This is a genomic window from Desulfosporosinus sp. OT (assembly GCF_000224515.1).
Classification (GTDB): Bacteria; Bacillota; Desulfitobacteriia; order Desulfitobacteriales; family Desulfitobacteriaceae; genus Desulfosporosinus.
Map to the genome: position 1 here is coordinate 1 of NZ_AGAF01000104.1, position 57,671 is coordinate 57,671.

44 protein-coding genes (1 of these 44 running past the window's edge) are annotated in these 57,671 nt (G+C 44.1%); 3 read left to right on the forward strand and 41 right to left on the reverse strand.

Features of this window, described 5'->3' with window-relative positions; genetic code table 11:
* Positions 1-679: 679 nt before the first annotated feature.
* The 4 genes from DOT_RS08890 to DOT_RS08905 form a co-directional block, all read right to left on the reverse strand.
* The gene (locus tag DOT_RS08890) at positions 680-1,105 is read right to left on the reverse strand and encodes an SLAP domain-containing protein (RefSeq protein ID WP_009617301.1); all 426 of its coding nucleotides are present in this window, start codon (positions 1,103-1,105) and stop codon (positions 680-682) included.
* A 341-nt stretch (positions 1,106-1,446) separates the two neighbouring features.
* On the reverse strand, positions 1,447-5,439 hold the full coding sequence (locus tag DOT_RS08895; protein ID WP_009617303.1) for a cell wall-binding repeat-containing protein: 3,993 nt from the start codon (positions 5,437-5,439) through the stop codon (positions 1,447-1,449).
* A gap of 591 nt (positions 5,440-6,030) precedes the next feature.
* Positions 6,031-7,617: a cell wall-binding repeat-containing protein gene (locus tag DOT_RS08900; protein ID WP_009617305.1), complete on the reverse strand. Its 1,587-nt coding sequence runs from the start codon at positions 7,615-7,617 to the stop codon at positions 6,031-6,033.
* 91 nt (positions 7,618-7,708) lie between these two features.
* A complete protein-coding gene (locus DOT_RS08905; protein ID WP_009617307.1) occupies positions 7,709-10,264 on the reverse strand; it encodes a S8 family serine peptidase in 2,556 nt (851 codons plus the stop codon).
* Between the two features lie 474 nt (positions 10,265-10,738).
* On the opposite strand from DOT_RS08905, the gene DOT_RS08910 reads away from it, so the two are divergent.
* Positions 10,739-12,754 (forward strand): cell wall-binding repeat-containing protein, encoded by a 2,016-nt coding sequence (locus DOT_RS08910; protein ID WP_050809852.1) that lies wholly within the window; start codon positions 10,739-10,741, stop codon positions 12,752-12,754.
* Positions 12,755-12,899: 145 nt separating this feature from the next.
* On the opposite strand, the gene DOT_RS08915 is transcribed toward DOT_RS08910, so the two are convergent.
* From DOT_RS08915 to galU, 29 genes are all read right to left on the reverse strand, one after another.
* Complete coding sequence (locus tag DOT_RS08915) at positions 12,900-13,478, reverse strand: Uma2 family endonuclease (RefSeq protein WP_040411709.1); 579 nt, start codon at positions 13,476-13,478, stop codon at positions 12,900-12,902.
* A 189-nt stretch (positions 13,479-13,667) separates the two neighbouring features.
* Complete coding sequence (locus DOT_RS08920) at positions 13,668-14,375, reverse strand: glycosyltransferase family 2 protein (RefSeq protein ID WP_009617315.1); 708 nt, start codon at positions 14,373-14,375, stop codon at positions 13,668-13,670.
* Between the two features lie 94 nt (positions 14,376-14,469).
* Entirely contained in the window at positions 14,470-14,859 is a 390-nt protein-coding gene (locus tag DOT_RS08925; RefSeq protein ID WP_009617317.1) for a DUF2304 domain-containing protein, read from the reverse strand.
* Complete coding sequence (locus tag DOT_RS08930) at positions 14,860-16,191, reverse strand: glycosyltransferase family 39 protein (protein WP_139024173.1); 1,332 nt, start codon at positions 16,189-16,191, stop codon at positions 14,860-14,862. It lies immediately after the preceding gene.
* A 30-nt stretch (positions 16,192-16,221) separates the two neighbouring features.
* The gene (locus DOT_RS08935; RefSeq protein ID WP_009617321.1) at positions 16,222-18,588 is read right to left on the reverse strand and encodes a cell wall-binding repeat-containing protein; all 2,367 of its coding nucleotides are present in this window, start codon (positions 18,586-18,588) and stop codon (positions 16,222-16,224) included.
* Positions 18,589-18,841: 253 nt separating this feature from the next.
* Positions 18,842-19,495, reverse strand: coding sequence for a GNAT family N-acetyltransferase (locus DOT_RS08940; protein ID WP_009617323.1), 654 nt, complete (start codon positions 19,493-19,495; stop codon positions 18,842-18,844).
* Positions 19,496-19,565: 70 nt separating this feature from the next.
* The gene (locus DOT_RS08945) at positions 19,566-20,204 is read right to left on the reverse strand and encodes a sugar transferase (RefSeq protein ID WP_009617324.1); all 639 of its coding nucleotides are present in this window, start codon (positions 20,202-20,204) and stop codon (positions 19,566-19,568) included.
* A gap of 27 nt (positions 20,205-20,231) precedes the next feature.
* On the reverse strand, positions 20,232-21,398 hold the full coding sequence (locus DOT_RS08950; protein WP_009617327.1) for a DegT/DnrJ/EryC1/StrS aminotransferase family protein: 1,167 nt from the start codon (positions 21,396-21,398) through the stop codon (positions 20,232-20,234).
* A gap of 53 nt (positions 21,399-21,451) precedes the next feature.
* Positions 21,452-21,601: a type II toxin-antitoxin system HicA family toxin gene (locus tag DOT_RS28540; protein ID WP_083824040.1), complete on the reverse strand. Its 150-nt coding sequence runs from the start codon at positions 21,599-21,601 to the stop codon at positions 21,452-21,454.
* 33 nt (positions 21,602-21,634) lie between these two features.
* Positions 21,635-21,856 (reverse strand): type II toxin-antitoxin system HicB family antitoxin, encoded by a 222-nt coding sequence (locus tag DOT_RS08955; RefSeq protein WP_009617333.1) that lies wholly within the window; start codon positions 21,854-21,856, stop codon positions 21,635-21,637.
* 70 nt (positions 21,857-21,926) lie between these two features.
* A complete protein-coding gene (locus DOT_RS08960) occupies positions 21,927-23,138 on the reverse strand; it encodes a glycosyltransferase family 4 protein (protein WP_040411710.1) in 1,212 nt (403 codons plus the stop codon).
* Between the two features lie 298 nt (positions 23,139-23,436).
* On the reverse strand, positions 23,437-24,441 hold the full coding sequence (locus DOT_RS08965) for a GNAT family N-acetyltransferase (protein ID WP_009617341.1): 1,005 nt from the start codon (positions 24,439-24,441) through the stop codon (positions 23,437-23,439).
* A complete protein-coding gene (locus DOT_RS08970; protein WP_009617343.1) occupies positions 24,416-25,825 on the reverse strand; it encodes an O-antigen ligase family protein in 1,410 nt (469 codons plus the stop codon). The genes DOT_RS08965 and DOT_RS08970 overlap by 26 nt, the downstream gene beginning before the upstream one ends.
* Position 25,826: 1 nt before the next feature.
* Positions 25,827-27,659, reverse strand: a complete 1,833-nt coding sequence (locus DOT_RS08975) for a hypothetical protein (protein WP_009617345.1) — start codon at positions 27,657-27,659, stop codon at positions 25,827-25,829.
* Complete coding sequence (gene wecB, locus DOT_RS08980) at positions 27,656-28,729, reverse strand: UDP-N-acetylglucosamine 2-epimerase (non-hydrolyzing) (protein ID WP_009617347.1); 1,074 nt, start codon at positions 28,727-28,729, stop codon at positions 27,656-27,658. The genes DOT_RS08975 and wecB overlap by 4 nt, the downstream gene beginning before the upstream one ends.
* A 183-nt stretch (positions 28,730-28,912) precedes the next feature.
* Complete coding sequence (locus tag DOT_RS08985; protein WP_009617349.1) at positions 28,913-30,343, reverse strand: flippase; 1,431 nt, start codon at positions 30,341-30,343, stop codon at positions 28,913-28,915.
* 14 nt (positions 30,344-30,357) lie between these two features.
* Entirely contained in the window at positions 30,358-31,566 is a 1,209-nt protein-coding gene (locus DOT_RS08990; protein WP_009617351.1) for a glycosyltransferase, read from the reverse strand.
* A 1-nt stretch (position 31,567) separates the two neighbouring features.
* Complete coding sequence (locus DOT_RS08995) at positions 31,568-32,698, reverse strand: glycosyltransferase family 4 protein (RefSeq protein ID WP_009617353.1); 1,131 nt, start codon at positions 32,696-32,698, stop codon at positions 31,568-31,570.
* Positions 32,695-34,029, reverse strand: coding sequence for an O-antigen ligase family protein (locus DOT_RS09000; RefSeq protein ID WP_009617354.1), 1,335 nt, complete (start codon positions 34,027-34,029; stop codon positions 32,695-32,697). Before DOT_RS09000 ends, DOT_RS08995 begins: the two co-directional genes overlap by 4 nt.
* 19 nt (positions 34,030-34,048) lie before the next feature.
* Positions 34,049-35,140, reverse strand: coding sequence for a DegT/DnrJ/EryC1/StrS family aminotransferase (locus tag DOT_RS09005; RefSeq protein ID WP_009617355.1), 1,092 nt, complete (start codon positions 35,138-35,140; stop codon positions 34,049-34,051).
* 106 nt (positions 35,141-35,246) lie between these two features.
* Entirely contained in the window at positions 35,247-35,492 is a 246-nt protein-coding gene (locus DOT_RS31395) for a hypothetical protein (protein ID WP_207637038.1), read from the reverse strand.
* A 207-nt stretch (positions 35,493-35,699) separates the two neighbouring features.
* Entirely contained in the window at positions 35,700-36,545 is an 846-nt protein-coding gene (locus DOT_RS09010) for an acyltransferase (protein ID WP_009617356.1), read from the reverse strand.
* A 188-nt stretch (positions 36,546-36,733) separates the two neighbouring features.
* Positions 36,734-37,780, reverse strand: coding sequence for a Gfo/Idh/MocA family oxidoreductase (locus DOT_RS09015; protein WP_009617357.1), 1,047 nt, complete (start codon positions 37,778-37,780; stop codon positions 36,734-36,736).
* A gap of 171 nt (positions 37,781-37,951) precedes the next feature.
* Positions 37,952-39,307, reverse strand: coding sequence for a nucleotide sugar dehydrogenase (locus DOT_RS09020; RefSeq protein WP_009617358.1), 1,356 nt, complete (start codon positions 39,305-39,307; stop codon positions 37,952-37,954).
* 19 nt (positions 39,308-39,326) lie between these two features.
* The gene (locus tag DOT_RS09025) at positions 39,327-41,192 is read right to left on the reverse strand and encodes a nucleoside-diphosphate sugar epimerase/dehydratase (RefSeq protein ID WP_083824042.1); all 1,866 of its coding nucleotides are present in this window, start codon (positions 41,190-41,192) and stop codon (positions 39,327-39,329) included.
* 121 nt (positions 41,193-41,313) lie between these two features.
* Positions 41,314-42,453 carry an acyltransferase gene (locus DOT_RS09030; protein WP_009617360.1) on the reverse strand — a complete coding sequence of 380 codons (1,140 nt, stop codon included), beginning with the start codon at positions 42,451-42,453 and terminating at the stop codon, positions 41,314-41,316.
* A gap of 191 nt (positions 42,454-42,644) precedes the next feature.
* The gene (locus tag DOT_RS09035) at positions 42,645-43,373 is read right to left on the reverse strand and encodes a hypothetical protein (RefSeq protein ID WP_009617361.1); all 729 of its coding nucleotides are present in this window, start codon (positions 43,371-43,373) and stop codon (positions 42,645-42,647) included.
* Positions 43,374-43,869: 496 nt separating this feature from the next.
* The gene (locus tag DOT_RS09045; protein ID WP_040411723.1) at positions 43,870-44,604 is read right to left on the reverse strand and encodes a hypothetical protein; all 735 of its coding nucleotides are present in this window, start codon (positions 44,602-44,604) and stop codon (positions 43,870-43,872) included.
* 214 nt (positions 44,605-44,818) lie between these two features.
* Entirely contained in the window at positions 44,819-45,703 is an 885-nt protein-coding gene (gene galU, locus DOT_RS09050) for a UTP--glucose-1-phosphate uridylyltransferase GalU (protein ID WP_009617367.1), read from the reverse strand.
* Between the two features lie 208 nt (positions 45,704-45,911).
* Between galU and DOT_RS09055 the strand changes: the two genes are divergently transcribed.
* Positions 45,912-46,355 (forward strand): membrane protein, encoded by a 444-nt coding sequence (locus tag DOT_RS09055; protein WP_009617369.1) that lies wholly within the window; start codon positions 45,912-45,914, stop codon positions 46,353-46,355.
* Positions 46,356-46,360: 5 nt separating this feature from the next.
* Here the strand turns inward: DOT_RS09055 and DOT_RS09060 are convergent, their stop codons facing one another.
* From DOT_RS09060 to DOT_RS09070, 3 genes are all read right to left on the reverse strand, one after another.
* Positions 46,361-48,082, reverse strand: coding sequence for a methyl-accepting chemotaxis protein (locus DOT_RS09060; protein WP_009617371.1), 1,722 nt, complete (start codon positions 48,080-48,082; stop codon positions 46,361-46,363).
* 443 nt (positions 48,083-48,525) lie between these two features.
* Positions 48,526-49,143: an ATP-dependent Clp endopeptidase proteolytic subunit ClpP gene (gene clpP / locus DOT_RS09065; RefSeq protein ID WP_009617372.1), complete on the reverse strand. Its 618-nt coding sequence runs from the start codon at positions 49,141-49,143 to the stop codon at positions 48,526-48,528.
* A 224-nt stretch (positions 49,144-49,367) separates the two neighbouring features.
* On the reverse strand, positions 49,368-51,116 hold the full coding sequence (locus DOT_RS09070) for a PAS domain S-box protein (RefSeq protein WP_009617374.1): 1,749 nt from the start codon (positions 51,114-51,116) through the stop codon (positions 49,368-49,370).
* A 198-nt stretch (positions 51,117-51,314) separates the two neighbouring features.
* On the opposite strand from DOT_RS09070, the gene DOT_RS09075 reads away from it, so the two are divergent.
* Positions 51,315-51,983 (forward strand): hypothetical protein, encoded by a 669-nt coding sequence (locus DOT_RS09075; protein WP_009617375.1) that lies wholly within the window; start codon positions 51,315-51,317, stop codon positions 51,981-51,983.
* 254 nt (positions 51,984-52,237) lie between these two features.
* On the opposite strand, the gene DOT_RS09080 is transcribed toward DOT_RS09075, so the two are convergent.
* The 5 genes from DOT_RS09080 to DOT_RS09105 form a co-directional block, all read right to left on the reverse strand.
* On the reverse strand, positions 52,238-52,492 hold the full coding sequence (locus tag DOT_RS09080; protein WP_009617389.1) for a hypothetical protein: 255 nt from the start codon (positions 52,490-52,492) through the stop codon (positions 52,238-52,240).
* 811 nt (positions 52,493-53,303) lie between these two features.
* Positions 53,304-53,642, reverse strand: a complete 339-nt coding sequence (locus DOT_RS09090; RefSeq protein ID WP_009617395.1) for a P-II family nitrogen regulator — start codon at positions 53,640-53,642, stop codon at positions 53,304-53,306.
* 53 nt (positions 53,643-53,695) lie between these two features.
* A complete protein-coding gene (locus DOT_RS09095) occupies positions 53,696-54,925 on the reverse strand; it encodes an ammonium transporter (protein ID WP_009617397.1) in 1,230 nt (409 codons plus the stop codon).
* 272 nt (positions 54,926-55,197) lie between these two features.
* Positions 55,198-56,520: a DUF445 domain-containing protein gene (locus tag DOT_RS09100; protein WP_009617399.1), complete on the reverse strand. Its 1,323-nt coding sequence runs from the start codon at positions 56,518-56,520 to the stop codon at positions 55,198-55,200.
* Positions 56,517-57,671: the 3' portion of a DUF445 domain-containing protein gene (locus DOT_RS09105; protein WP_009617401.1), read on the reverse strand. It continues 93 nt past the right edge of the window; the window shows 1,155 of its 1,248 coding nt (coding positions 94-1,248); the start codon falls outside the window, past its right edge; its stop codon occupies positions 56,517-56,519. Before DOT_RS09105 ends, DOT_RS09100 begins: the two co-directional genes overlap by 4 nt.

Sequence of the window (57,671 nt, forward strand, 5' to 3'; positions counted from 1 at the left end):
CCCTTTTAGACATTGTAAAGAATCGAAACAATTTATTAATGTCGAACATTGTTGAATATTATTCGTCCGACATACAAATACTAACATGTTTCACGGATAAATACATTTATAAGTTCTTGGGTTTTCTTCCATCTTTTACTTAGGATACTTTGATTCGTTTGATCAATAATACCTAGCATAATAAACTCTTCCTCACATATTTAAATGCTAAGCTTATCATTGACAATAAGCTTCTTTAATAGATTACAGAAGTACTTATTAGTGAATTATGTATTAAGCTCTTATAAATAAAGTTCCCAGTGTGAAAGCATGTTTCAAACCTTGATGCTGAAGGAAAACTACTTTGCCAACATCTGATCTTTTGGAGTCTTTGATCCCTTTTCTAAAAGGATCAAAGACTCTAACGGTATCTATTCAGCTTGCGGATAATTAATACTCATAAAAAAACCCTCCTAGAAGGAGAGTTGACTTTTGAATAATTTCATTAGACCAAGCTACCGCTAGGTGTAGAAAGGCTCCCATCCGGGAGCAACTATTTATATATCACTCAATGGCATATTTTTCTATCTAACCCTTTTCTCATGGAAAGAAAATGTATGGACAAAATACAGAGAGTCTCTCATCAAAACTAAGACGAGAAACTCTCCGTTTATCTGCCATAATTTTTTTGATGGATATTTTAAGATAAGTCAAAACACAATTGACTATCCGAAGGTAATTTGCTAACGAAAACATTCTTGGGCAGGAATCGTGCAACACAAGCCTTCTCTGATCTACTATTAACTTCTCCTATCGTATCTCCATCAAATGTTTGACGAGCCAAAACACGTTTATTAGAATCCATCAATATTAATGAAACATTTGTACAAGTAATTTTTCTGCTAAATCCATTACTTATAAAAAAGCCAACTAATAACCCTTCACTCGCAGGTGATGCACCCGTAAATTGAATGATAATTTTATCTTCTTTAATGTTTAACATCTCATCCAGCTGCTTCTCGGAATCCTGTTCAACCACAGCAGCTTTTGCTTCAACTGTATTCTTATACGAAAGTTCAGAATCCTGTTTTCTACTTCCTAATTTTTTAGTTAGATTCCATAACATGGTAAATATCCTCCATTTATTTTTTATTATTTTACAATTATCTCATATCCTTAAATATTTTGCTACTGGAAATGTCTTTGAATACCTATCGAAGATTAAATTAATGATAGCAATGGAAAATAAAAGATCGTATTATAATATCCGGCATAAGTGGCGCTTTCTGCTTCTTCACAAAGTATCATCAGTTCATCCTAGAAACACCAAAAGGGTCCTTCGCCTTTAAAAGAACGAAGAACCCTTTTGCCCAGTTGTCAGGATATTCTTACTCTGGCTCTACGTGAGAATCTTTCCACTAGAGACAGCCAAGTAGCTTCCTTTCACCTAGTATTGATACAGTACTATTATGAGTTTATTGCTGCAGTAATTGCGTTTTGGATGGCAACTCCGCTAGCAAAGTCACCATTAGCAGTAATTGCATCAATTAAAGCTGTTGCCACATAATTTTTATCAGCAATACTTAAGGCGTTGTAGTCAGTTAGATCAAGTTCCAATACGGTCGCATTAGCTGTTAATGCTGCTTTCATTTCAGTTGTGGTACCTGCAGCATTTACATCAGCTAAAGCTGTAACAACTGCTGCTGCATCAACTAAATCTTGAGTTGCAGCTTCAAGAAGTGTAGTTTTTGCTTTAATAGTAGCCGTTACTCCACCATCTACAGCAGTGTCTACTGCTGTATAAACAGCATCTGTAGCTAGACCACCTGCATCTGTATAAGCAGTTTGAGCGGCAGTGGCTGCATCTTTTGCTGCTTGAAGAGCTGTATCTGCATCAAGTAAATCTTGTGTTGCAGCTTCAAGAGCTGTAGTTTTTGTTTTAATAGTAGCCGTTACTCCACCATCTACAGCAGTATCTACCGCTGTATAAACAGCATCTGTAGCTAGACCACCTGCTGCTAGATAAGCAGTTTGTGCATCACCAGCCGCATCTTTTGCTTCTGCAAGAAGTTCAGCTGAAGTTGCACCTGTCTCCATAACAAAGAACTTAGCATAGGTTCCTGTCATTGCATCCAGAACAACGGTTACATTATTTTCGCCATCAAGATCTGACAACGATTTCTTCTTAATGTCACTGTTGTCTTTTCCGTTAAGCACTAAGCCTTCATCCGCAAGTTTGTAGGTTTTTCCGTTACTAAATGTGACTTTTTTAGCGCCAGCATCAATGTCCTCAACAGTTAATCCTTTTGTTACACGATTATGATATTGATCATATGGATCTTCAGGGTTCGAAGTATCAATATCTTGATCAGTATCAATATCCTGAACTAAAGTATCATTATCAGAATCAAATTCAAGAACTACAACGTCTCCTTTTACAACGGCTTCTCCGTCGTCAACTTGATCAACCTTAAACGTTTGCTCTTTGCCGGCTACCCAACCGGAGATACTGACGACTTCATCATCCGTATTACGAAGAATTTTTGTAACCACAGCCTCTTCGTAATCGGTATCATCGCTATTAGTACCAGAGTACCAAATAGCAATTACTTCTTGGTCATCATTATAGATGAAATGACCTTCAGTAATATCCGCGCCATTGTAATCTCCGAATTTCGTTACAGTGTAATCTGATCCGTCAGTATTTTCTTTATCGGCCTTATCAGCTCTAAACAGAAGTGTATTGTCAGTCAGCTTACAACCCTGTACATACGAATCATCAGCTTGAATAGTGCTGGTAAGAGGTTTATAACCTACGTCACCGTCATCATCACTATCGCTTGAAGCATCATGGTAGAATTCCAGTTTTTGGAGATCGCCATCATCATCCAAGTGCAACTTAACAAGTCTGCCTGCAGCACCATCAGCACTGAAGGAGATCTCAACATCGTCTTCGTCTCCGGTATTATCTGTTAATTTAATACCAGAAAAATCGTTACCATCTGCAATTAATGAAGCAGTCCAATCTTTAGAAGCATCGTTATCAATCTTGTAATCTGTACCGTCAACGATAATCTTATCCAGACTGTCTAGATTAATATCATAAGACACTTCGTCCTCATCTTCAGTTACTGCTTCAACATCAATTTTCGCTTTTGATGATTTGTAACCTACGATATCATCAGTCAAAGTTGCAACCTTTGTATTACTGTCAACTGTGGCTGTGTCTCCGCTTACATAGAGAAGATTTCCGGCAGGGTCGGTGTAAATTGCCACGTCACCGGCAGCTTGAAGTTCTTCCGCAGCATCCTGGTCGATTGTGTCAACATCACCTTCGTCGTTGATATAAACTGCGTCTTGGCTGTAGTCATAGTCGCTTGCTACATCACTATCATAAACATAGTCGTAGGTTTCACCGTCTACTTCGATTGCGTTATCATATACTTCGTCAATCGCGCCGGTGGCTACTGGTTTGGTGACAACTTGAGCGTAGCCGTCGCCATCATTTGCGTCTTCATCGTACAATACTAAGTCACCTTTTTTGAGCTCAGAAGGATCAATTACTTTATTGTCCTTAACAATGGTAGCGTCGGAAGAATCGAAAGAACCGGTTGAGCCATTAATGCCAACTACTTCATCGTCGTCCATAGAATCAAATATTAAGGAATTTTTTAAAGTATAGGCGCTAACGAAAGTAATGTCTCCTGAAGAATCAAATCCGATCTTAGCATAGTTGAATTTTTTATCCTTAAGATCTTCTAAACTACTAGCATCGTATGATTCGACATTTCCATCCTCATCATTATTATAGAAGACGAATTTATCCTTATTACTGTCATTGTACTGATCTTCAGTAATATCATAGTCTTTATCTTCGCCAAGAAGGGTAATGGTATTATCGTCCTTGACTTTAATAGAATCAACTTTTGTGGTATTCGTTAAAATTTTGTAGCTAGTTAATTCTAAATCGGAATTGTACCAAACCTGCACTTGTTCGCCCAATGCTGCATAGTAATCAAAGTCAACATTGCTAGGTATCGAGATGGTTTTAGTATCACCTTCTGCGACATCACCTGAACCTTTTTTCTCACTAACAATATAAATCTTATCATTGGAAGGATCAATTGACATTACACGAGATTTAAGGGAATAGGAACGGTTGAAAACAGTGGTCAGCATTGTGCCATTAACATTGACGGAAACATTATAGTCTTGAAGATATTCAAGTACAGGACTATCTACACTGCTGTTATCATTACCATACAATTGGAGGGTTGCAGTCAGACCATCAGTGGACATTGTAACCGCTTGAACACCATACCGTTCTTGTGTGTCAGCATTGGCAATTGTAAAACTTGATGTTTGAAGTCCTGAGACAGGTTTGCTAAACTTAACTTCTAAATATTGATTGGCATCGTCAAGTGCGTTTACTGATACAATTGACAGCTCTCCCGGTACAGATGTAACTTGACCAGCAGCAACTCCTGCACGAATGCTTTCAGGAACAACCGCTGCACCACCGAGAGCAGTAACAATAGTGCTAGCAGAGGATTTACTGTAGGTGAAAGCTGCAACAGCAGGAACACTAACTCCGTCTGTGAGAACAATAGCGGACTTAGATTGAGCTGCAAGTGGAGCACCAGCAAGAGCATCAATACCAGTTTTGCCATTAGCTACATAGACATTATCAAATTCGAGGGAAGAAGCGAAGTCTTGGATAACTTGGTTATTCGTGTCATAAGCAGTGTTTCCATAGTGACGGGTTGGGTTTGGCAATTGAGCCAATACAGTGGCATCAATAACGCCTGTTCCACCAATAACATCAGCTGCAGTAATACCTAAGTTGGCAGCTAAGTATGCTTTTGCGCTAGCAGAAAGTCCAGCTTTTTCAGTTAAGATGATTGGCTCGTTAGCAGCAGAAGCAACGGAGGCGATGGAAAGAGCATCTTGGTTTAACCAGCCGTACGCAACTGCGACTTTAGTTACAGGAGCGCCGAGTTCAACTAATTTTTTAGCTATGTTTACAGATGTTTCAAAGCGGTCAGCACCACCAAGGGAAACAACTTCAATACTCATGCCTTTTAATTGGTCAATGACTGCTTGGCTGATAACTGCGGTTCCACTGGTTACATAAACTTTCTTAACATTAAGTTTTGTAAGTTCAGCTTTGGTATCGGCATTCAGAACTGCTCCAGGACCTTGTAAAAGAATAGGAGCCTTTAAGTAAGCAGCGAGTGGGCCAGCGGTAAGTGCATCAGCAGCACCATAAGAAGCTGAAGATGCGAGAATTGCTGTACCGGTATAACCTGTTTGATCAGCAATTTGTACTGCAGTTTGTTCAGCAGTTGTACCACCTAAGCGAGTTGGAACTGCACTATTAGCAAATGCATTAAACGGTACGATTGTCAATGCCATACCAGCGATAGCTAAAGATGCTAAGGCTTTTTTAGTTTTTCTCATGTAGTGAATATCTCCTCTCAATTTGGATCTTTTCTTTCTTGGGAATGAACTAACTCTTTTCCTTACCCAGGACGTCTTTTAAGTCGTCCCTCACCCCCTTAATATGAGTAGCACAATCTTTAGACATTGCGCAATATCTAAAAGCATCCACAGGATAATACGGAAGCGTCCCTCCTAAGGATGATGATCATCCCTCCCGTGGCATACCCTTTAGAACCGCATAAGGAATGGTAGCAAACACAAAAAAGTCTACATTAGCTATACATATTCTGCATAATAGCTAATATTCCTGCTTTCTGTCCGAATTTTTTTGTCAGCTTTTCACGGCGTTAAAACCCCGGACAGTTCCCATTGTTACCCGCTTAGTTTACACCATAACTCAATAGTTTTCCACCTTTTAGTCAAAAATATACTGACTTCAAAAGGAATATTAGAATTATAGCATGGTGTATGACTCTAAATGTGAGTATTTTGTGGGATTTTTCTAAATGACTTGTTAACTTACTTGGAAAAATAAAGCAGTGTAGAGTTTGTGATGTTATTAATTTAGCACGAAATGCGAAGCGAATCAATGCCTAGTCTCTCGGAATACTAATATCCATTAAATTTTAGAATCCCTTGGTAAATGCCCATAACCGCTTTGCTTTGGAAGTCTGGAGATTCTAAGAGTTTCTCTTCAACTGGATTAGATATGAAACCGACTTCTACAAGAACTGCAGGCATTTTCGTATTCTTAATTACATAGAAATTCGCATCCTTTACCCCACGGCTTGGTAAGGCGATCGACTTTACCAGCTCACTCTGTACGCAATTCGCAAATGCCTTAGACTGAACAGCCACCGAGCTATCTGAACTGTAATAGGTCGTCGTACCTGTGGTAGCAGGATTACTATACGAATCATTGTGTAGACTGATGAACAAGTCTGCCTTCAGGTCATTAGCTATCTTGGTACGCGCCTTAAGATCTGAAAGCTCTGAATACGTTCCGACTGCGGGCGTGACATCCTTACTTCGCGTCAAGATTACGCTTGCTCCTGCTGAGCGCAACATTCCAGCGAGATTAAGCCCAATGGCTAACGTGTTGTTCTTCTCATAGGTTCCTGTCGCTCCAAGGGCCCCTGTGTCAGGACCTCCATGCCCCGGGTCGACGACAATAGTAACTCCTGCTAAGAGATTCGTAGGCTGCATGGTCCCTTCAAGCATAGCCTTGACCTGATCAGTGACGACGGCTAGTCCACCGATGATCACGACATTCACCGGACTTTCTGTAGGCGTGGACAGCACAGAGTAGGTTGGGCCCGGTAAGTTTGCCTTTTGGGCCATGGCGATTTCAGCATGCTGCTTTGCTGCTAAGGCCCCTGCAGCGAGAGCATCCGGAAAGTTCTCGCCGGTAACTAGGTAGGTCGTTGGCGATGTAAGGTCATCTCGAGCGAATTCATACACTTGGGCAGCGGTGTCATATCGGTCGTATCCTGCAATTCGTTGAACGCTTGTTAAACTGCCCAGAGTTGCATCCGATACGACAGCCTCTCCCCCGACAACAATCGTTTCTAGGTCACCTTTTTGTTGGAGACTCGTCAGCTCTTGATGAGTTGCTGCCGGCATGTTCTTCGCTCTGGTCAGGAGTATTGGCGTTTCCGTTACCCCAGCGTAGGCTGAAATCGCAAGCGCATCCGGAAACTGCTCACCATTCGCGAGAATTATTTGCCCTTTGCTTTCTACGCGTTCGGCCACTTTTTGGGCTGTTTCATATTGGTCATATCCTGCAATACGTTCCGGCTTATTTAAGCCTGCATTTTCAATATCTGACTCAACTTGCGAGCTTAAGACTGCCTGCCCCCCTATTAGAATGACTTGTTTAGCGCCTAGTCGCTTAATTTCTTCCATAACCTTAGCATCGATTCCTTCGGCAGAAGTCAAGAGGATGGGTGCATCCAATTGATGAGAAAGTGGCGCTGCAACTAAAGCATCCGGAAAATGATCACAATTTGCCAGTATGACGGTATCCGCTAGCTGCCACCCTGTTTTAGAAACTTCAATGGCAGTGTCGATTTGACGGACTCCGGAAATCCTCGACGTCGCTAGTGCTAAAGGAGATGCCTGTGCTGGATTCTGAAACCCCAGCCAAAATCCTAAGAACAACATCATTCCTAAGAAACTCCATTTTAATTTTGCCACATCATAATTCCCTCCTTTTGAAGTACTTGTTAAAATTCGACATGCAATGCCATGTTCCTGCCATAAAAAGAGGGACTTTCGTCCCAATATATTACAGGACCCAACTTTGTACGGTTTCTAGAACTTTTTCCGGCAAGGCCACTAACCCACCAAATGCCTCTACCTGCCTTCCCTGCCAAGACTTTAAAAGTGTTGTTAAACTAGCCGGAGTTGCTGAATTCGTCGGGACTATGATAACCATTGATCCGTAAAGTGCTGCTCGCACGGCACCAGTTAAAGCATCGGGGTAATTCTCTCCGGTTGCAATTTCAAGCTTAGCCGTTGTCGGTGGATATTCTTCCAATACAGCGGCGGTTGTGTCGTAGGCCGTATACCCACTGATCCGTTTAGGCAAGGGAAGACTGTCCATTACGTTAGCCCCGACCACAGCTGTCCCTCCGATGACCAGAGTTTGGGTTGCATTGAGCTCCCTTAGAACAGTTTGTGTATCTCCAGACAAGGTTGATGACTCGGTGAGTAAAATCGGTACCCCCTGCCGAGCAGCCCAAGCTGAAATGACTAATGAATCCTGAAAGGAATGTACGCTAGCCACGACGGCCTTTCCTTCAGTACCCAGTTCTCGGGCAATCGCCGCAGCCGTCCCTTCTGCCGTATAACCGGACAAACGTTTTACCTCATATTTCTGCCGTAGTTCTGTTTCGATTGTCGACGACAGGGCTGCCGTCCCCCCCAAGAGATAGATTGTCTTCGGAGCTAGTCTTTGCAGCTCTGCACGAACGTCCTCCGTGAGCCCAGAGCTTGGGGAGAGTAAGATCGGAGCTTGCAATTTATAGGCAAGAGGTGCACCTGCCAGAGCGTCTGGAAATTGATTAGCCTGGGCGAGTATTACGGTATCCGCTCCGGTTGTAAATGTAGCCTTGGAAATTTCTACAGCTGTTTCCTCTGCCGTGGCTCCTGCCAAACGGTTGCTCTCTGTCGTTGCCTGAGATGTCCCCACCGTATAAATTCCACCTCCATAGAGCCCTAGGCTAGCCTCACCACTAACTATCTCTCCACCTAAGGCAATCCAGCGTGAACCATCCCAATGGTAGATCGTCGCTTCGGAGTCCGCCTTAAGTGAGGAATCATTTAACTTTAAGGAAAGAATCTTCTGCGGGGTTTCACTTCCCCAGTCAATCTGAACAACTGAGGTTATAAAGGACGCACCGTTTGGTAGACTGGCGGGAGCTGTGATGGTATTCAACGATACATTGGCTGAGCTGGCAAACGCTTGCGCAGGGATTGTTAAGGCCAGTTGTGTCGAGCCTGCTGTCGCTTGCACGATCCCCCCCAGTTCGTTGACTGAAGCTGGTGAAGTTAGCTTGTCCAGTGTTTGATTGGACAGACCCAAAGCTAATTTCACGTCCACCAGCCCATAACCGTAGTTGTTATCTATTCCCGGAGAGCCTAAATCTTTCACTCCCGCTTCAAGAACCTGAATCACTTGGTCTCGAGACCAATCAGGGTGTTGGCTCCAAATCAAAGCGGCTTCTCCGGCTACAAATGGAGCGGCCATGGAGGTTCCGCTCGCCTCGGCATATCCAGCCCCCTGGGTCTTGCTCCACCAATCGCTCGGTATGGAATCACCAGGAGCAGCTAGATCTACCTCTGGACCTGCGACTGAGTAATCAGCCACGTTGTTGGTTTTATCGGTCGCTGCCACAGCCAGAACATCCGGGTCAGAGGCTGGGTAACTCACACCGGGATTCCCCTCCTCTTGAGAATCATAATTCCCCGCTGCTGCCACCATTAAGCACCCTTTATTATAAGCATAGGCAACTGCGTTCCTTAGAATATCTGAGGAGTCCGAACCGTCTTCAGAACCAAAGCTCAAATTCAGTATCTTGGCACCATGATCAGCCGCCCAGACAATTCCGTCGGCTATCACATCGTCATTCCCCTCTCCCGTGGAATTCATTACCTTGATCGGCATAATCTTGGCCTGATAGGCCACTCCAACAATACCTACGTCGTTTTTTTCGGCAGCCGCAATTCCGGCTACATGGGTTCCATGTCCGTTGTTATCTTGAATTGCTACCGGTGCTTCGCTCTGGGTGATGGCATTGTATCCAGGGACCAGATTGTCCTTCAGATCCGGGTGATTTATTGCGACACCCGTATCGATTACGGCAATGATCATGCCTTGACCGGTCGCCCCCATGTCCCAAGCTCCTTGGACATCACCGCTTACCATTGACCATTGGTCCTTGAAAAGAGGATCCGTCGGTACAGTTGAACTCGCTAAGCTTTGAGTCGTACGGCGATAATTTTCCTCCGCGCCCAAAATCCCGGGCGTCTTCTTCATCTCTGCTATGACTTGCTGCATATTAGTAGTTTCTTTAAGTTTTAAGGTTGCATAATTAAGAGGACCTCGGCGTACAACCTCCGCTCCGAAGTTTTGTGCCAACTTATCAATGTCTACTCCTGAGGCTAAAGAGACAACAACTTGTAAAGGGACAACCGATTGACTGGTTTTTTCTTGGGTTAGGTTCGGTTGCTCTGTTGAAGGTAGAGGAGCAAGACCTAAATTTAAAAAGATCATCCCTATTATCACAAGAAACACAAATCCATTTTTAGTCCTACCAAATTTACCTCTTCCTGTTAACATCTCTTTCACGTCTCTTTCATGTCTCAATTCATTTCTCTTTCATGCGTCAGTTTTTATTAACTTTTAACGTCTCTTTCTATATACAAGGTACTTAGCTTATATTCGTTAATTGATATCACTTTCCTTTCTTTTTCCACATCATTAGTCCTGTATGATTTTGGAAATCGGCATTCCTCTGTTTCTGGAAGGATTTTGTCTCTTTACAAAGAATATTTAAGCGAGTAGCATGATGCATAAAACCCATAGATTCAAATCTAAAATTTTTGGCAACTTACAAACCGATCATCAACTACTCGCTTAACTTTTTGAGTCATGGCTCGCTCTCGACATTTGACACGTCCTGCGCTGACGGCTGAGTTATTTTTGCAAATCAGCAAGATATTTATCTCTCGCATGGAATGCGATACAAAAATTTATATCGCTAGCGCAATCACAATTACATTTAATCCGCAAAAAAATTCCTTGGAGGGTTTAATGAACTTTTTAACAAAGAAAACAATTTGCTTTTTCTGTAGTTTTACGATCCTTTTAAGCCTTGCTCCCTTCCACCCACAAGTTGTACTAGCCGAAACTACCGAATCAGTCTCGGATCGCATTTACGGGAATACACTGTATGATACCGCCATTGAGATTTCTAAGACTGGCTGGGATTATGCTCCTGTTGCCGTACTAGCCACCGGAGGAAACTTTCCGGATGCATTGACCGGAACCGTTCTCGCACACAAAGTTAATGGGCCTCTGCTTCTTACCGAATCAGATCATTTAAATCCGGCCGTTTCAGCGGAACTCAAACGCCTCGGTACACAAGAAGTATATCTCCTGGGTGGAGAGGTTGCTTTAAACGGGGCTGTTGAACAGGCCCTCAAGAACCAAGGGATCTTACCGAAACGTCTCGCTGGATGGGATCAGTATGGGACGGCCGCAGCCATTGCTAGCGCAGCAACCTCAAGTTCTACTCAAGCATTTTTGGTGAACGGCGATCATTTTGCAGATGCCTTAAGCATCTCTTCTTATGCCGCCGCTCAGGGAATTCCCGTCTTACTCACCCGTGCCGATTCCTTACCGCCAGAAACAGCTACGGCTCTCGCCCAATTAGGTGTTCAACAAGTAACCTTGATTGGCGGCAAGGCTGTGATTAAGGACACCATCGAAGAACAGCTCAGTAAACTCCCTCAACCTGTAAAAGTCACCGCGCGCTATGCCGGGTACGACCAATATGAAACAAACACTACTGTTTTAAATCAATTACCCTTTGAAACTTCAAAAGTCTATATTGCTACCGGAGAGAACTTCCCGGATGCCTTAGCGGGCGCAGCTCTAGCTGCAAAAGACAATGCACCGATCCTTTTGCTTCCCAGCAAACAATTAGGCACCTCTACAACGGCTTACCTTAATCAAAAACGGACCTCCGGCTCAGATTTTACAATTTTCGGGGGGTGGAGCGTTATTAATTACAAAATCGAAAGTATTGTACGTACTGGCGTTTCGCAACCACGGATTTCCCTTCAATATACCCAAGGGGGCTTATCTGGTACGAAAGGGATGCTAAGTCAGGTTGAGTCAATCCCTTCACCAGCTACGGATTATGCCGACATCATTGCGCCAAGCTGGTATTACCTCGATGATACCGCTAGCGGTGCGGTAACTGGGGGCTGGGATGCCAGTTCAGGCGATTATACCCAGTTTACGACCGCCGTTCATGACCGTAATCTAAAAGTCCTTCCCGTCATTCAATCGACCTGGTCCACTCCTAAGACTGTTGATACTGTATTGGCTTCCGACACAGCGCGTGCTAAACTGGAAAGCCAGATTGTCCAGCGAATCCAAAGTACAAACGCTGATGGAATCGTTATCGACTTTGAATTGATGAGCAATGCCACCGGACCCTATCTCACTCAATTTATGAAAGAACTTTATGCCCAACTTCATCCCTTAAATAAGTTAGTTATTGAAGCTGTTATGGCCCGTACCGGCTCTGAATCTTGGCTCGCTGAGTTTAACTACCATGACCTTTCTCAATACGTCGATTATCTCCACGTCATGACGTATGACTACAGCCACTCAACCCCCGGGCCCATCGCTCCACTGGATTGGAGCAGCAAGGTTTTGCAATATACACGCGCTCAAGGTGTAGATATGCATAAAGTTCTCCTCGGACTTCCTTACTACGGAGCAGACTGGTGGACAGCCGACACTGGGGCTAATCCCACCTACAGTCGACGGTCGGGCGGAATGACTGAGCTATTAGCTTTAGCTAAGGGACCAGTGCAGCGCGATTCTTCTCAGATTCCATATTTCAAGTACTCCGATGCTTCTGGTTCACACACTGTCTATTACGATGATGTCCAAAGCTGGAATGCCAAAATGGGACTGCTCAATCAATATGGGCTCGGCGGGGTCGGAGCGTGGTCTCTCAGCTGGACCATAAATCCTACAACTTCCACAAGCACTAGTGCTTTCTATCCGCTGCTGAAACAATATCTGCGGTAATGTAAACAAAGCAAGCCGTTCACTGACTTTTAGTAGTGAACGGCTTGCTTTACTCTTGTTAAAATAACTTAGCCATTTGAATTAGGTTCGCAATTAGTGGCGTTGATTTCGGGAGTGGAAGGCTCTTAAAAGCTCCGCTCGATTATTATTCTCCGAAGACTTGCCTCAAATTGATTGTAAAGTCTGCGAGGACTCTCGACTTCAATTGGCTATCCTCCGTAAAAATACCTGGTTTCCCATATTGATAGTCTTCGCCTAAAATGAAAACCATGACCGTTTTATCAATGGGGTGAACAATCCAATACTCTTTGACCTTATACTTCTCATAAAGAGCTAACTTTTTTACATAATCAGTACTTATTGATGTTGGCGAGATAACTTCGATTATTAGGTCTGGACTACCTAAACAGCCTTTTTCGTCTAATTTAGACTCATCACATACAACTGAAATATCCGGCTGAACCACATTGCTTATTTGCTCATCTTCTTCCCCCGGTTCGCTAAAACGGACGTCGAACGGTGCTGTATAAATTCTGCAAGGCTTGTCGGCAAGATAACTACGAATCCGGAAAAATAATTCACCAGAAACTTCCTGATGCCGCCGAGACGGCGCTGCTATATTATAAGCAACTCCATCAAGCAGTTCCCACCGTTCCTCTTCAGACCACATAAGATACTCCGCATAGGTATATCGATTATTATCCTTTGGCGCAGGTAATACCATATTGTTTGCCTCCAAAATTAACAAGCTAAAGTAAGCTGACCACTTGCCAACCGCAAAACATATAACCATATTATACCATTAAATTGGGTGGAGATAAAGGTATCATGCTTTAAGACCTTCGAGAGTGTAGAAGTGATCAGTCTAAAGCCTATTACATCACCTTATGATTTCCACCAAACAACGCTCCACCTACTCCGGCCAAATCCTACTCATCATCGAGTTAAGAATAATCGCCAAACTCACTTTAAACATATAATACATGCTCTTAAACGGTGTAATCGATGAATTTCCAGACAAGCGTGCATCCATTTCCACAGAGACTTCAATCACCCTTAAACCATTTTTAACTAACGTCACAATTGAATCCGGTTCCGGGTAATCTGTAGAATAGTGAGTAGATACCACCCGCAAGGCCTTCTGATTATAGGCTCGAAATCCAGACGTAGGGTCTGTGTATTTCATTCGAACAACCGACTGAATCGTTTTACTGAGCAGATAAATCCCCATACGCCGGGACCAGGCCGATTTATAAGATGTCTTCGCCAAAAAGCGGGACCCGATCGTTACATCGGCTTGTCCAGTAAGTACTGGATCAATTAACTTCTTGATTTCCTCTGCTCTATGCTGTCCGTCTCCATCAACTTGTAGGGCTACATCGTAGTGGTTTTTCGCAGCATAAAGAAACCCTGTCTGAACCGCTCCCCCAATTCCCAGGTTAACCGGTAACGAGATCACTTTTGCCCCATGAGCACGAGCAACCTCGGCAGTTTGGTCGGTAGATCCGTCGTCTATGACGAGAATGTCGAGCCAAGGGGATATATTCTTCAGGTTCCTGACCACGGAACCGATATTATCCTGTTCATTCAAGGCCGGGACAATGGCTAAAATCTTCTTCACAAAACGTTAGGCCATGGATACCCTACTTTTTAGAGAGGGTTGTCCATCGCCCGTCCTCCTTCACAATGACTTATTGTCTCCATCATGAAAATAACTACAAGTTGCCTTTACCCGTGGTTTCCGTCGTAGGATTGCGATGATGCACTGCAACTCTACTCAATTCATCTTCAAGCAGAGCGACCCTTTGGACTAAGACTCGATTGTTCGAACTTAACTTGGAAATCGCCAACGAGAAATGAATACACAAGACAAATACCAGAACTCCAAAAACTACGAAGATCGCGGAAGGTGCATAATAGATCCCCATCAGTCCGGCCAAGTATTCAATACCATTTTTCCAAAGAGAAAAGAAGATCATACCTAGACCTGCGACAATCCAGATCAAAGAATATTCTACCGCCAAACGTCGCTGGCGGACTTGTTCGACGACAAAACCGGTTACAAGCAAACTCGTAATCAGAACGACAATTTGAGCACGTGACATTTATCGATTATACCCTCCCATCTGTTTACGGTTGCCTTTAGACAGTGCAACTATGCCCTTAATAACCGAAACTACAACTAAGGAGCCGAAGAGGATCATCGCGGGCATTACCGGCAGTCGATAGCGGCCGCCGGATACAACCGTGATCATACTGACAACAAAGCTATAATAGCCTGTAAACAGTAGTAGAAAGCCAAATTTCTTCAGACGAAAGAAGCTAAGAAATACCCCAACTAACCCTAAGAGGAGATACCATTTATCCAGTGAATCTCCGTTCATTTTGTAAGCTTGATCAGGGTTAACCGGCTGCCAGAATAGGTTCTTTTCTTTAGCTAATGTACGCTGCAAAAACAACACGGGATGTTGGATTATATAAGCCTCAGCTAATTGCTTATATTCCTTTTCTTGTTCAGAGAGCGGCAGTTTGTCGAGACGCGCTTTGACTTCCGGATCATAGCTGGGTTGATCAGAAACATAGTAATGATCTGTAATTGTCAAGGGATTGTTTCCGGAGTAGAATTCAGGGGAACCATAATTGGACACAGGAATAAACTGATGGTATTTAACTGCGTTACGTATCGACCAAGGACTCATGACCAGGACCGTCATTCCGACAATGAGACAGAAGTCTCTGAGCGCCGTTTTTAAGCGCCAACCATGCATCCACAGTATCCAAAATCCCAGAACCGGAAAATAAAGCAACAGGAACGGTCGAACGAGATTAGAGATCCCGATGACTGACCCTAAGATCAAAAGGGTTCTAACTTGCGGTCGTTCAACCTCTTTAGCATAGAGTGCCAAGATATAAAGAAAAAGAGTGATCGTAAAAACGTACGTCGCTTCTGTGAGAACATACATCCTCCAGAAGGCAAACAAAGGGTAGCCCAGGGTCAACCCATAGGGGATCCAAGCATACCTCTTACCAAACAATAGCTCACCCGTTTTATAAGCGATCACCGCACTGGCTGCACCAAGTATGACGTGCAAACCAACAACCATGCCATAACTCTTTAAGCCAAATATCCCATAGACAGCGGCGAGGAGCAAGGGATAAACCGGACCAACCACATAATCTCGCGCCCTTAAAATGCCATCGGTTCCTATAGTATTTGCGAGCCCTTTGCCTTGTAAAAAGTTCTCAGCAATATTGGAATAGAGTAATCCATCGGGAGAAATAAAGTAACCTGCGCTGTACGATTTTAGGTAGAGAAGCTCTATGCCTATGGCGATGAAAAACAGGAATCCCGTAATCCACAACCCGGATCGAGGTACGAAATTCGATGTTCGAGGCTCGAATGTTAGTGTATTTTTATCCTGTCTACGTTTATCCAATGACGTCCATCCTCTACCATTTAAAATGGATTACTGGGTTAATAATATATCGCTTATGGTTTTCTCAAGCTTAGTAGGAATAACTCCAGTTCCGCCTAAAATATAAGTATTTGTTGTCTTCCCACACAGACTATTCAAATAAGCCTGGGTATCCGAATTCAGATCTGCTTTAGGTACTAAGAGCATTGGGCTTCCACTTAAAGCAGCAAACGCACCGCCGGATAAACCATCGGGAAAGTTTTCGCCCGTAGCAATGACAATTGACTTAGGATCTTGCGCAAAATGCTTTACAATTTGCAACATCGTATCATATTTTGTCTCCCCAGCCAAGCGCAGAGGACCATAGTCGGCCAGCACTCCACCCTTGCTGTCAAACGCAGAGGATATGGCAAATTTTCCGCCTACAATATAGGTCTTGGTCACGTGAAAGTCTTTTAATAACTGTTTTGTGGAATCGGGTAACGTCCTTTGTTCTGTCAAAAGGATTGGAATACCTAAGGCAGCTGCCGGGGCAGACACAGAAAGAGCATCTGGGAAACTTTTACTGGAAGCAAGAATCACCTGCGTGCTGGGCCCAATTTGCCGAGCAATGGCTACTGCGGTATCGGCAGCTGTATTACCGTATATCCGCTCGACTGACATATTTGCTTTGGTGAGCGCGTTGGTAACCGTCTTATTTATCGCGCCTTCACCCCCAATAACATAGATCTTATGTGCACCAAGGCGTTTCATTTCTTGTAAAACGGTATTATCAATCTGGTCCGGTGCTGTCAAAAGCAGTGGGGCCCCTAACTTTTTAGCTAAAGGAGCCGCAGCGAGGGCATCCTGAAAGCGGTCTACTCGAGCAAGAAGTACAACCGAGGAGGAATTGTTATCCCACCCTGCTTGGGATATTTTAATTGCTGTATCTTCGGCACGCGCCCCCGATAGACGAGTAATCTCAGACACCACTGGTTGGGGAGTCGGGTCTGGAGTTGGAGCGGGATCTGGGGTGGGGTCGGGGGTTGGTGTTGGGTCTGGCGTTGGCGTGGGGTTGGGAACAGGCGTAGAATTGCCCGTTTGTTGTAGGCCGATTCGAGCCCGCTCTGTCAGGTCAGCATCTAGGCTCAGACCCTGTAGAACAATCGAATAATATTTAGTTGCCGTCGCATTTGAGGAGTCAGTTCCTTCCAGAACCAATTTATCTGCTTCATCTATAAGCTTTTCATAAGTATTCAGCAGGCCGGTTTTTGCCCGTTCTGTGATGCTGGCGTCCATGCTTGGCCCCTGTAAAATGATGCCATAGTCTTGAACGGCGCTTATGTTAGAGTCGCTTGTTTCATCATGAGCCAGCGTATCTGCTTCAGCTAAGAGCTTGGCTAAGGCGCTATTTAGTCCAGTACTGGCCTGCTCGGCAATCTCAGGAGCCAAGTTCGGCCCTTGGAGGATAGTCCAGTAATATTTGGCAGCAGTGGCATCAGCGGTATCTGTCTTGTTAACAAGCAACGCATCGGCTTCCTCTAACAGTTTTTCATAGGTACTCACAATCTTCTGTGAGACGATCGACTTATCGGTGCCTAATGGACTATTATAGGCTGTATTATAAAACCCTAAAGCTTGTACATAATAATCACCCCTAGGTTTAGAAGCAATATAAAAATTGTACCAGTAATCACCGTTAGCTGCATTTGTCCCTGAACCCCCGCCCGAAGAAAGCAATACATCGGGATCAATGGCTAGATCCCCTTGATGAGTCGAAGTAGGTGTGCTCCAGCGACTGGATAAGCTTGGTGTGTTCACAAGAGGCAACAGGGATTTAGAGATTGTTGTAGCTCCTGGCGCAAACGTTATGGCGCAATTGTATTTCTGCCCCATAAGGCTAAATATCGAATCTTGATAGGCGGATTGGCCCGTTGAGTTATTTGGGTTATTTCTGGCAGCCCAGCTGTTGTAACCCCACACTGCCAAATACCAATTTTCTAAAACATTGCGATCTCCATTGCCAATTTTGGGATAGGCTCGCCATTTTTGGTTGAGCATTTGGCAACCCACCTCAAGATTATAATCGATATCGTTTTTAAGTTTGTCAATAGTTGCTGTATCTTTGGGATCATAGGAGGAGATTTGCATAATCCCGATTCCTATCCCGTCTTTCCCTATTAACGGTTGATCTAGTAATGGTTTCCCCGAGGCATCTAATTTATATTGCTTCCAGCCGCTCTCCATCCAAGCAATGGCTTTAAGGAGCACAGGAGGAATGTTATATTTATTGGCCATAACCTCTATTTTTTCACCGATTTCATTGTAGTAAGCAGTTTGATCGACAGCCGCATAAACTGATTTAACCGGAATTAACTGCATAAAAAAAAGCCCGACAATAAGCACTGCAATCATCTTCTTGAGTTGGCGTAAACGCATAGTTCCTACTCCTTCCATTCTGAGCGAGAGTCATAGGCTCAGTTCTAATCCTTATTCGACATAAAAAGGGATAGTTCCTGCCCGAATTGTTTCTAATCGCCAATAAATTACATAAAGCTTTCCTCAAATCCATGAATCGAAATAGCTATGTAAAAATACAAAAGCTTCCCTAGTTAACCTCTATGGTTACTCCGGGAAGCTTGTTCAATATAACTTCATTAAACTTAAACGGATCCTGAAACGAACTGTAAGATTATAAATCGCGAATAAAACTTACAGATGTCTCACTACGTTCTTCTTCAATCCAACCGTCTTTTTTATAGAAACTAATTGCCCTTTCATTCCAAGGTACAGCTGATAAGCCCACCCTTTTTAACCCTTTATTTTTCATTTCTGCACAAAACTGACCGGTAAGTTTATCCGCTATCCCGAGCCCTCTATAGTTTGAGTCAACTCCGATGCCCAATAGCCTTGCTTCAGAAAGCGTTTTACTTTGCTTAGCTTTACTTTCTTTTCCAGAAGACGGGAGTAACGTTGTTAGGGCAACAAGAATATTTCCTAACCTTTGCGTTATATTCTTCCTAACATAAGAATCTGTTAAATATTTCTTAATAACAATTAAAGCTAGGACCATAAAATTCTGGCGATAGAACTTGTTGAAGGGGGCACTGTCTATAGAAGCAAGCAAAAAACCAACGGGTTTTCCGTCACATTTAGCGATATATCCATAGCTTGTTGAAGAATTAACAAATTGAGAGCAAAAGAGTCTAAGGAATTTCTGACCCATGTGTCCAAGGAAATGATCTGCAAAGACTTCTTCGTATAAGCGAGCAACATCTGGGGTGTCACTTAAGCTTAGGGGATCAACTTTAATTTCTGGCTTATCCTGGTATTTGGGGTTCAACACAAGTAAACCACTCCTTGTCATTCACTAATAGTTCCAGTTCATCCACTTCCTCAGTTCTCAGACCTCTGATTCAATAGGCGCCTTGCCCAGTAAAAACAACGAAAACTGTTTTCCATAGGATTTTTAAGTCTAACCAGACACTCCATGTACCGACATATTCCAAGTCGTAGGCCATTGTCTCCCCAAGGGTCAGCTCACTTCTTCCATTCACTTGGGCTAATCCTGTGACGCCTGGAAGGACATTAAGACGTCGACGCTGCTCGGGTGTATAGAGCTTTACGAGCTCAGGTACCTCGGGACGTGGGCCGACCAAGCTCATGTTTCCGATGAGTATATTAAGGAGTTGAGGGAGCTCATCCAAACTTGTTTTTCTGAGGAAATGACCGCTTCGGGTTATACGTGGATCATCTTTTTCCTGAAAAACAAAATTATCTAAGTTCTTTACTCTTTCAAGTTTGTCTTTCATCAAAGCTTCGGCATTCTGAACCATCGTGCGGAACTTATAAATTGTATAGGGCTTTCCCCCCAGGCCGATCCGGATCTGCTTAAAGATCGCCGCCCCCGAGGAATCTAATCGAATCCAGACAACGATTACAAGCCAAAGCGGAGATACCAACACGAGAAGCATTAATGCTGCCACGAAATCCAACAACCGCTTAGCTGCAAGCTGCCAGCGAGAGTAACTAATCACAGCTATACCTTGATTCACATCAGACCCTCCTCTCAAGTGATCTCCCTAGCGCCGTGATCGCTCTATCACTCGTTTTACGGCATCCTCCACATCGTTCACGTCTTGCCAGCTCATCTTTGGATACAGAGGCAAGGAGATAATCCGCTCAAAGACACCCTTCGCAACCGGAAAATCCTCTGGTTTGTACCCATATGTGTCCCGATAATAAGGATGCATGTGAAGCGGAATAAAGTGGACACTCGTTCCGATATTCTCTACTTTAAGTTCTTCAATAAATTTCTTACGATCAATGGATAGTTTATCCAAGTTCAGCTTGATAATATACAAATGCCAAGCGTGCCGCGCATAATCGAGCTCAACGGGCACCTCAAGCTCCGGCAATTTTCTGAACTCGGTATTATAATGGTCTGCAATTTCCTGACGCATCCCTTGCATCCGTTCAAGTTTAGCCAGTTGGGAGAGTCCAAGTCCTGCCATAATATCTGACATGTTATCTTTGTAACCCGGAGAAAGGATTTCATAGTACCACGAACCGGCCTCAGCATAACGATTCCAGGCGTTTCGGCTCATGCCGTGGGTACTCATCACCCGAATCTTATTATACAATTCTTCATCATTGGTGGTGACCATTCCGCCTTCACCAGTAACCATGTTCTTGGTGGCATAAAAAGAGAAAGCGGTAGCATTCCCGATCGAACCGATTAATTTCCCTTTATACTGCGTATAAACGGCATGGGCTGCGTCTTCCAAGACAAAAAGGTTATGCTCCTCGGCAATCGCCAAGATTTCGTCCATCTCACAGGGATGTCCGGCGATATGTACGGGGATAATCGCTTTAGTTCGAGACGAGATTTTCTCCCGGATTTTCTTCGTATCAATGTTCATTGTGACAGGATCAATATCAATAAAAACCGGCTTGGCTCCGGTATGAACAACTACATTAGCTGAAGAAGCAAAAGTCATCGGGGTAGTCAAGACTTCATCCCCTTCCCCGATACCTGCCGCCACTAGGGCCAGATGCAAGGCGGCAGTACAGGAGTTAAGCGCAACGGCATACTTAGCTCCGACATATTCAGCAAACCGCTGTTCGAACTCCATGGTTTTGGGGCCCTTGGCAATCCAGCCGGACTTTAGACTATCCACGACTCCAGCAATATCGTCCTCCTCAATCAAAGGAAGAGCGTAGGGTAAGAACTCTTGACGTGTGCTCACAACTGTTGCCTCCTAATTTAAAGTACCTTTATATACCTCCGCAGATCAATCGCCTAAAGCAATTCGATTAACTCGTTTATCGTTAGTTCTGCCTGCTCTAAAATACTCTTAAGAGTCTTCATATCGACTATAACTCCAGCGTGAACTGGCACACAAACCAGGCTTCCACTAGATTTTCGCAAGTAATGGTGACTTCCTCGTATATGTGAAAGCGACTCTTGGCATTCTGACCATACTTAGTAACTCACCTGCACTTCATCCATTTCCACATCCGCCGAGGGAATAGGCAATCCCTCAATCACTAAGGCTTCAAGAAAGCCTTCTATTGCCTCCTGTATATGCTCAAGTGCTTCTTTTCGATCATGGCCCTGTGTAATGCAGCCAGGAAGAGCGGGAACGGTGACCGTGAAACCTCCACTTTCATTTTTCTCAAGAATGACCTTAAATCTTCTTTGCATTTAGAAACCTCCTTCAGTGGATTTACTCTAAACTTATCTGACCTCTGGCCTCCGTCATCTGACCTCTGATTTATATCCCCAATTCTTTAAGCCAACGCTGGATAATTTGCGACCAGGTGTAGTTATCCTTAACAAACTGCCGCCCCTGGCGCCCCATCTCTTGGCGGTTAGGATTCTCCTTCAATTCGATAATGGCCTGGGCTAGCGCTTCGCTGTTCTCCGGCTCTACAACCACCCCACCACCTGACGAAAGAACTAATTCAGCTGCCTCCCCTTCCCCTGAATAGATCACCGGAACCGCTGAGCCGAGTGCGGGAAACATTTTTGAGGGCCTTGCTCCCTCGAAAAGCTTATTTTTCTTCAAAGGAACAATACTCGCGGAGGACAAGGAGAAATATCTCGGCATTTCCTGTACGGGTTGAAAGTCAACAAAGCTTACATTGGACAATTTCTTTTCCTTCGTGAGCGCTTCGAGCATTGGCTTCTCTGTCCCATCACCCACAAATAGGAATCGAAAACCTTGCTTATCTTTGAGTAATTCCGCCGTCCGGATAATCGATTCGAGGCCTTGGGCATAGCCCATAGTTCCGGCGTAAATCAGGACGAAGTCCTCTTCCTTAAGAGCCAACTTCCGAGCCATTTCTTCATCGCGCTTCCGCGGTGCAAAAAGATCCAGGTTCACGCCGTTTGGTAAGAAGGTCACTTTATCCTCGGGCACGCCGCGTTGGACCAGCGACGTACGAATTCCTTCTGTTTGAGAGGATATCTTCCACGCTTTGCGATATAGTAGTTTCTCCAGTCCCTCTGCTGCTCTGATCATCCAGCGGCTGTTTACAAGTCCTAACGCCACGGCTGATTCTGGCCATAGGTCTGAAATGTTCATAATAATACGGGTCCGAGTCAACCAACCATAGACCAAGGCTGTGATTCCGAGAAAGAGCGGTGGCGATTCAAAGAATAGGACATCTTGTTTTCCTGCTTTGCTTAAGCCCCAGAAGGAGGAAAAAACAAAGGAAAAATAATTAAGCAAGCGCTTCCAAAAGCGTCCACGCTGCACCGGATAAATCCAGGTCCGCCAAACGGGGATCCCGTCTATCTCATCCTTCATCCGCCAACGTCCACGGTAGTTCGGTGGGATTACGCCGCTCGGATGATTGGGAAACGCAGTAACAACAGTAACTTTATGTCCGTTACCTTGCAGTCCCTTCGCGAGTTCTTTGAGACGAACCTGTGCAGCCCCAGACTCAGGTGGGAAATATTGTGTTAGCATTAATATGCGCAATTAGACCGTCGCTCCTTTAAAACATTCAAAACAATCTCTAGATAGTTATAACATTAAATTCCTGATTTACAAAGGGGGAGGGATTTTCTTAGCCCATTCGCACCGCTTCATTTGCTATTCTCTTGATGATGTTTGCTAAAACGCAAAACCTCTGGGCTTTCTGCATGTGAACCGTTGCGTTTCTTAACGCAAAATCATCTGCGCTCACTAACGCAATTCCGCTAAAGTGCTCTCTAAGCTAAGAAAATCCCTCTGGGCTTGGGTCGACGGGGATTGGAACCCCGGGGGGAGGGATTCGCTAAGAACGTTTGAGAAATTTTTTGATGGTTTGGCCACGTTTGGCATAGACCGTTCGCCCAATGCGGGCAGCTAGGCTCCGGTTGCGGTATCCATAAAGATAACTCCGCTCGGTGCTGCCAAAACTCTTTTTAAATTTAGCAATGCTTGGGATATTCGCTCCTACCATGTCATAGAGCTGGATCCCTAGGTCACCGGCTCGTTTTAAGTATTCCCACTGCAGAAGATTATTGGGCGCGACTTTATTGTACTCTCGATCGGAAACCCCGTCCAGGTAATATCCGACATTGCGGTCCCGGGGGAAGATTTGACCGGCAATAATTTTCCCTTCATAACGAGCGAGCAAAACGAGTAGATCTCCGTTTGAGTACAGGTTCTGCCAGAGGGCTGTGAAGTACTTCTTAGTAAATGGGGGTTCCTTCTCTTGGCGTCGATAAACTCCGCATGAGAGTTCATAGTAGGGCTCCAGCCATTCTTCAAGGGTCGTAGGTTCAAGTACTTCTACCCCAGATTTTTCCGCTTTACGTACAGCATTTCGACAACGCACCTCGAGCCCATTCCAGAGCGCCTCCTGATCCTTGGGAATATGCAAATCAAGAGTGAGGAGTTCCTCCACAGTATACCCATTTTGTTCGAGAACGTCTCTTTCCTGCAAATCCTGAAGTCTAATTTCCAAATAATCCAGGTGTTTTTCTTTGGCGTACACTTCCAATGCAGGCAGAACTTCTGCCAAGGTAATTGAACCTAATGGACCGCTGTGAGGGGTTGCCGTACCAGATAGTGAACTACCTGCTAATTTCAAAAGGCTCATCTTCCGCTCCATCAAAGGCAACAAGCCCCTTAGAACCCCGTCTTGATCAAATAGCCCCAAGCGGTTAACCTGTACCCCAAATCCCGCTTCGATCACATCCTGCCATTCCCAGCGGTGAAAAAGAGATCCCTGAGTCGTCCCCTTTAAAAAATCTTGCCAAATTTCACGCTCAACGGGCTGCAATTTTAGATTCATGTCTTTGCTTACTCCCTCCCCCATCTGATAAACAGAACATCATTCCCATGCTAAGCCAAATAATAGGATCTTCAAAAAACCGGGCCTCAGCTTGAGAGCTGATAAACACTGCAACAATCCACAAAAAGTAACCCACTACGGGAAGATACTGTTCGAGCCTGCCTCGGTTCAGATCATCCTTGCCGGTACGAACTTGATGGGTCGTGCCCTCGCAGTTTGCCGGTAAGGACACAATGCGCCGTGCCGCTAACAATACTCGTACTAAAGCAAACCAAACCCAAGCCAGTGCCGCCAGACCCATTAAGCCAAGTTCTGCTGCGATCGTTAGAATGGTCGTATGCGAAAGGGTCACCCCTTGAACATAGGGGATCACTGTCTTATAGATTATGTAACGGGGGGTTAAGAACATCTTCTCGAATCCGCCCAGTCCAACCCCGAAGATTGGATGATCAATAAACATTGCCCTGGAGACTTTCCATAAATATGCCCGTTGTTCTCCTAGCGCACCAAACCCGATCTTGATGGTTAGCAGACGCTCTCTAACGGCAGGCTGCAAAGCAACAATAACAGCCCCAATAAGTCCCAACAATCCAATTGGCAGCACCATTCGCTTGCGCGGAATAAAAAGGATCAACAGAGTTAAGACGATGACCAAAGTTAAAATGCCACTGCGTGAAAGGGTTATGGCCAGGGCCCCCAATAATCCCAACAGCGCCCCAAAATATACACCGCGTTTCCAGGTTACATCGTTAAGGTACTGCAGGATTAAGTTCGCCACAATGGCCAACACGAGGTAGCGTGCAAGAATATTCGGATCAACGAAGGTCGCATTAACACGGGCGATCTCTCCCTCGGCCAAATATCCTCGCCAGATAAAATGCTTGGTTATTCCTTCATAAAGAGTGAGTGGAACCAACGCAACCCCTACCCAATGGACGACTTGTAACGGGAGCAGGGCATGTTTGCGCTCCCCAAGCAAGCAGATACCCAGATAGAGTAAAAATAACGTGAACAGGCGGATGAGTTCACCCACTGTTTTTCCTCGGTCGATTGAATAAAGAAGGCTAAACGCCCCAACCGCAAAGTAAATTAGTAAGGCACGAGTCATGAAATGAGTTAAAATCGCCTTCAGTTCCTGCCGTTTCTCAGGTTCTCTCCCGAGACGCCAAAGTGCGGCCCCGATGATCCCAACTGTGAGAAGTCGCGCAAGACTATTCAACTGTGAACCAAGCGGTCCGAGCGGAGGAAACCAGGTGATGGAAATGTCGAATGCGACCGCCCCAGCCAGCAACGAAGGTAGGATAGCTGGTTTTTTCCAACCAAAATAGCTCACCATCCCAACACTAAGCAGAAAGAATACCCATTTTAACAGGAGAAGCGCCACGTCAATCCTCTCCTTCCACGTCTAGTGTTACCAGGGTCTGGCCCGGAAAATCGATATATCCTTTTCCCACTTCATAGGACACCGAAGCTGAGCGAACCCTACTAGGATCGATATGCAGTCGTATCCGCAAAGGTGGGATCTTTGAGGCTACCGCGTCTGACAGATTGGATTGATCGGACAAATTCATCGAATTCATTTGATTAGTCGAACCAGTCAAAATTGAGGGACAAGAAATTTGCCAACGCGTCCCTTCAATAGAAAGCACTGCCTCGCACTTGCGCCTTTGGTTAAACCAGCGCAAGACGTCCCGCGGAATCGCAATCCAGGCGCCGTCCGTTTTCCCTTGGGCAATCAGGCGTTCATAGACCTCCCCCCAAAAACGGGGAGCAGTAAAACTCTGATTGTGCCAGAGCAGACTAACCGCTCCGCCCAAGCGCTTCGCCAAGTCCAAGATAGGTTTTGCCTTATGAAAGGCGTCTTCTCGGTTCAAGTTGAAGTACTCCTCCCCCATCAAAGCACCATCTTGGATATGAAGGGGCATCTCCCAAAGAGTTTGACAATTCAAAGGATGATAGGGCTGAAGGGTCCCGGCCCGGAAGCCAACGACTTCATTAAACCCAAAGGTTGAATCATACTGAAATCCGCCCTCTTCTAACACTCTGAAGGAATCTGGCGATTTAAAGTAAAGCCAATGCATGCGTATCCCAATCTCATCTTGTCCGGTTAGCCCAGCGACCCGATTATACTCAGCTTGAGCGGCTTGGGCGTCATGCCAGGCATCGATTCCGTGCACCCCTGCTTCCCAACCGCCTTCTTCCAGGCTGTTCAGTAAGTCTTTATATTCAGCTACGTCGTAAAACGATGCTCGATTTGTGGGTGCGCTTTCCTTTACCTGAGTGCGGTCAGAAGCAATCGTTTTTTCTGTGTACTTCTCTTCATGTTTATCTTTATCTTTATCTTTTCTTAAGTGCTCTGGAAGAATACCTGGTTTCTCTGGAAAGGCCATAAAATAAAGGCTCGATCGAACCCCTAGGCGTTTCTCCAGAGCAAGAAGCTTTGGCAAAGCCCGTTGCCAAACGTCTTGCCCTAGACCAACTTTTGCAGCCCAGGTTCTGACCATTTCCCAAATCGCTAGGAAGTGTTCAGACGTCTCCACCTTTCCTGTTCGCCAACGTTTCCAGTTCAAAACAGAACTGCGATAGAAATACCCCAAAAAGGTGCGCGCGATAGGCATTTCCTTCAAGCTTAAGATATCGATGTCGTGGGTTAAGGTCATGGCATAGGAATAGCCCCACGGAACAGGTGGGAGCTCTAAGTAATTTTTGACTTCCTGGCGTAAGACCTGGCGAATCTCTTCCAGCATCCAATCGAGAATAGGTTCGCTGACGTCTTTTTCCGAATACTCTCGACCGTCCATCAGCAGACGAGCCCCCTCTTGACCCAGATTAAAAGCAAACTTCTTCAGGCGAAGACCTGGGTCTTCCCCGCTTACCGGGCCACAGACCAAAATCAGAGGATTCTCCTTATCTCGACCTGAAGGATTCGCTATAAGGCTCCCTAAACGCGCGAGGGAAATCCCGTCTACTAAAATAGCATCATAATTTAGAATCGCCTCACGGTTCGATATTTCTTCACAGGCCGAAGTTATCCCCTTGTTGGAAACTAAGTCCTCTCGTCGTTGAGCTTCTTTATCGGTAGCGAGGCCAAAGCTCAAATCCGCATCAAAAGGAACACCTAAAAGACCTGCGAATTCCCTATAAACTCTTATTAATGGCTCTGCAACACAAAAGCCAATTTGCCTAGATCTGTGGACTTTAGCTTGTGCTTCGCTCACGAAGCTCCCCCTCTTTCCTCCATCGCCTCTACGATCTCTTCACTGGCTCGGCCGTCTCCATAAAGGTTTTTCAAATACGGTGGTAAGGAGTTCTTGCGGTAACGCGCAACGGCCGCAACAATTTCTGCTGTGTTCGCCCCTGCAAGCGTATTCCATCCCGTGTGTACGGTCTCTACCCACTCTGTTTCATCGCGCAAAGTCACACATGGGACCTGCCAAAGATAAGCTTCTTTCTGCACACCACCGGAGTCTGTTAGGATAAGTTCTGCCTCTTTTTCTAGGAGAATCATTTCTAAATACCCCACAGGCTCAATGACTTCGACATTCTCTGGAATCGCCATTTGGCAACTCATGAGGAGTTTCTTGGTCCGAGGATGCAAGGGGAGTACGATTTGTCCATCAATCTGGGCAAAGGCGTTCATAATTCCTGCCAGTCGGCTTGGGTTATCCGTATTTTCGGCCCGGTGTACGGTGGCCAAAAGGTAAGATTTTCTCTTGTACCGGAGGTTTTCTGCGATATTTCGGTCCTCCGCCCGTCGAGCATGGTAATAAAGAGCATCAGCCATGACGTCCCCGGTCCGTACCACTCCTGCGGTCAAACCCTCCTGCCTGAGGTTTTTGACGGCTTGATCAGTTGGGCAAAACAGTAACGTGGAGAGGTGATCCGTCAACACGCGATTCACCTCTTCCGGCATCTGTCGATTATAACTCCTCAGCCCAGCTTCAACATGAGCGATTGGAATATGGAGCTTTGCTGCGGCTAGAGCCCCAGCTAAAGTTGAGTTCGTATCCCCGTAAACGAGAACCCAGTCAGGTTTTTCCTTAAGGAGCACCTCTTCTACACCGATTAACATCTCGCCGGTTTGGGCACCGTGTTGCTTTGAACCAACCCCTAAAAAGTAGTCAGGTTTAGGAATCCCCAACTCTTCGAAGAACACATCAGACATCTGGTAATCATAATGCTGACCGGTATGCACAATTTTTTCCTCGTGTTTTTTGCTGAGGGCCTCTGAAAGAGGTGCGGCTTTAATAAATTGAGGCCTGGCGCCCAGTACGGTCACTATTTTCATAATGGCTTGGCAGGAAACCACTATCCCTTTAGGGTAGTGGAGGAATGCCTTCTGCATACCCTAACCCGCCATCCTCCTCTCTGTTAATAGGCTTTTTCTTCTCTTAAATAATTGGAAAGATTTGCAACTAACACTATCTTTGTTGTTGACACTTCTGAACTCTCTGCTTCTAAGTCCTTAATTCTAACTCCTTGTGTTAAAACGACCCATCCCTTGGCGCAGAATATAACCGCCGATGCGTTGAAAATCTCGATCCAAACCAATCAGGATTATGAGGTAAAGGATTCCGGCAATGAATGCTGAAAGAAGAGGATGAAGATGGCGCAAAAAATAGGCTGTGAGGCCCATGGCCAGGGAGGCCAAGACGATGACGGGAAGTTGCCGCCAAATCTGAATTTTATAAACACGCAATCGAACAATTCCGTAGTACATGACAAAAACGTAAAGTTCGGTGATGAGTGTTGCTACACTCGCCCCGTAAATCCCATAACGGGGAATTGCATAAAGATTAACGACAATATTTAATAAAGCGGCGCCCCCTTGAATCTTAGCACGGGTCCACTGTCGGTTTGTCGTGGTCAGCACATCGCCCAGCGAAAAACTTAAGCATTCAAAGGCAAAAAACCAACTCAACAGCATCATGATGGGGACGGATTGCGGAAAACGATTATTGTAAAGCCAAGTCAGCAAGGGATTGGCCAAAACAAATAATAGCACACTGCCGGGAATCCCGACAGCACTCAGTACTTTAAAGATTTTCTCAATCGTTTCCCGGTGTTTCTCCTTACTATCCACCCCAAGCTGGAATAAAATCGGATAAATCACGCTTGTTAAAATTCCAGGAATCAGCAACAGAATTGCGACTAATTTGTAGGCCGCTGAATAAATTCCCACCTCAAACGTTGGACGCATTAGGGAGAGCATTAACGCGTCAATCTGGAAATAGATATAGAGAAATATAGTTGCTACTCCGAAGGGCAGCCCTCGTTTGGTCATCTCTATCAGACGGCGCAGATCAAACTTAAGGCGTAGATTACGCCGCAGGTGGGCATATAACATGAACGAAATCAGAGCCGCCGACACGAGTTGGGAAACGGTGATCATCACCACATTTCCTCTTTTAACTACAACTAAAATAGTCAAAGCACCGATGAGAAACGTATACAAAAATTGATAAATAGCGGCGTTATACATTTGTTGTTTGGCTTGAAAATAATTGTAAACGGAACTGTTTAAGGCGTTTAACCCGCTGGCCAAACCGAAGACAATGACCATACTTTGAATGGATTGGTTATAGCCCGCCGGATGCATCAAGACAAGCATCAGCGCGTAGATGACCAGCAGGGTAAACCCCTTAAATAAGAGAGTATTCCCCAAATAAAGTGGTAAGACACTCTCATCTCGAGAGCCTTCCTGGACCATGTAGTTACTCAAACCAAAATCTGCAAATAGAATGAACGTACTGACAAAGGCCAGCGCGGAGCTGTACTCTCCGAAGGTTTCAGGGCCCAGATAACGAGTAACTGAGATTCCCACAATAGCGGAAATCGCCTTGGATAGTACACTGGCTACGCTCAACGCTGCAGCATTCTTAAGAACCAAACGAAGTTCCACTGGGGTCCTCCCTTCTACCGTTTAATGATTTCCTCATAGACCTTCAAAGTCTTTTGGGCGTTGTATTCCCACGTAAATTTGCGGGTAACCAGCTCTTTCCCCCGACTCCCCATCGCAACAGCTTGCTCCGGATTTCGCAAGAGTCCACGAATCTCCTCTGTAATAGCTAAAACGTCCTTAGGTGGAACAGCCTTTCCAACCCCCTCTTGAGCGAGAATCTCTGAGATTCCCTCTCCAGTGGTACCGATAATAGGCTTATTGTGGGCCATCGCCTCTAAATATACGACCCCAAAGGCTTCATTCCAACTTGGCAGGATAAAAATATCACACTGGGCCATTTCACGCATTGCTTCAGGATGAGGCAAACTTCCCCTGAAGACAACATATTCTTCCAAGCCTAACTCTGCAGTGAGCGCTTCCAACGTTTGTCGTTCCGATCCATCCCCGACAATCCGGTATTCTAAGTCGGGAAATTCCCGGATAAGCTCTGGAAGTGCCTTTAAAACCATAGCATGCCCTTTATCTGGACGCAGGAATCCAACTGTGAGAAGAATCCGCCGGGATGCTCTGGGTTGATGTTCCCCATAAGTTCCCTGTGATTCCGGTCGTTGAACCACATCGTCCAGATCGACGCCGTTATAGATAACCCTATATTTCTCAAGCTGGTCCGCCCAACTTTCCAGACCATATTGATTTCTGAGCTTATCACTGACTAAAATAACCCTCGACGCATCCTTAAGCGTAGCACGGACACTCTCGGCACAGATACGACTGCGGTTCAAGGTATAAGCAAAATCCTGACCATGAATCGTGACCACGACCGGGATATTAAACTTCCGACCCAATCTTACGGCTGCAGCTCCATCAGGATGAGCGACATGAGCATGGATAATATCAACGCCTTGGGCGATTTGTTCTGTGAAAACCTGTTTTATCCCCCAAACAAAGGTTGCCGGGTAGTACTCAAAAAAGAGCGAGCGGGGAAATTCTAGAACTCGAGGGTGAAAAACGGGAAACCCATCCGGTTGTTCCAAGAGAGGAACCGCAGGGTATCCTCCCCATTTTCCTCGGCCAGCCATAAATCCTGGCACCCAGGGTACTGGGGCAACAACCTGGACTTTGACCCCCAGACGAACTAAAGCCTGAGCCTGCTGGCGAACAAAAATCCCACCTAAAGGGCCAACGACATTCGGGTACATATGGGAAAGCATTAAAACACGCATTTTACTGATCCCTCGCTGCCAGAATTCGCTCATAGAGGCTTAAGAGTTTGCTTTGTTCTTTTTCCCAAGTATATTCTCGATGAAAAGCATCCCAGCCATTTTGCCCGTAACTTAAGGCCTTTTTCGGGTCCTCCACTAACGCACATATATCACGCGCCAGGCTCTCCGGATCACCAGGTTCTGTAAGTAGGCCGCACTGGTTTTTGGCGATAATCTCTTCGATATAGCCAAAACGAGAGCCAATTACAGGGATACCTGCTGCCATGTATTCTAGAAGCTTCACTGGGATCGCCTTTTGATAATTTAAGGTCGGAAATAAGGGAACGAGAGCAATCGAGCTCTGAGCCAATATTTCCGGGACCTGTTCATAGGGAACTTTACCCCTTAAGCGCACATTTCCCTGTTCTAACCAAGGAGTGAGGTCTGAAAATTCTTGGTCTAAATCTGATACTACCATAGGGCCTACGAGCTCACAAACTGCTTCGGGATAGTTTTTCCTCACCAGTATCATAGCCCGGAGGATGACTTCGAAACCCCGGTCCCGTTTAATCCCTCCCAGATATAAGATGACTGGTGGCTTGAGCTTTTCTGGGCGGGAAAATTTAAACTGCCGCTCAAGGGGATAGTTATGCAAAATTTCTCCCTCAGGGTTTTCTTTCCGAAAAAGCTCGGCCATATGCCCATTCACCGTAATGATCCCAGCAAAAGATCGTGCCGCCCACTTTTCAACACGGTCGACAATCCCCCCGACAGACTTCCTCAACGGCTTTGGCAACCAATGACGATTAAGAAGACTATCCCCATAATATTCATGAACATCATAAACTACTGATTTCCGATGCTTGCGGCTCAACAGTAAAGCCACCGGAATCAAGTCCGGATCATGGAAATGATAAATGTCCGCATTTTCCTGAAGCGCCACGCGGTAGAGTGTTTTTAAGCGCCAGATCCGATCAGTCCGAGAGGAAAGCGGGGGGACTGAGTGAATCCGAATGCCTTCCTTCACTTCAGACCTTTCAAATGGGGCAGCAATGACCACTTCATAACCCGCTTCCGCTAGGCTGCGGGCTTCCTTATGAAATATGCGCTCATCAAAGGGAGAATGTGCCGTAGTTAAGATACAGACTTTCAATCGCTTTCCCCTTCTGTTCTGTAGATTAAGCCCATGAAAAGAGCCACCAAGGTCATTAACTGAAGATTGTAGAATGCCCCTGCGGTAAGGTTATATACGAATATCACCAGCGTTGCTGCCACAAAAGCAATCGCTAATAACGTTTTGCTCTCCCGTATCCCAGGTTCAGAGGCATAAAAATTAAACAACCTTACCCTTCGCCAAGCCGCTTTAGCAGGTCGGAGGAAAAGCCAAAGGTACATTGCTAAACCAATAACACCATAACGTCTTGTTATTAAGGCATATTCATCATCGACCAAAGTGGTCATTTTATCTTTAGCAGTACCCCAGCCTAAGACGGGAGATTGTTTAATATATCCCCAAGCATCTCCCATTTGTATTAAATGCCCTATAACTGATGTGCTCTTATCAATGTCGGTTGCCTCTCTCATCCGAGACGTAAAGCCTCGCGGTGAGGTGTAAAATATCGTTAAAGTTAAAATAAATAAAAGGCTTACTTTAATGAGGATTTCCTTTTTAAAATGGAATTTAAATATGGCCCAGAGACTTAAGAAGGTCAGTACCACCGCCGTCGCCAAGAAGGCTGTTCTGGAAATGGTCATAAGTGTCAGTTTTAAAGCTAACCCCGTTGCAACAAAAAGAATCGCAGCCCTTGAACGATCATTTCTCTGGAAATAAAACCAGGTCACAAATAAGGTCATCGTCAAAACAGACACAATGCCCATAACATTAGGGTTATCAAAGGTCCCTAAGACGCGAGGCGGATTAGCATCCACTAAGTTATTCAAATGGGACTGGGCAAAAAAGGGAGTTAACCACGCATTAACATTGGCCACATTCAAAAGTTGACTCCACGCTAGTAACAGAATAAAGCCAAATCCTATGAGGAATGCTTTCCGCAATACACTAAACTCAGCTTCCTGTAAATCTAAGGAAAGCGCTAGCGTGATAACTAAATAGTATTTTGCAAGAGTGACGCCTTCCATTACGTCCCTGATTCCAAAAGGCACATTGAGGAAAATCACGCCAAAAAGATTGGAGATAATGATCGACGCCAAAAAAAGCAAAAAAACCTTTGTTACCGCCCTCAGACCCTTGCGCTGCCCTTCATGGTAAGACAATTCGATATCGTAAACCGAGCGAGACCGACGTGTTAACCGGAGGAGCAAATTGATGGCAAAGGCTCCAAAAATAAGCGCATCATCTAATCGAACATGCGGCAAATTGGAGTGAATCTCAAACGATGGCAAGATCATAGCGGACAACATTATAGCGATTATGAGTAGTAACTTATTTGGGTTAGTGCGAGTAACCCCTATGTTCCAAAACATCTCTCTCCTCCTTGCTTGCCTAACCTTTAACTAATGCTGCGATCTCAAGTTGTTGTTCGAGGCTCAATTCAGGATAACATGGGATTGCAAGGGCTTGTTCACAAGCTTTTTCTGCTACCGGGAAGTCTCCAACTTCATATCCAAGGGCACTAAAGGCCTTTTGCAAGTGAAGTGGAACGGGATAATAGACGGCATTAGCCACACCGCCTGCCTTTAAACGCTCCATTAGAACTTTACGTTCCTCCGTTCGGAGCACATATAAGTGATAGATAGGCAATGCCTGGGAATCCCGACCAGGAAGTTGAACCGCCGCATCGGCAAGAAGTTGATCATAAACCTTGGCTTTTTCCCGTCGGCCTTCATTCCATTGGTCGAGGTAGCGGAGCTTAACTCTTAAAATAGCGGCTTGAATCTCATCAAGGCGACTGTTATAACCGATTTCATCGTGGTAATACTTCGTTTTACAGCCGTGAAAACGAAGTATCCTGAGTTGCGCGGCCAAATCTTCGTCATTTGTAACAATCATCCCGCCATCCCCATAGGCTCCCAGGTTCTTCGTCGGAAAGAAGCTAAAGGTTGAGGCATGTCCAATCGAACCAGCCTTTTTACCCCGATACTCCGCTCCAATCGCTTGAGCGGCATCCTCAATAACTTTAAGGTCGTGGCGTGAAGCTATTTCCATGATTTTCTCAACATCCAACATCTGACCAAAAATATGTACCGCAATAATCGCTTTTGTCCGAGGGGTTATTTTCTCTTCGAGTAGGGTTAGATCCATGTTAAGTGTCACCGGGTCAATATCTACGAATACTGGTTTTGCACCTACCTGAGCAATCGTTTCTGCCGATGCAAAAAACGTAAACGGTGTAGTGATCACTTCATCTCCCGGCCCTATTCCAAACGCTTTAAGCGTAAGCACCAGTGCATCTGTACCGTTGGCGACCGCAACAGCGTCCTTGGTCCCGCAGTAAGCCGCGATCTCTTTTTCTAGCGTCTTCATTTCTGGGCCTAGTATATAGACCGATGAATCCAGTACGTTAAAGATGGCCTGATCAAGTTCATCTTTTATCGTCAGGTATTGAGCCTTAAGATCTAAAAGTGGAATACCCATATTAATCTTCCCCTTCTTTTCAAATTTATTATCTGCGGGAGGAGGGACGGTTCTTGCTTGCATCCTTAGTTGCATCCAAGCAGGGACGGTTCTTAGTTGCATCCTATTAAGTAATCCGACTTCCTACCAACCATTTGCCCTTCTTGCTTATTATCACTTGTTGACCATACTCCTTACGGAGAGAGGTAGGCTCCAAGTTGCCGTCACTGTATCGTTGTATAACGCACCAAGACCTATGACCTCGGGGTGCCATAGTAATCTTGCCAAATCGATTACCATAATATTGCCTTCTGCTTCGGTTCACAGCATCGGCCAACCCATTTAGGATTTCGAGGCTCAATATCTTCATCATGAGCTTTCGGCCCGTTACCTAACCGGCCTACGCTTAAACCATCTAGTTACCTAGCTGGCTACCGGCGGTTGGCTAAACTTTACCGAGCGGGAATCACACCCGCTATACATTGCGACCTATGCTTGGACGCAAGAACCGTCCCCACCTGCACAACGCCAAAAAGGGGGAGAGAGAACCGTCCCCACTTGCGTCCGAAACACTTCCTCCCTATAGAAGTTCTTCTTCCGGGACCTCCCGAAGGTCTTTTGCCGGGAACCCTTTCATGACACGTTTTTCTGTCGTATCTTTGGTAACTAAAGCCCCTGCGGCCACAAAGGTCTCCGGAGCAACCTTCACGCCGGGTAAGAGGATAGACCCTCCACCAATGCGGGCCCCCCGCTGAATTGTCGGACCCTTGATCGATTTAAATCGTTTTTCTGTACGTCCCATGAAGTTATCATTGGTCGTCGTGACCATGGGGGCTATAAAGACCCGCTCTTCGAGTTCCATATAAGCTGTGATATATGAACCGGTCTGAATCTTGGTGAACGCACCAATCTTGGTATCATTTTCAACGGCTACTCCGCTTCCGATGACCACGTTTTGGCCAATCGAGCATCTCTCCCTGACGACAGCTCCGTCGCCAACAAAGGTATTATCCGCATAGCTCGTACCTGCATAGAGAACAGCAGAACACCCGACCGTGAACCCACTCCCCATCTTGAGAGGTGGCAAATCCGCTTGTGCTTTAACGGTACTTGTCGCTGCAGCTTTTGGTAACCGTCCGATTGAGGAATTACTACCGATAAAGCCATCATCTCCGAGCTCAGCTTGCGGATAAATTGTGGTATGATCTCCGATGCGGGCTCGGCTGCCTAATTTCCCTCCTGCTCCGATACTGACATAGTTGCCCAGCTCGCATCCCGCCCCAACCTGAGCTCCCTCACCCAGAACACAACCAACTCCCAAGACCACATTTTCCCCTAGCACGACATGCTCCCCGATCACACAAAACGGACCAACTGTTACGCTTTCTGGAACAGTCGCACTTGAGGCGATCACATGATGATTCATAGTATTTGCTCCTTTCGTAAAATTCTACATTCATTGGCAGTCGTTGTTCGTGGTATAATGATCCACAAAGAGAGGGGTCTTTTCGGACTAACCAAGGATATTTCCTTGATACAATAAAATAACGGAGGAATTACTGATGGGAAAAAGATCTAGGAACACAAAGCTATATACCTCTAGTACGCATCCACTTACTCAGCAGCCATCGGAAACACAACTGGCTCTTTCGTCTCCTGGCATTTATATATCGCCAAGATAATTTCGAGTGCTTTGCGCCCTTCTTCCCCGGGGATAGCTGGTTCTCTATCTTCTCGAATTGCCTGAATAAGATCCAATATTAGCTCTCTATGCCCAAAGCCGTATACTGTCGGGGGATCACCTTCCTGGCTGGCGAAAATCTCCTGTTTTTCTTCCACGCTGTCAGGTAATTCCCAAACTTCGATTCGGTTTACTGCGATTCCGCCAACAATGACTGATCCCGTTTCGCCAAAGACATTTAAGGTTTCTTCAATATTTTTAGGATAGATAGTTGAGGCCGCTTCAATCAGCCCTATGGCGCCACTTTTAAATTTAATAACAGCTGCGCCCATATCTTCCATTTCAATTTTGCGCATAAAGGTCGCCGTGTATCCAAAAACAGATTCCACTGGCCCAAAGGTCCACTGTAAAAGGTCAATATTATGAATGGACTGATTCATGAGTACTCCACCGTCTTGAAGCTTCGTCCCACGCCAAGGTGCTTGGGTATAATAATTGTCGTTCCGATTCCAACGCACGGTGGCCTGCCCATGAGTTAATTTACCAAAACGACCATCCTCTAAGGCTTGGCGAAGGAGTTTAATCGAATCATTAAAGCGGTTTTGATGAATAACACCTAATTTAACACCTGCTTTGTGACAGGCTTCAATCATCGCATCTGCAGTTTTCAAAGTCATAGCCATAGGCTTTTCAACCAGGACATGCTTACCTGCTTCGGCTGCAGCAATCCCGATTTCGGCATGCAAACCACTCGGTGTCGCTATGGTGATAACATCAATGTCAGTCCTCTTCAGCATTTCCAGATAGTCAGTATAAGGCTCTGCTTTGTATTTGTCGGCGAAGGCCTGGGCCAGCTCCGGCACGATATCGCAGACCGCAATCAGTTCTGCCTCTGGAAGCGCTACAATGGACTCCGCATGTTTTGGGGCAATCCGCCCACACCCAATAATAGCAAACCGAATCTTTTTCTCTCCATTCATACTAGTCAACAACTCTTTTCTTTTCTTTTCTTTTCTTTTTCTTCACATTTCCAACGTCAGATGTTGTTTGGAAAAACGACATCGCACAATATATAGGTTTAAGGGGAATCTGGCGATTCCCCTTAAACCTGTGTATTTAATATAAGCTTCAAAGTCACAAATTATATTCAATTAAATTTTAACAATTTTTTCACGATTCTCATGAACGTCTTTCGTTGCATTACGTGTATCCACTACGAGTTTGGCATTGGCAACCACACGCTCATAATCAACCGTACTATGGTCTGTTAAGATTAGCACGCCATCTGCATTGGCCAGCACCTCATCGGTCAAAGGCACACTCTCCAAATGGATCGTACTGCCACCGTGTGGCTCGATCACCGGAATGAATGGGTCATGATAAGTAACATTAGCCCCCTGTTTACGCAAGAGCTCAATAATCTTCAAGGCTGGTGATTCACGCATATCGTCGATATCTTTTTTATAGGCTACCCCGAGAACGAAGATCTTAGCGTCCTTCAAACTCTTGTTCTCATTATTTAAAGCACGAACTACTCTATTGATAACATAATAGGAAACTTCAACATTAACCTCCCCGGCAAGTTCAATGAAGCGAGTATGGAAATCATACTCACGCGCTTTCCAGGTAAGGTAGAATGGATCGATCGGGATACAATGACCGCCCACACCCGGTCCTGGGTAAAAGGTCTGGATGCCAAACGGTTTTGTTCCGGCTGCCTCAACAACTTCCCAGATATCAATTCCCATCCGGTCACAGAGCATCATCAATTCGTTCACCATAGCAATGTTAACTGCCCGGTAGGTGTTTTCAAAGACTTTTGTCAGCTCTGCAGCAGCGGGAGAGGACACTGGGACAACATTGGTTATTGTTTGAATGTAAAGCGCATAAGCGATCTCTAGGCAAACCGGAGTCATCCCGCCAACGACTTTGGAGGTATTTTTTGTGCTGAAGCGTTTGTTACCAGGATCGACACGTTCCGGTGAGAAGGCAAGGAAGAAATCATGACCAACTTTAAGTCCCGGCATTTCTAATAAAGGAAGAATGACCTCCTCTGTGGTTCCTGGGTAAGTCGTGCTTTCTAAGGTGATTAACTGCCCCGGACGTAAATATTTGGCAATCTTTTCAGTGGAAGCTTTAATATAGGAAATATCCGGATCGCGGGTAATTGTTAACGGTGTGGGAACACAAATGATCACAACATCACATTCCGCTAAACGGGAGAAATCTGTACTGGCCACCAAAATGCCGCTTTGCACAACTTCCTTAAGGTCTTCGTCCTTGACATCTCCAATATAGTTGTCTGCCGCATTCACGCGCTCAACACGGGCAGCATTAATGTCAAAGCCAACCACCGGGAACCCGACTTTGCCTTTTTCAACAGCCAAAGGGAGTCCTACATAACCTAACCCGATTACCCCTATCCGGGCTTCATGTTTTTCAATCTTTTCCTTAAGGGCTTTGGCAACGACATCTTCACTGGTAATTACATTTTTCACGGTCATCATTATCCTAATTTCCTCCTTATTATTTGGCTACTGCTTTGGGCATTTTCTTGCGAAAGGTTGGAATGACCGTTTGCAACAGCTCGATAACTTCATCTCGAGTTAAATAACTGCCACGTTCTCGCACAATATGCGTCAGCTCTTCCAGAAGTTTAACATCAATAACATTAGGTTTCGCTACAAAAATTCGGCTGTGTTTAGTTGAAGTTGTTCCCTCTTCAGCTGTTAACAATTCCTCATAGAGTTTTTCTCCCGGCCGAATTCCTGTGAACTGTATCTTAATGTCGACCTCGGGCTCGAAGCCTGAAAGACGAATTAAGTCTTTTGCTAGATCCACAATTTTAACTGGTTTTCCCATGTCCAAAATAAATATTTCTCCACCCTGAGCCATGGCTCCAGCCTGAATGACTAACTGGGTCGCTTCTGGGATCGTCATAAAGTAGCGTACCATATCAGGATGGGTGACTGTCACCGGACCACCATTAGCAATTTGCCGCTTAAATGTAGGAATAACACTTCCTCGGCTACCTAAAACATTCCCGAACCGTACGGCTACAAACTTTGTTTGGGAACGAAGATCTAAGCTTTGAATAAGCAATTCGACAGTCCGCTTGGTTGCTCCCATAATGCTCGTTGGGTTGACTGCCTTATCAGTAGAGATCGAAACAAATGTTTTTACTTTTACTCTATCCGCTGCTTCAGCCAAATTCTGCGTGCCTAAAACATTATTTTTCAGGGCTTCTTCAGGATTTTTTTCCATTAAAGGGACATGTTTGTGTGCTGCAGCATGAAAGACAACGCCTGGCTTATATCTGTCAAAGAGTAAGAAAACTTTCTCTCGATCTTTGATATCCAATATTTCTGTTATGTAGTCAATTCCTGGACGCTCAGCGCGCAATTCCTGTTCAATGTCAAAAATGCTGTTTTCTCCATGTCCCAGCAGGACAAGTTTCCCAGGATTAAACTTGGCAATCTGACGGCAGATCTCTGAACCAATAGAACCCCCCGCGCCGGTAATGAATACCGTCTCTCCCGAAACATATCCTGCGACTTCTTCCAAATCAACGAAAACCGGTTCACGCCCCAGCAAATCCTCCACTTGAACCTGTCGAATGGGGTTAACATTGATATCCCCACTAATAATGTCATAGACACCAGGCATAATTTTCAGGTCCACTCCAGACTTTTCACAGATTTGCACAATCTCTCGAACAGACTCACCCGAGGCTGAAGGCATAGCAATAATCACTTCATCAATATTATGTCCCTTTACGACGCGGGCAATGTCCTTGCGCGTACCCAAGACCGGAATGCCAAAAAGATGCAACTTCTGTTTGGCACGGTCGTCATCAATAAAACCAATAGGGCGTCCCTCTCGATAATTGCGATTTTTTAACTCTCTGGCTGCTAATACACCTGCGTCACCAGCTCCGACGATAAGTACCTGTTTTTGCGAGCCAGGAACATGGCGGTCAAAGACATTTTCCTGTAAGATCCGCCAAATAAAACGCGAACCGCCTATCAGAAAGACCATAGCCAGCCATAACAGCAAAGCAGTAGTATGTGGCATCCTTAACCCAGCCTGGGCTAAGCCATAAAAATAAACCGCCGCTACTGTTCCGCCCGTTCCAACGGTTACAGCATAAATAATAGAGAGTAACTCCCCTGTGCTTGCATATTGCCAAAGCCGATTATACAAGCCAAAAACGTGAAAAACTGCAATATATAAGAATGTTGCAACCACAGCAGTGTGATAATATATCTGATAACTCTCTAATGGGATACCACCAACAACTTCGAAGCGCAAATAAAAACTGCCGAAAGTTGCCAAGTTGATCAACATAGCATCAATCAGCATTAATACTAACGTCCGTTTGCGAAATAACACCTAGCTCAGCCCCTTTTCGATCAAACCAGTCAGTAAGTTTTATCGTTCTAAAGTTTACTACAACTTAAATGGTTTTACAACTATCCGCCTTGAACAAGCCGTTAACAATTTCGCCTTCGATTCAAGTCCTTTTCTTGTTTCTGCTTTTATTCATGTAGCCAATGATATAGTAACTATAAGGCAAGTAACTGATCAATCTTACCGACATGTAACTAAGAACAAGGGGCACAGCAAAGATAATTAGATAAAATTTCCAATTATTATAGTTGATATTATAGTTCTTGAGTATTTTTATTGCAGATTGGTTAAAAAAGATGTGTATTAGGTATATTCCAAAGGAGTAATCCCCTATTTTATAAAGAGCTTTAGCAACAATGCTCTTTTTCCGAACCAAATTATTGGCCAGATTAAATAGCAGTAGAAAGCTTGAGATCCTCAAAATAGGGTAAATGAGTTCTGAACCAATAAAATAATAATTAGGTATAGTATTGTATCTATAACCCGTAGTCAGACCAACGATTATAAAATAACTGGCTCCTATTGTTAAAGCTAACGTAGTTGCTACAAAAAGGGGCGTAAGCCGATTAAATCCACTCTTCAACTTTTCGTAGTGGTCACAACTATAGATTCCTAAACCAAAATAAAATAGGTACGCTATAAAGTTAATCTTTGTAGCAGCTAAATACGGGGTGTGTTTACCAACCATGAATGCTATCTGAATTATTAACATTAAAGAAATCAATAATTCGGCTCTGTTTCTTATTTTAAAGTGATCATAAATCTTAATAATAAACGGATAAAAAATATAACACTGAATTATTATGGCAAAAAACCATAGGTGGTAGGAAGCATCTGACTGCCAGATATTCCGAAGAATTAGTGTTGCATTTGTACTGAGTGCGTTATTTCTCATGACTTCTGAATTATTGAAGTAAGTATAAAGAACTGAGAAAATTAAGTATTGGGGAATAATTGAACGTATTCTTTTTTTGTAGAATTGTATAATCGGAAAGTTATTACGATAATTTCTGGCCAATACAAAACCGGAAATCAGAATAAACAAGGGCACTGCAAATTGAGAAAATACATCTGTCAACAGATTTATAAGTACCAAATTATTAAATTTTTTTATTTCTGTAAAATAACCGGTTGCATGAATAGCGATAACTGCTAAGACACCGAATGCCCTGAGGAAATTAATCTGCTCAATTGTACCCTGTTTCTTGTGGTTAGTTGCATTAGCATTATTCATGTTAGCCATTTTCCCTTCCTCAAAAGAACTAGCCTAAATCTCTAAAATCCATGCTAAGATTTAACCTAATAATGTGTAAGTCATTGAGTCATAGATTAACTATCCTTTGTCAAGTATTAGTCTATCATACAGCCTACTTTTTTGCCTAATGAAAACTGGGTACTAAAAAGGACTACCATAGTTTATAGTAGTCCTTACCTTCATTGCACGGTGCTTTCTCCTGTTATCACCCAGCGGGAATTCTGTTTGAGCATATTTACTCGGACATGTACATTCTGTTCATGCTCTTCCCCGATTGCTGCGGCATCTGCTAAGCTATAATCTCTTGCCGTATATCGGTAATCAACCCGTAGTGTGGCTGTATTTGCCTCTGCACTTTCCACATCGACCCGGTCAAACGTTATTTGACTGACATCTAACCCTAGACCTTGAGCCAAGTATTCCTCTGCACGGCGCGCATGTTTTTCAAACAATTCCCCTGTATAGGCTTTCGCTAGTTTGAGGCGGAATGAATCGATATCTGAAGATTTCCAAGCTCCAAAGAAAATCCCGATATCTTGTTTATAGTCGGTAATGATTTGTTGTTTCAGTGAGCTCAACGCCGTGACATCTTTGTTGCTTACATTTTGATCGAGAGGAGGTGCATCGTTTTTTTGTACTGCTGAATCTGGACTTAGTGCATTTAGACCATCTCCATCCAAGGGAACATTATTTGCAGATAGAGCGTCCGGTGCCGTGTTTAAGACCGGAGAGGTTCCAGCTGGGTCACTTACTGTTCCCGAAACTGTTTGTATCTTGTCTTGGCCACGTAGCCTGGAAATAAACGAAGTGGGGGAGCTCGAATTCGTGAGTAAAGACACACCCAAGGTTCCAACTAATACACCGAGACCTAAAGCCAGAGCTCCAAATAAATAATTCATTTTACGCATATAAACCGCAATCTCCTTTAATTGGATTTTATGATTATTTTTACCAATTAAAGGAGGTATTAGACATTCACATTCCCGATGTTAGAAGTTGAACCATGAGCTGGCGAAAAAGAGGAAGGCCTGTCCCCTTGGGGCAGGCCTTCCTCTTTTCTATTCAATTTTTATTGTTTACCCAACAACTAAATTTGGTTTTTAACCTTGCAAAACAATACAAGATCATAGTAAGAGATTTAGTTGCCTATTCAATTCAGATTAATAAATCAAAAACTCTTATAAAATCAATCCTTTAAATTCAAATTAAGAATTTATATTGAGTCCAAGCTCCTCATGTTCTTAACAAAACATTATTGTAGCTATGTCTAATTTATTGTAAAGTTATAACTTAATTCAACAGCCATTGTGCACCTTGAACTATTCAGCGTATTTCTTATCGCCTACAATACTCTAGCTAAGCTTCATTTCATTCCTATTTACACTACGTTATCTAATGCCTGAATTATGTCCGTTTGGTTGCAAACGGCGTCGCCCCGTAGATTTTTGAATTTACTTCATTACGCATGAGATGCGCATCTAAATCGTGAATTTCTTGGTGGAACTGTTCGATCCGTGTTTTATCCTTTGAATCATAGGCATCGATTCCTCTGTTTAGAAGCACATCCAAGTAGCCTGTGAGCGCTGCTGCTTTAGAAACATTCGCTTCATTCTTGAACTGCTTGTCCAATAAGGTTTTATGAAACACAATATACTTCTTAAGATCTTCTTCATTCAACTGAGGGCCCGCAGCCGGCCCATAGAGATAACCGTCTACATATTCGTGGATGTTCCATGCGGCGCCAAAGATTAATGTTTTAGCATCATTGCCTAAGGCATTTTCGCCGAAGTACGTGGCCACAGATGGGGCTAAGTCAATTTGACTGGTGTCCGGTTCTCTATATTTATTTTTGGAACCGGCATTAACTTGCGGGGGTGGGTTAATCGTACTGGGTTCTGTCGCTGTCGGCGAGACTGTTTCAGGTGGCGCTGTGCCGTCAGGCAACACCGTGTCTTTAGCTCCATCAGTTGCCTTATTACCATCAACGGCTGGGGATTGAATGACTACCGAGTCAGTGATGGAGCTTTGTTGCCTAAAAACTTTCCAGACACTTGGGCCATAAACCCCTGCAGCAACTACAGCTCCAGCTAGAACCAACGTTCCAGCTAAGGTTGCTATCCTCTTTTTGTCCATTGGCATCAGTGGTTTCATTGATCTCTTCCCTCCTTAAAAATTCTTTTGTATTTTGGTACGTTAGTATTTTACCAATTTTTAGGAGAGAAGCTTGTCACTTTTGCTGTAGAGCTTGGCCCATTTTCCGTCCTCTATTTTTGAGAAATGCTAAGAGATTCCTTTCAGTACACAAATTTCGCGAAAATCAAGCAGCATTGTCCAAATAAATTTTTCGTCTCTTTTAGTCAATTTCAGATTTTAGAACCAAAGTCTTTAAATAGTTCATAAGCTCGTCCGAAAGATCCCCTCGGCGCAATGCATATTCAATCGTCGCTTCCACAAAACCCAGCTTATCCCCGACGTCATAGCGCCGACCTTCAAATTCATAAGCAAGGATTTCTTGATAGCGACCCAATTCCTTAATCCCATCCGTGAGCTGAATCTCGCCACCCTTGCCTGGCTGAAGAATGCTCAAAATATTAAAGATCTCTGGATTTAAGATATACCTACCCATTATGGCTAAGCGAGTCTCCGGAGCATCTTCCGAACGAGGTTTCTCCACCATATTCTTCGCTCGATATAGTCGATCGGCAAACTTTTCACCATCAACAATCCCATATTTAGACGTATCTTCCAGCGGAACCTCCTGGACCCCAACTATACTTGCTCCATAACGCTCGTAATGATTCATCATTTGGCGCAAAGCAGGCACTTCAGAATAGATAACATCATCACCTAGCAGAACTGCAAACGGTTCATTACCAATGAATTTTCGGGCACTGTAAATCGCATGTCCCAAACCCAACGCTTCTTTTTGTCGAACGTAATAAATATCAGCCATACGGGCAACATCTTGCACCAAATCCAAAAGTTCATCTTTGGAGTTTTTCTCCAAAAATCCCTCTAGTTCCATCGAGCGATCAAAGTGGTCTTCGATGGCCCGCTTATTGCGTCCTGTAACTATAATTATGTCTTCAATCCCGGATTGAATAGCCTCTTCAACAATATATTGAATGGTTGGTTTATCTACAATCGGCAGCATCTCTTTCGGTTGAGCCTTCGTTGCTGGTAAAAAACGAGTTCCCAGACCGGCTGCAGGTATCACTGCTTTACGAATTTTGCGCATCTTTCTACTCTCCTTTTAATACTACAATTTATTTTACCTCTAATGTATATATAAAAACAACTCAACTAATTCGTCTATTACCTAACAGGTATTCTTTCGACATTTAAATATCTATACCTGCTGTTTGTTAATAAAAACTGTAAAAAATTACAATAAAGACGAGGGTATTGTACCCTCGTCTTCCAAAACATACCTGAGCAGGTAATGCATGCTCCAAATTTGTTCTAACCATACTAAATCCATGAAAACGCTTAGACGCTTCTTGATTTACGGAATCATCGGCCTTGTCCTTGAGGTCGTCTATACAGGTTTGGCGTCCCTCCTCAAAGGGGACTTAAGCATGCAAGGGTTCACCTTCTTGGTGATGATTCCTATTTATGGTCTCTTGGTGTTCCTTGAACCCTTTCATACTCACTTACGTCCTTACCCCTGGTGGCTCCGCGGACTGGTCTATTTAGTGATGATCTGGTTAATTGAATATTTAGGTGGGTTTATTTTAGCCGAAATCTTAGGACATTGTCCTTGGTGCTACAGTGACCCTTTAAATGTTAAGGGATATATCACCCTTCGGATGGCTCCTGAATGGTTTCTTGTTGGCTTAGGTTCTGAAGTTCTCCATGATTACTTCGATGCCTTGCCTGTCGACATCTAATCGACTCAAATCTTGAAGTGCGAGATTAACTGCTTTAAATCCTTGGCCAAAACGTCTAGGCTTTCTGCAGAGGCAAATAATTCTTCGACAGAAGCGTTTTGTTCCTCGGCGGCTGCAGCTGTAGTTTGAGTACCTGCTGAGGTGGATTCGGCTTGATTTACAACCGTTTGCATACCGACTTTTATTTGTTCCCCGTCTTGTTGGACTTTCTGAACAGTAACTTCAATATCCTGGGCTAATCCAGCACTTTCTTCTACAGAATCGAGAATTACAGTGAATTGATGGGAGATTTCTTTTAAGTATGCGCTGCCTTGATTAACACTATCCACGCTAGTTTTCATCCCTTGATGAGCACTCCGCGAAGCCTGTTGCATTTCCTGTACTCTCTGAGAAATATCGACCAAGCTGGATTGAACTTGCTCGGCAAGTTTACGGACTTCCTCAGCCACAACTGCAAATCCCCGGCCATTTTCTCCAGCACGTGCCGCTTCAATTGCCGCGTTTAATGCTAAGAGGTTCGTTTGTTGCGCAATATTGTCGATAATTTGCACCGTCTTGGCGATCTCCTCTGATTTTTCATCCACATCTCCAATTACCTGGCTCAAACTGTGGACCTGGCTCTCAATTTCAGCCATTTGATTAACCACTTGTCCGAGGGCACGGTTTCCATCGCTAGAAAGTTCAGCAGAGCGCCTGGATGCACGACTTACTTTTCCGGCGTGCTGCTCAGTCTGCTTTAACTCATCAATCACTAAGCTCATCCGTTCATGGTTCTCTGTCATTTCCTTAACTTGCATTTGAGCATCGGTCGCCATTTCAGTCGCCGATGTCGCAACTTGTTCAGCGGCCTGAGATGATTGTTCGGCACCTTGGCGCATCTCTTGAGCGGTTTGTGCTACTTGATTGGCCATGTCGACCACTTTTGTCATTGTGCCCCTCAAAGAGAGTACCATATCACCGAAGGCCTTATGTAATTCTACTCCTTCATGGTTCCACGCTTTCCAAGGGGCCTTCTTTTTCCGAGCAATATCTCCGGCAGCTATTTCGTTGGCATTGACCACCAAATGGTGCATCATATTACCGAGAGCCCGGCTTAACACCCAGCCGATGACAATACTAACCAAGACATCAATTATGACAAGAATCACCGAAACAAACGAGGCTTTTTTGAAGATCTGGCTCGTAGTTTCTGTGCTGTGCGTATTCACTTTATCCAATCTAGAGTCAACCATCTTTTGGATAATATCTCCCGCCAACTGGTTTTTGGGTCCGGCTACTTCATACATATTGGCTAAAGCTTCATTTATTCTTCCATTTATAGCATCTTGAATCGTAACTTGAGATGATACTACATAATCATTCCAAGCGGTTTTAAATTTTTTCCATGACGCATCTTCTTCTGGCGACCTTGAAACAGCTTCGAACTTGGCAATCTCTGCTATCATTGAATCCTTTTTCTGATCTACTTTGTCTAAGAAATTCTGACGTTCTTGAGGATTACGTGCGCTAACTGCTAAGACAACATTTGTCCTATAGACCTGAGCATCAAAATGCATCTGCGAGAGTAAGTTCATGGGAACCACATCCTGCTGATAAACCTGATCCGAAGCATTATGCATTTGGGACATCCCATAGATCCCGATTGCTCCTACGACGCCTGCTGCCAAAGCAATAAACATCATTAAGGCCGTGACTTGGACTCCAAGTCTCCTATTTCTTAAATTCATCTCTTTCACTCCTTTAAACGAATTATTGTCTAACTTGTATAATCGTTCTTCTTCAGAAATCTAATCCCTATGTTTTCACTCCAAATAGATTATTAATTATGTTCTTATATGTTTTAATCACTAGTTATTAACCGTTCTTAATTAAAGCTTCACCGTGCATTCAGACTATTGAGATGAAAGATATACTACTGCCCTAAAATGTGTATTTCGACATAGAAAATGAATATTCCTGTCGAAATTTTTCATCCAATAAATAAAACTTGGCTGGCGCCCACACGAAGACACTGTCTTCGCACGTATTAACCCTTCTTGCAGACACTGTCTTCGCACGTATTAGCCTTCTTACAGTATGTAACGAAGTTATACTTTCTGATAAGTATAAAAAAACAAACCGCAAGAGCCATTTAAAACTCTTGCGGTTTGTTTTTGTTCTTTTCACTTAACTACTTCTTGGTTTCGTTAGTAGGTTCCAACTTCTCTAAGATCTGATCGACGAGACCATATTCTTTTGCCTCTTCGGCAGTCATGTAGTAATCCCGCTCTGTGTCTTTCTCAATTTTCTCTAACGGCTGGCCAGTTCTTTCCGAAAGAATTTTATTCATCTTGGCCTTGGTTCGGAGCAGCTGTTTAGCATGAATTTCAATCTCGGTCGCTTGTCCAGAAAGTCCGTGACCACCAATTAATGGCTGATGGATCAGAACCTCTGAGTTGGGAAGAGCGACCCGCTTCCCTTTTGCACCTGCTGTAAGAAGGAATGCCCCCATACTGGCTGCCATCCCAATACAGATCGTGCGGACATCTGAGCGTATATACTGCATGGTGTCATAAATGGCCATTCCAGCTGTGATCGAACCACCAGGGCTATTGATATACAGATTGATATCTTTTTCTGGATCTTCTGCTTCGAGGAAAAGCATTTGGGCTACAACCAGATTGGACACATCATCATCAATTGCACCCCCGAGAAAGATGATACGGTCTTTTAAAAGACGAGAGTAAATATCGTAGGAGCGCTCCCCACGATTGGTTTGTTCAACGACCATTGGGACTAAATAACCCATTTATAATTCCCCCTATTCGTCTTTATTATTTATTACTGCAATCCAACTTAGTATATTCTCACCGATTAATTTTATTTTAGTACAATGGTCAGTAAAGGTCAAATTTTTTAATCGAGAAAATAAGATCTACTTTCTACTCACTCTAAAAAGCTTGGCAAAGAAACCATAAATATTCTATATATGGTACATATTGTACTCTTCAGGAGCTCTCAATGCAAATCTATCTAGGCCTTAAACTTGACAAAGAATGTCGATCCATTCGGGCTGGTTTCCACCTTGATTTTAGCGTTATGCCGGGTAGCGATTCCATAACATACAGCCAAACCTAAACCTGTGCCTTTCTCCTTGGTAGTAAAAAAAGGAGTCCCTAATGAATCCATGATTTCTGGTGCAATGCCCTTCCCTTCATCCTGTATGGCTAGGACCACTTCATCGTCCTCGACTAGGGTTTTTATTACAAGCGCCCCTTCTTCCTCCATTGCTTCCAGCCCATTCCGCGTTAAATTGAGGATCATCTGGAGAATCTCTTTTTCGTCTAATAGTAAATCCGGGAGTACTCCTAATTCGGCAGTTACTAACTTGTCGCCACGAATGGCATCAACTTGAACAAGCGGTAAGATGCTTTCTATAATATCATTCAGATTATGCAGAGCGAGTTCTGTTGTTTTAGTACGACTTATCGATAGAAATTTAGTAATAATTGAATTCGCTCGATCAAGTTCACTTATCATGAGAGGAATATAATCGCTGTATTTATCGAAACTTTTATGTTCCTGGATGAGTTGCAAAAAGCCTCTGACGGTTGTCATCGGATTTCTAACTTCGTGACCAATGCTTGCCGCCATTTCACCGACCAGATTCATCTGATCCATCCGTGTCATTTCTTTCTCCAACTTCTTTTGTGCAGTAACATCCTTGACAATTGTTGAGGCACCAATAATTTCGCCATTATGACCCTTAATAGGTGACACCGTCAAATAAACATGAATAAACTTTTCATCTTTCCTTTGACGTATTGCCTCATAATGTGTCACGGGCATTCCGTGAAAGATAATTTGTAAAACTTTATCAAACTCAAGCTGTTTGTCGAGAGGAATTATTTTCTTAATCGGCTCCCCTATAATTTCCGCTTCAGAGTACCCGTAAATGCACTCTGCTCCTCTATTCCAGTCGATAATGATTCCATCAAGGGTCATCCCTATGATTCCATCATCTGTCGACTCAACGATCGATGCCAGTCGTAGGACCTTTTCTTCAATCTGCTTACGTTCTCCGACCTCTTTGATGAGCTGTTGGTTTATTCCTTCCAATTCTGTCGTTCGTTCTTTAACCAACCACTCAAAGTGACTTTGATGTAAAAATTCTTGAACCCTAAATTTATAAAGCGTAAACGATAAAAACCAAGCGATTATAATAATCAAGGACACATTGATATAATGACCTTTTAGAACATCTACATTAGGTTGTTGATGTGTTATTTCAAACATTATAATCAAATAAGAAATGGCATAAACGCCTATGCTCACTTTCGGCCTTAAGTTAAAGAACACCGCAATTACAAAACACCCTAAGATGTATACCGTCAATTGTCCATGAATTAGCTGATCAATCCATCCTGAAGTAATCGTACAAATGAACAAGCTAAAAAAAGCGAAGAAATTCTCATAAATTTCATGTATCCATTTCACATCATCTACAGAAGGGATCTTAGTATTCCAATAGAGGGCGGTAAATAATAGCATGCCTCCGCCTAATCCAAGATGTGAATAAAATAATAATTTATAACCCGGCGTACTCAGCCATAGACCCTTCTGATAATTACCATGATCCACAAATAAAAGGATTATATCACAAATAAGAAGTAGAGTAGCTAAAAGCCTAAGGCGAGGAAAATTCGTATAAATTTGACCTTTCCAGAATTCTTCCTCAAGTTCTCCCAGTAAATCAGCTCTGTTTCGTTTAATTAACCCCATCGTTCACACCCTGTTCCACTTTCTTAATGGAAACAATATTTACTTAACTTTTAATTCTCCAAAATTCCCGATAATCCTTCTTTATTTGCAAAAGCGTTTCAATGCTATACAGTACGCATAATCTGCTTAACCCTATTCATCCTCCTGAATATACTGGTATTATTAAGATCCATCCCCTAGAAGGTGGTCGATGCAGACGTGGATCAAAGCAAGGGGCAACTTCCCCCTTATCCTTATCCTTATCCGCCTTATTTTGGAACTTATCCATTAAGCCCAAGCTTTATTCAGGGGTATAAGCCCCCTGTTCCTAATGCGAATAATTGTGCCTCTCTCCAGGTTCAGATCTTTCCTTCGAACCAAGATGTTGATCTAAAGTATTGGATATCTCTATCTCCCGCGCTCCTTGGAGCAGCCGGGGCTTTTTTCCTGAGCCTCTTCTCAGGCAACAATCATTCGATTGAACGCTTTGAAGGGACCCTCTTTAAACTCACTCTTGTAGGGTACGCTATTGGTGCTACAGTCTCAGTTTCTTTTTACATTTCTCATATCATTACGAACTCTAAAACCCCTCACGATCATCTACTCTATCCTGTCGTGGGAGCCCTTGTTTCGATTATCCTACTCTTCGCTGCAGATTACCTTCTTCTTTATCGATTTTTCCCCTCCAGCTTTAAAGGTGACGTAGGAGATGACCTTTGCAACCAGCTCTTCTCGTTTTTATATTTAAGCACAACAACGATTGCAACTGCAGGTTTAGGAGACATTCTACCGGCTAATGTAACGGCACGTGCTTTGATCGCCACAGAAATATCTTTTTATCTATTTACCATGGCGACGGGAATTCAACTTCTTCTTGTTCAACATTAGTATAAAAATGATTTTGCCAAGTCCGGAAATCGTAAATTTGACAAAGCAAACTGAAAATACTACAAAGCTATTAGTTATAGATTTAGTAGTATTTCAGCTTGATTAGTTAAGTTTAAATTATATGTTTTGATCGCCGCTATGCAAAAAAAGCTAAGAGTCTAAAACCAGCAATTAAGCCTGCTGATATTTAGACTCTTTTTTAGACTCATATTCTTTTTACAAGAAAATGAACGGGAACTGACAAATAGGCCTTTTCACTTTGGTTTACGACTAAAACGACTTAAAAATGCTTTAATTCCCCCACTTTTCTGTGGCTGAGCTTCGACATTTAAGGTCTCTAATAAATTGCCATCTCCTGCCTGCGGGTTTGGCTGTTGGAATGTCCCACCTTGATACATTGCTGGGAAATTCATTCCCCGTTTCTGCATAAAACGTTCCAGACCTCGCATAGGCAAAGGATTTTGCGGCATATTTTGATTATTATAGAGATTAAACCGTCCTAACGGCATTTTCAACACACCTCCTCTTTATTTAATGTATTTTAAAATGGGCTCCTATTTAGGAGCCCACCCTTTTCTTAGTCACTTCTTAAAAGATAACTCCTAAAGCAATCAAGATTAAAATCGCGATCGCAATAATCCCTGCACCTACACACGATCCCCCACCAAAACCACCGCAAGCTCCACCATATCCGTACATATCCTTATACCTCCTTTTAATTTTAGGTTAATAAACGTTAGGGCTCTGAAGGTTTAGAATACAATGCCCATCGCGATAAGAAGCAAGATAATTACAACTACAATCGCGATACCAGCACCTACTCCACCACCAGCTACTCCGCCAGCTCCAAATGCCATTTTAAATCCCCCTTTCATTCTTAATACATCATACGCTTTTATTAATTCTAGTGTTCCATATTATTCCATTAATTACGGTTTTTTTATGTTTGTTCATTTCCTTCAAATCATTTAGATCTAAATAATTACGTCGATTAACCACCGGGTGTGACAGCTATAAAGAAAACTTGGCTGGCGCCCGAAGACCTGTCTTCGCACGTATTAGCCTTCTTGCAGCCTTGGCGAAGGCGGCTGCCTTAGTTGCACTTATGCGCTGGCCAAGGATGGCCGAGTGTCCCTGTAACCCGAAGACACGGTCTTCGCACGTATTAACCTTTCTTGCAGGATGGTGAGAAGGGACCTTCCAGAAAGTATGAAACAAAAAGTTATACTTTCTGACTAGTATAAAAAAATCCGCTATCCCAATAATATGGGATAACGGATTTCCTATAGTTGTTCAGCATAGTTCCTGATTATTTCACATTTACAATGCGTTTTCTCCTGTGGCTCCTGTTCTTATTGTATACGCATTTTCCACGGCAGACACAAAAATCTTTCCGTCTCCGATTTCCCCAGTTCGCGCCACTTTCGTAATGACTTGGATCACCTCTTCCACGTATTGATCCATGACTACAATTTCGACCTTCACTTTAGGAATAAGATGCACGTTATATTCTACGCCCCGATAAACCTGAGTCTGCCCCTTCTGTTTGCCACAACCAATTACCTGGGTCACCGTCAAACCATTGACTCCATGAGCGCCTAACGCATCTTTCAGGCTGTCCAGTTTTCCCGGACGGATAATCGCTTCAATCTTCTTCATATCCAACCCTCCCAACGAGATTTAGCTTTGTCTAAACTATAGTACTAGTTGAATCAGATAAAATCCGGATAAGCCTCTTCTCCGTGTAAGGACAAATTCAAACCGATTGCTTCCTGTTCCTCACTGACACGAAGTTTCATCACTAAGCCGATCACTTTCAAAATAATAAACGTAGCCACGACAGCAAATACCACTGTTATCAAAACACTTAGGGCTTGGATCCCTAAAAGTGAAGCATTTCCGTAGAACAACCCATCTGCACCAGCCGAATTGATGGTTTTAGTGGCGAAAATCCCAGTTGCCAAGGCTCCCCATGTACCACCAATCCCATGACATCCAAAGGCGTCTAACGCATCGTCATAGCCGAATTTCGCTTTCATTATACTGATGGCTAGATAGCAAACGATACCACCGACTAAGCCAATGAATATCGAGGAAAGTGGGGTTACAAATCCTGCGCCCGGGGTTATGGCTACTAATCCGGCAACCGCACCGCTGGCTGCCCCAAGCATGGTGGATTTTCCTCGATGAAGACGCTCGACCACTGCCCAGGCTACTGCAGCTGCAGCTGCAGCTGTGTTAGTATTCACAAAAGCCATACCGGCCAAACCGCTCGCACCCAGAGCGCTTCCAGCATTAAACCCAAACCAGCCAAACCAGAGGAGACCTGCTCCCAACACAGTCATTGGAATATGATGCGGTGCCATTGATTCTTTACCAAGCCCTTTACGTTTTCCAAGGACCAAAGCTACTATCAATCCTGAATATCCCGAACTGATATGCACCACGTTCCCTCCTGCAAAGTCCAACGCTCCAAGAGTCCTTAAGAAACCACCGACACCCCAAACCCAATGGGCTAATGGATCATAAACAAACGTTGCCCACAATAACACGAAAGCAATAAATGCCGGAAAACGCATCCGTTCTGCGAAAGAGCCACTGATCAAAGCGGGGGTGATGACTGCAAACATCATTTGGAAAGCCATAAAAACAATCGCTGGAATGGTTGCTGCATAATCAGGATTAGGATCTATTCCCACTCCATTTAATCCCAACCAATTTAGGCCTCCAATCAAGCCATGAATGTCTGGCCCAAAGGCCAATGTATATCCCACCAATATCCACTGCAAAGACATAAGGCCAATGACAATCCAACTATGCATGAGAGTGCTGAGAACATTCTTTTTACGCACCATACCACCATAAAAAAGTGCTAAACCGGGTGTCATAAGAAAAACTAGTGCTGTACAAATCATAATAAAACTTGTATCCCCAGTATCCATACCAATTCCTCCTCTTCAAAAAAATGGCGCTTTGAGCTACTCTTATCGAGTATCCTCAAAGCGCCATTGCTTTGCTTTCATGTTTTTCCTACCCAAGGGTCATAGGCTGTGCACACCTTATGTTTGGTATTCTAGCACGAAGATGAACGGTTTTGCAATAGTTTTTTTTAAGAATCCTGTATACGCGCTCTGTGAACTCGAACTTATAAGTCTTACGCTAAATTTAGACATTCACATCGGAGGAAAACAGAACATATTCTTATGTCTCTAGCTTAGCGAAAAATTTGTGTAATAAAGTTCATAAACGCTGGCGTGATGTAGGGGGTATAGACAAAATCTAAGAACAAAAACAGAATAAGTCCCACAACCCCACCGATCATGGAGCCATTGATCCTGATCCATTGGAGATCGTTACCCGCCTTGTCCTCAACAAATTGATTTAGATCCTGGTCTGTATATGCTTCAAGAGTCTCTCTAACCATGCAACCGATCATGTCATGTTCATTTTGGATCACCTGACATATGGTATCCACAATGAACCTATTAATTTTCTCCCGAAGTTCTGGATTATCCTGAATACTAACCCAGTATCTATCTACGAAAGACTGAACCACATGATAGAATTCATTTGGTTCAGAAGAAGTTAAAGGAGCGGCAACGACGTTCAGAGCTGGGCGAAGAATCGTTTCTAAAAATTCTTCCAACAACTCTTCTGACAATAAGTCCTCCTTCCAATGCTCAGCTTGTGCCACAAACTGGAAATTAGAGTTTAATTTAACTATCCCTTCCAATAAAGCATCCCTGAGATTGTCACGCAACGAATCCATCGGGTTTCTTAATCTTCGTAAGGTTAAAAGCAGCTCTACTTGCAAAGCATCTGCTGCTTCATCGAGGTTTAAGCCGTCGGACATTTCCATAAATCCCATCAAGGTGCGAAATATTGACCCCCCATTGCTTACTTTTTCCTCTTTAACTTCCTCAAGGTAACGCAGAATAACCAAGCGAGTTTCTTCGTCAGCGGCTTTATCCCACAATCTTTCAGCTAATAGGTCCAGCCCTTGATCGATATATCCATGCGCTAACGCCCACTCACTCAGGATTTGCACCTTTGGCGCCAAGTACCAAGTCTTGGCACCGCTGCGGAGGAACTTTGCTAAGCTCTCAGCAAGCTGGGATGGTTCCTGTTTTTCTGCATAACGACGGAGATAGGCCAAAGTCTTGTTAGTTAGATAAACCGACCCACCTGCTCTCTCGACATATTGAAAGAGTCCATCAACAAATGAAATCCTCTCGATTTTCTTACGGATTACATCCATGCGCAGCAATTCTGTCTGCACTATGCTCGCCACGGCTTCAATCACCTTTTCACGATTTCGAGGGATCAGGGCAGTATGATAACCCCAACCCAACGGTTTTTTAAAAATTGCCGTTACTGCAAACCAATCAGCGATTCCACCAACTAAAGCTGCTTCCGAGACAAAATATATTAACCTGATTCCAAACACATTAGGACTCATATATTCTAGCACTGCCGCACCTATGAAAAAGAGGAAAACGACGGTTAAAGTGATATTTGCTTTTTTATGATAGTTCATCGTAACACCATCCCGAGCAAGTAGATCAACATTCCAGCCAAACTGCCTACGATCGACCCATTAATCCGAATCATTTGCAGGTCATTACCAGCTTTGTCCTCAATCAGCTCAACTAGCATGTCATCCGTCAGCGGGTCCAGACCTTCACGAACCATTCGCCCGATTATATTATGATGATGACCAATCCGCTTTTGAAGAATATTTTTAACCTCTTCGTCCACTTTCAGCCTAAGGTCAAGATTATGTTCTAATCTCCCAAGGTATTCGTCCCAGTTGCCTCGTAAATCAGCACTTATAGTTTCAAGCATAGCAGGCAACTTTCCCGAGCTTGTCCTCAATAACCCGGCCGTTTGGCCCTTTACTTTTCTGTTTTCCAATACTCTCGTTACGGCAGTAAGGAAAAACCGATCGACCCTTTCTTGAAGTGAAGATTTCGTCTTGAGTTCCACGACAAAGTGAAGCAAGGAATCCTTCAGCCACTGCTCAACTGTACCGTCCTGTAAAGCTGTTTTGACCTTTTCTTGGAGACCGTGCGCCAGAACAGAGGGCGCAGGCAGGAACTTTTCGACCAGTTTCCGAGCAGGATTGTTTTCCCCATATCGTGTCAAGGCAGCCTCCATCATATCCGTTAGTGCATCACTGACTTCAATCTGATCCACAAATTCGTAGCTAGCCTGGCAGATGACCTTCAATAGCTGGTCGACATCTCCGTGTTCCACGGAAAATCTGATAACTTCAGCAAGAGTTTGCGAAAGATTCAAATTATCTATGTTTTGTTGAAACAAGCCCTGAATCTGTCGTTTAAGCCCATCCGGCTCCACATGGTTAACCATATCCTCAGCGAGATCCGTTAGTAAGAGGCCCACAGCAAGCTTAACCTCCTGCTTGCCAAAGACCCGAATGAGTACTCCAGAAAAATCCCAAGCGGATAGTTTGCGCTGAAGCAGGTCTTGCGACAGTAATTCATTCTGTACCATATCTGCCAAGGCAGAAAATATACGGTCTCGGTTCTGGGGAATAATTTCCGTTCGTAGGATTTTGCCTGATCTAATTCCCAAAGGCCGCCGAAAAAGCGCTGTCACTGCAAACCAATCGGCAAGCCCCCCGATCATTCCCGCGCTACATCCACTTGAGATGAGTCCGCCAGCAAA

Bases quoted from the DNA above. Each gene is read 5' to 3' on its own strand.
- DOT_RS09095 (WP_009617397.1), bottom strand. From the start codon at position 54,925: ATGGATACTGGGGATACAAGTTTTATTATGATTTGTACAGCACTAGTT.
- galU (WP_009617367.1), bottom strand. From the start codon at position 45,703: ATGCGCAAAATTCGTAAAGCAGTGATACCTGCAGCCGGTCTGGGAACT.
- DOT_RS08905 (WP_009617307.1), bottom strand. From the start codon at position 10,264: ATGTTAACAGGAAGAGGTAAATTTGGTAGGACTAAAAATGGATTTGTG.
- DOT_RS08955 (WP_009617333.1), bottom strand. From the start codon at position 21,856: ATGCAAAGAAGATTTAAGGTCATTCTTGAGAAAAATGAAAGTGGAGGT.
- DOT_RS09070 (WP_009617374.1), bottom strand. From the start codon at position 51,116: ATGGGGTTAATTAAACGAAACAGAGCTGATTTACTGGGAGAACTTGAG.
- DOT_RS08890 (WP_009617301.1), bottom strand. From the start codon at position 1,105: ATGTTATGGAATCTAACTAAAAAATTAGGAAGTAGAAAACAGGATTCT.
- DOT_RS08895 (WP_009617303.1), bottom strand. From the start codon at position 5,439: ATGAGAAAAACTAAAAAAGCCTTAGCATCTTTAGCTATCGCTGGTATG.
- DOT_RS08915 (WP_040411709.1), bottom strand. From the start codon at position 13,478: ATGGTATTACCTGCGCCAAAGGATAATAATCGATATACCTATGCGGAG.
- DOT_RS31395 (WP_207637038.1), bottom strand. From the start codon at position 35,492: ATGATGAAGATATTGAGCCTCGAAATCCTAAATGGGTTGGCCGATGCT.
- DOT_RS09005 (WP_009617355.1), bottom strand. From the start codon at position 35,140: ATGGGTATTCCACTTTTAGATCTTAAGGCTCAATACCTGACGATAAAA.
- DOT_RS09020 (WP_009617358.1), bottom strand. From the start codon at position 39,307: ATGATGACCGTGAAAAATGTAATTACCAGTGAAGATGTCGTTGCCAAA.
- DOT_RS09030 (WP_009617360.1), bottom strand. From the start codon at position 42,453: ATGGCTAACATGAATAATGCTAATGCAACTAACCACAAGAAACAGGGT.
- DOT_RS09100 (WP_009617399.1), bottom strand. From the start codon at position 56,520: ATGAACTATCATAAAAAAGCAAATATCACTTTAACCGTCGTTTTCCTC.
- DOT_RS09000 (WP_009617354.1), bottom strand. From the start codon at position 34,029: ATGTTTTGGAACATAGGGGTTACTCGCACTAACCCAAATAAGTTACTA.
- DOT_RS08925 (WP_009617317.1), bottom strand. From the start codon at position 14,859: ATGTCACGTGCTCAAATTGTCGTTCTGATTACGAGTTTGCTTGTAACC.
- DOT_RS08935 (WP_009617321.1), bottom strand. From the start codon at position 18,588: ATGCGTTTACGCCAACTCAAGAAGATGATTGCAGTGCTTATTGTCGGG.
- clpP (WP_009617372.1), bottom strand. From the start codon at position 49,143: ATGGGTTATTTAGTCCCAATGGTCGTTGAACAAACCAATCGTGGGGAG.
- DOT_RS08910 (WP_050809852.1), top strand. From the start codon at position 10,739: ATGAACTTTTTAACAAAGAAAACAATTTGCTTTTTCTGTAGTTTTACG.
- DOT_RS09010 (WP_009617356.1), bottom strand. From the start codon at position 36,545: ATGAATCATCATGTGATCGCCTCAAGTGCGACTGTTCCAGAAAGCGTA.
- wecB (WP_009617347.1), bottom strand. From the start codon at position 28,729: ATGAAAATAGTGACCGTACTGGGCGCCAGGCCTCAATTTATTAAAGCC.
- DOT_RS09090 (WP_009617395.1), bottom strand. From the start codon at position 53,642: ATGAAGAAGATTGAAGCGATTATCCGTCCGGGAAAACTGGACAGCCTG.
- DOT_RS09035 (WP_009617361.1), bottom strand. From the start codon at position 43,373: ATGCGTAAAATGAATTATTTATTTGGAGCTCTGGCTTTAGGTCTCGGT.
- DOT_RS09080 (WP_009617389.1), bottom strand. From the start codon at position 52,492: ATGCCGTTAGGACGGTTTAATCTCTATAATAATCAAAATATGCCGCAA.
- DOT_RS09060 (WP_009617371.1), bottom strand. From the start codon at position 48,082: ATGAATTTAAGAAATAGGAGACTTGGAGTCCAAGTCACGGCCTTAATG.
- DOT_RS08965 (WP_009617341.1), bottom strand. From the start codon at position 24,441: ATGAATCTAAAATTGCAGCCCGTTGAGCGTGAAATTTGGCAAGATTTT.
- DOT_RS09055 (WP_009617369.1), top strand. From the start codon at position 45,912: ATGCTCCAAATTTGTTCTAACCATACTAAATCCATGAAAACGCTTAGA.
- DOT_RS08990 (WP_009617351.1), bottom strand. From the start codon at position 31,566: ATGCGTGTTTTAATGCTTTCCCATATGTACCCGAATGTCGTTGGCCCT.
- DOT_RS09045 (WP_040411723.1), bottom strand. From the start codon at position 44,604: ATGCCAATGGACAAAAAGAGGATAGCAACCTTAGCTGGAACGTTGGTT.
- DOT_RS09015 (WP_009617357.1), bottom strand. From the start codon at position 37,780: ATGAATGGAGAGAAAAAGATTCGGTTTGCTATTATTGGGTGTGGGCGG.